This is a genomic window from Nocardia exalbida NBRC 100660 (genome assembly GCF_000308575.1).
Taxonomy (GTDB): Bacteria; Actinomycetota; Actinomycetes; order Mycobacteriales; family Mycobacteriaceae; genus Nocardia; species Nocardia exalbida.
The window spans coordinates 1-57254 of record NZ_BAFZ01000165.1; the positions used below are offsets into that span (position 1 = coordinate 1).

The 57254-nt window shown below is 68.4% G+C and carries 53 protein-coding genes and 4 pseudogenes (1 of these 57 running past the window's edge); 26 read left to right on the forward strand and 31 right to left on the reverse strand.

The features are described from left to right. The 6 genes and pseudogenes from ON29_RS32665 to ON29_RS32690 form a co-directional block, all read right to left on the reverse strand. Positions 1-186 (reverse strand): annotated as a pseudogene (locus ON29_RS32665) (acyl-CoA dehydrogenase family protein); the annotation flags it as partial. 65 nt (positions 187-251) lie between these two features. After that, entirely contained in the window at positions 252-1343 is a 1092-nt protein-coding gene (locus ON29_RS32670; protein WP_040872100.1) for an acyl-CoA dehydrogenase family protein, read from the reverse strand. Then, positions 1340-1756 (reverse strand): nuclear transport factor 2 family protein, encoded by a 417-nt coding sequence (locus ON29_RS32675; protein WP_040872101.1) that lies wholly within the window; start codon positions 1754-1756, stop codon positions 1340-1342. Before ON29_RS32675 ends, ON29_RS32670 begins: the two co-directional genes overlap by 4 nt. Next, on the reverse strand, positions 1743-2960 hold the full coding sequence (locus ON29_RS32680) for a metal-dependent hydrolase family protein (protein WP_040872102.1): 1218 nt from the start codon (positions 2958-2960) through the stop codon (positions 1743-1745). The genes ON29_RS32675 and ON29_RS32680 overlap by 14 nt, the downstream gene beginning before the upstream one ends. A 3-nt stretch (positions 2961-2963) precedes the next feature. Next, complete coding sequence (locus ON29_RS32685) at positions 2964-3329, reverse strand: hypothetical protein (protein ID WP_051175871.1); 366 nt, start codon at positions 3327-3329, stop codon at positions 2964-2966. Next, positions 3313-4581 carry an aromatic ring-hydroxylating oxygenase subunit alpha gene (locus ON29_RS32690; protein ID WP_040872104.1) on the reverse strand — a complete coding sequence of 423 codons (1269 nt, stop codon included), beginning with the start codon at positions 4579-4581 and terminating at the stop codon, positions 3313-3315. The genes ON29_RS32685 and ON29_RS32690 overlap by 17 nt, the downstream gene beginning before the upstream one ends. Before the next feature lie 490 nt (positions 4582-5071). On the opposite strand from ON29_RS32690, the gene ON29_RS32695 reads away from it, so the two are divergent. From ON29_RS32695 to ON29_RS32765, 15 genes and pseudogenes are all read left to right on the forward strand, one after another. Next, the gene (locus ON29_RS32695; protein ID WP_040872321.1) at positions 5072-6430 is read left to right on the forward strand and encodes an ABC transporter substrate-binding protein; all 1359 of its coding nucleotides are present in this window, start codon (positions 5072-5074) and stop codon (positions 6428-6430) included. 16 nt (positions 6431-6446) lie between these two features. Continuing rightward, positions 6447-8570 carry a branched-chain amino acid ABC transporter permease gene (locus ON29_RS32700; RefSeq protein ID WP_040872106.1) on the forward strand — a complete coding sequence of 708 codons (2124 nt, stop codon included), beginning with the start codon at positions 6447-6449 and terminating at the stop codon, positions 8568-8570. Continuing rightward, complete coding sequence (locus tag ON29_RS32705) at positions 8548-9261, forward strand: ABC transporter ATP-binding protein (protein WP_040872107.1); 714 nt, start codon at positions 8548-8550, stop codon at positions 9259-9261. Before ON29_RS32700 ends, ON29_RS32705 begins: the two co-directional genes overlap by 23 nt. Before the next feature lie 35 nt (positions 9262-9296). Beyond that, positions 9297-10016: an ABC transporter ATP-binding protein gene (locus tag ON29_RS32710; protein ID WP_040872109.1), complete on the forward strand. Its 720-nt coding sequence runs from the start codon at positions 9297-9299 to the stop codon at positions 10014-10016. Beyond that, complete coding sequence (locus tag ON29_RS32715; protein WP_040872111.1) at positions 10013-10384, forward strand: hypothetical protein; 372 nt, start codon at positions 10013-10015, stop codon at positions 10382-10384. The genes ON29_RS32710 and ON29_RS32715 overlap by 4 nt, the downstream gene beginning before the upstream one ends. Positions 10385-10721: 337 nt before the next feature. Further along, a complete protein-coding gene (locus ON29_RS32720) occupies positions 10722-11888 on the forward strand; it encodes an acyl-CoA dehydrogenase family protein (RefSeq protein ID WP_040872323.1) in 1167 nt (388 codons plus the stop codon). Beyond that, positions 11888-12652: an SDR family NAD(P)-dependent oxidoreductase gene (locus tag ON29_RS32725; RefSeq protein WP_040872113.1), complete on the forward strand. Its 765-nt coding sequence runs from the start codon at positions 11888-11890 to the stop codon at positions 12650-12652. Before ON29_RS32720 ends, ON29_RS32725 begins: the two co-directional genes overlap by 1 nt. Then, positions 12652-13891 (forward strand): annotated as a pseudogene (locus ON29_RS32730) (CaiB/BaiF CoA transferase family protein). The gene ON29_RS32725 and the pseudogene ON29_RS32730 overlap by 1 nt, the downstream one beginning before the upstream one ends. After that, positions 13888-14715: an enoyl-CoA hydratase/isomerase family protein gene (locus tag ON29_RS32735; protein ID WP_040872114.1), complete on the forward strand. Its 828-nt coding sequence runs from the start codon at positions 13888-13890 to the stop codon at positions 14713-14715. Before ON29_RS32730 ends, ON29_RS32735 begins: the two are co-directional and overlap by 4 nt. A 1-nt stretch (position 14716) precedes the next feature. Next, positions 14717-15862, forward strand: a complete 1146-nt coding sequence (locus tag ON29_RS32740) for a thiolase family protein (protein ID WP_040872115.1) — start codon at positions 14717-14719, stop codon at positions 15860-15862. A gap of 14 nt (positions 15863-15876) precedes the next feature. After that, complete coding sequence (locus tag ON29_RS32745) at positions 15877-17028, forward strand: acyl-CoA dehydrogenase family protein (protein ID WP_040872117.1); 1152 nt, start codon at positions 15877-15879, stop codon at positions 17026-17028. 100 nt (positions 17029-17128) lie between these two features. Beyond that, a complete protein-coding gene (locus ON29_RS32750) occupies positions 17129-17551 on the forward strand; it encodes a hypothetical protein (protein WP_040872119.1) in 423 nt (140 codons plus the stop codon). Between the two features lie 163 nt (positions 17552-17714). Further along, a complete protein-coding gene (locus ON29_RS34205) occupies positions 17715-18182 on the forward strand; it encodes an RDD family protein (RefSeq protein WP_051175872.1) in 468 nt (155 codons plus the stop codon). Positions 18183-18301: 119 nt separating this feature from the next. After that, the gene (locus ON29_RS32760; RefSeq protein ID WP_083864233.1) at positions 18302-19579 is read left to right on the forward strand and encodes an MFS transporter; all 1278 of its coding nucleotides are present in this window, start codon (positions 18302-18304) and stop codon (positions 19577-19579) included. 114 nt (positions 19580-19693) lie between these two features. After that, positions 19694-23011, forward strand: a complete 3318-nt coding sequence (locus tag ON29_RS32765; RefSeq protein WP_040872120.1) for a protein kinase domain-containing protein — start codon at positions 19694-19696, stop codon at positions 23009-23011. A gap of 40 nt (positions 23012-23051) precedes the next feature. On the opposite strand, the gene ON29_RS32770 is transcribed toward ON29_RS32765, so the two are convergent. The 12 genes and pseudogenes from ON29_RS32770 to ON29_RS32820 form a co-directional block, all read right to left on the reverse strand. After that, positions 23052-23678: a TetR/AcrR family transcriptional regulator gene (locus tag ON29_RS32770; RefSeq protein ID WP_040872122.1), complete on the reverse strand. Its 627-nt coding sequence runs from the start codon at positions 23676-23678 to the stop codon at positions 23052-23054. Positions 23679-23693: 15 nt separating this feature from the next. Next, entirely contained in the window at positions 23694-24695 is a 1002-nt protein-coding gene (locus ON29_RS32775) for an NADP-dependent oxidoreductase (RefSeq protein WP_040872124.1), read from the reverse strand. Between the two features lie 25 nt (positions 24696-24720). Then, positions 24721-25173 carry a MaoC family dehydratase gene (locus tag ON29_RS32780; RefSeq protein ID WP_040872125.1) on the reverse strand — a complete coding sequence of 151 codons (453 nt, stop codon included), beginning with the start codon at positions 25171-25173 and terminating at the stop codon, positions 24721-24723. Positions 25174-25187: 14 nt separating this feature from the next. Further along, positions 25188-25949 carry a 3-oxoacyl-ACP reductase FabG gene (gene fabG / locus ON29_RS32785; protein WP_040872127.1) on the reverse strand — a complete coding sequence of 254 codons (762 nt, stop codon included), beginning with the start codon at positions 25947-25949 and terminating at the stop codon, positions 25188-25190. A 41-nt stretch (positions 25950-25990) separates the two neighbouring features. Next, entirely contained in the window at positions 25991-26974 is a 984-nt protein-coding gene (locus ON29_RS32790; protein ID WP_040872328.1) for an NADPH:quinone oxidoreductase family protein, read from the reverse strand. A gap of 10 nt (positions 26975-26984) precedes the next feature. Further along, positions 26985-27740 carry an SDR family oxidoreductase gene (locus ON29_RS32795; RefSeq protein WP_040872129.1) on the reverse strand — a complete coding sequence of 252 codons (756 nt, stop codon included), beginning with the start codon at positions 27738-27740 and terminating at the stop codon, positions 26985-26987. Between the two features lie 24 nt (positions 27741-27764). Next, entirely contained in the window at positions 27765-28982 is a 1218-nt protein-coding gene (locus ON29_RS32800; protein WP_040872130.1) for an acetyl-CoA C-acetyltransferase, read from the reverse strand. 133 nt (positions 28983-29115) lie between these two features. Beyond that, positions 29116-29664 (reverse strand): annotated as a pseudogene (locus ON29_RS32805) (oxidoreductase dimerization domain-containing protein); the annotation flags it as partial. A gap of 3 nt (positions 29665-29667) precedes the next feature. Further along, positions 29668-30525, reverse strand: coding sequence for an alpha/beta fold hydrolase (locus ON29_RS32810; protein WP_051175873.1), 858 nt, complete (start codon positions 30523-30525; stop codon positions 29668-29670). 35 nt (positions 30526-30560) lie between these two features. Beyond that, positions 30561-30989 carry a hypothetical protein gene (locus ON29_RS32815; protein WP_040872132.1) on the reverse strand — a complete coding sequence of 143 codons (429 nt, stop codon included), beginning with the start codon at positions 30987-30989 and terminating at the stop codon, positions 30561-30563. Positions 30990-31298: 309 nt separating this feature from the next. Then, positions 31299-31487, reverse strand: coding sequence for a hypothetical protein (locus ON29_RS36305; RefSeq protein ID WP_157172994.1), 189 nt, complete (start codon positions 31485-31487; stop codon positions 31299-31301). Between the two features lie 101 nt (positions 31488-31588). After that, on the reverse strand, positions 31589-32635 hold the full coding sequence (locus ON29_RS32820; RefSeq protein WP_040872134.1) for an alpha/beta fold hydrolase: 1047 nt from the start codon (positions 32633-32635) through the stop codon (positions 31589-31591). 123 nt (positions 32636-32758) lie between these two features. Between ON29_RS32820 and ON29_RS35270 the strand changes: the two are divergent. Next, positions 32759-33094: pseudogene (locus tag ON29_RS35270) on the forward strand (polymorphic toxin type 37 domain-containing protein); the annotation flags it as partial. Beyond that, positions 33091-33399, forward strand: a complete 309-nt coding sequence (locus ON29_RS32825) for a hypothetical protein (protein WP_040872135.1) — start codon at positions 33091-33093, stop codon at positions 33397-33399. The pseudogene ON29_RS35270 and the gene ON29_RS32825, both read left to right, overlap by 4 nt. Positions 33400-33630: 231 nt before the next feature. Here ON29_RS32825 and ON29_RS32830 read toward each other — a convergent pair whose 3' ends face one another. Continuing rightward, entirely contained in the window at positions 33631-33897 is a 267-nt protein-coding gene (locus tag ON29_RS32830; RefSeq protein WP_040872137.1) for a hypothetical protein, read from the reverse strand. A gap of 31 nt (positions 33898-33928) precedes the next feature. Next, a complete protein-coding gene (locus ON29_RS36310) occupies positions 33929-34066 on the reverse strand; it encodes a hypothetical protein (RefSeq protein ID WP_157172995.1) in 138 nt (45 codons plus the stop codon). Between the two features lie 305 nt (positions 34067-34371). Here ON29_RS36310 and ON29_RS32835 point away from each other — a divergent pair, with 305 nt between their 5' ends. From ON29_RS32835 to ON29_RS32845, 5 genes are all read left to right on the forward strand, one after another. Further along, positions 34372-35298, forward strand: coding sequence for a helix-turn-helix domain-containing protein (locus ON29_RS32835; RefSeq protein WP_083864235.1), 927 nt, complete (start codon positions 34372-34374; stop codon positions 35296-35298). Next, complete coding sequence (locus tag ON29_RS35275; RefSeq protein ID WP_083864236.1) at positions 35288-35494, forward strand: DUF397 domain-containing protein; 207 nt, start codon at positions 35288-35290, stop codon at positions 35492-35494. Before ON29_RS32835 ends, ON29_RS35275 begins: the two co-directional genes overlap by 11 nt. Positions 35495-35901: 407 nt before the next feature. Next, the gene (locus ON29_RS32840; protein WP_040872139.1) at positions 35902-36270 is read left to right on the forward strand and encodes a hypothetical protein; all 369 of its coding nucleotides are present in this window, start codon (positions 35902-35904) and stop codon (positions 36268-36270) included. A gap of 629 nt (positions 36271-36899) precedes the next feature. Beyond that, positions 36900-37034 carry a hypothetical protein gene (locus ON29_RS37585; RefSeq protein WP_281032590.1) on the forward strand — a complete coding sequence of 45 codons (135 nt, stop codon included), beginning with the start codon at positions 36900-36902 and terminating at the stop codon, positions 37032-37034. Between the two features lie 44 nt (positions 37035-37078). Beyond that, a complete protein-coding gene (locus tag ON29_RS32845) occupies positions 37079-37834 on the forward strand; it encodes a DUF6882 domain-containing protein (protein ID WP_063825398.1) in 756 nt (251 codons plus the stop codon). A gap of 40 nt (positions 37835-37874) precedes the next feature. Here ON29_RS32845 and ON29_RS32850 read toward each other — a convergent pair whose 3' ends face one another. Then, on the reverse strand, positions 37875-39074 hold the full coding sequence (locus tag ON29_RS32850; protein WP_040872141.1) for a lipase family protein: 1200 nt from the start codon (positions 39072-39074) through the stop codon (positions 37875-37877). 393 nt (positions 39075-39467) lie between these two features. Between ON29_RS32850 and ON29_RS32855 the strand changes: the two genes are divergently transcribed. Together ON29_RS32855 and ON29_RS32860 are read left to right on the forward strand one after the other, a co-directional pair. Beyond that, a complete protein-coding gene (locus tag ON29_RS32855) occupies positions 39468-40046 on the forward strand; it encodes a hypothetical protein (protein WP_157172996.1) in 579 nt (192 codons plus the stop codon). A gap of 183 nt (positions 40047-40229) precedes the next feature. Further along, positions 40230-42185 (forward strand): GMC family oxidoreductase N-terminal domain-containing protein, encoded by a 1956-nt coding sequence (locus tag ON29_RS32860; RefSeq protein ID WP_040872144.1) that lies wholly within the window; start codon positions 40230-40232, stop codon positions 42183-42185. Positions 42186-42201: 16 nt separating this feature from the next. Here ON29_RS32860 and ON29_RS32865 read toward each other — a convergent pair whose 3' ends face one another. The 5 genes from ON29_RS32865 to ON29_RS32885 all read right to left on the reverse strand — a co-directional run bounded on the left by ON29_RS32865 (position 42202) and on the right by ON29_RS32885 (position 49289). After that, entirely contained in the window at positions 42202-42576 is a 375-nt protein-coding gene (locus ON29_RS32865) for a DUF742 domain-containing protein (RefSeq protein WP_040872146.1), read from the reverse strand. After that, positions 42573-42989, reverse strand: coding sequence for a roadblock/LC7 domain-containing protein (locus ON29_RS32870; protein ID WP_040872147.1), 417 nt, complete (start codon positions 42987-42989; stop codon positions 42573-42575). The genes ON29_RS32865 and ON29_RS32870 overlap by 4 nt, the downstream gene beginning before the upstream one ends. A 32-nt stretch (positions 42990-43021) precedes the next feature. Next, positions 43022-45370, reverse strand: a complete 2349-nt coding sequence (locus ON29_RS32875) for a sensor histidine kinase (RefSeq protein WP_051175876.1) — start codon at positions 45368-45370, stop codon at positions 43022-43024. A 609-nt stretch (positions 45371-45979) separates the two neighbouring features. Continuing rightward, the gene (locus tag ON29_RS34210; protein WP_157172997.1) at positions 45980-47764 is read right to left on the reverse strand and encodes a 3-deoxy-7-phosphoheptulonate synthase; all 1785 of its coding nucleotides are present in this window, start codon (positions 47762-47764) and stop codon (positions 45980-45982) included. A 49-nt stretch (positions 47765-47813) separates the two neighbouring features. After that, positions 47814-49289 (reverse strand): NAD(P)/FAD-dependent oxidoreductase, encoded by a 1476-nt coding sequence (locus tag ON29_RS32885; protein WP_040872149.1) that lies wholly within the window; start codon positions 49287-49289, stop codon positions 47814-47816. Positions 49290-50666: 1377 nt separating this feature from the next. Between ON29_RS32885 and ON29_RS34215 the strand changes: the two genes are divergently transcribed. Continuing rightward, positions 50667-51272 (forward strand): STAS domain-containing protein, encoded by a 606-nt coding sequence (locus tag ON29_RS34215; RefSeq protein ID WP_157172998.1) that lies wholly within the window; start codon positions 50667-50669, stop codon positions 51270-51272. Between the two features lie 150 nt (positions 51273-51422). On the opposite strand, the gene ON29_RS32895 is transcribed toward ON29_RS34215, so the two are convergent. Further along, on the reverse strand, positions 51423-51992 hold the full coding sequence (locus tag ON29_RS32895) for a TetR/AcrR family transcriptional regulator (protein WP_051175879.1): 570 nt from the start codon (positions 51990-51992) through the stop codon (positions 51423-51425). A gap of 239 nt (positions 51993-52231) precedes the next feature. Further along, positions 52232-52606, reverse strand: a complete 375-nt coding sequence (locus ON29_RS32900) for a hypothetical protein (RefSeq protein WP_040872151.1) — start codon at positions 52604-52606, stop codon at positions 52232-52234. A 226-nt stretch (positions 52607-52832) separates the two neighbouring features. Here ON29_RS32900 and ON29_RS32905 point away from each other — a divergent pair, with 226 nt between their 5' ends. After that, complete coding sequence (locus ON29_RS32905; RefSeq protein WP_040872152.1) at positions 52833-54365, forward strand: FAD-dependent oxidoreductase; 1533 nt, start codon at positions 52833-52835, stop codon at positions 54363-54365. Here ON29_RS32905 and ON29_RS32910 read toward each other — a convergent pair. From ON29_RS32910 to ON29_RS32920, 3 genes are all read right to left on the reverse strand, one after another. Further along, positions 54354-54968, reverse strand: coding sequence for a hypothetical protein (locus tag ON29_RS32910; RefSeq protein ID WP_157172999.1), 615 nt, complete (start codon positions 54966-54968; stop codon positions 54354-54356). The two genes, ON29_RS32905 and ON29_RS32910, sit on opposite strands and share 12 nt — an antisense overlap. 521 nt (positions 54969-55489) lie before the next feature. Next, positions 55490-56713 carry an oxygenase MpaB family protein gene (locus ON29_RS32915; RefSeq protein ID WP_040872157.1) on the reverse strand — a complete coding sequence of 408 codons (1224 nt, stop codon included), beginning with the start codon at positions 56711-56713 and terminating at the stop codon, positions 55490-55492. After that, positions 56664-57254: the 3' portion of a TetR/AcrR family transcriptional regulator gene (locus ON29_RS32920; protein WP_040872341.1), read on the reverse strand. Its footprint extends 72 nt past the window's final position; only the last 591 of its 663 coding nucleotides appear in the window; its start codon lies off the right edge, out of view; it ends in the stop codon at positions 56664-56666. Before ON29_RS32920 ends, ON29_RS32915 begins: the two co-directional genes overlap by 50 nt.

Genomic DNA, 57254 nt, shown 5'->3' on the forward strand with positions numbered 1-57254 from the left:
CGGACCGGTATCCGCGTGTCCGGCGGCGTGCCGGACGACGTCGTCGAGGACCGCGGCGTACGCGCCGGTCTCGCCGAGCAGCCGAAAGACCAGGGGGACAGCGAGTTCGGGCCACTCGGCGAGCAGGTCGGGCCAGCCCAGTGCGACCAGCGCCGCGTCGAGTTCCGGCCCGGTGGCGGCCGCCATGGTCTTGCGCAGCGTGTCGGTGAGCAGGGCGAGTTCGGCCCGGTCGAAGCCGGATTCGGCCACCGTCACTCCTTTCCCAGGTCCAGCAGGCGGCGGGCGATGATGTTGCGCTGGATCTCGGCGGTGCCGCCGTAGATCGTCGCCGCACGGGAGTAGAGGAACTCGGTGCGCCACGGCGAGTCGGTGAGTTCCACCGCACCGGGCAGCAGATCGCGCGCGGTGTCGAACAGCCGCTGCTCGGCGGTGGCCAGCAGCACCTTGTCGACCGACGTCTCCGCACCCAGCCGGGCGCCGCCCGCCAGGCGCCGCTGCGTCGCGTGGGAGCGGCATCGCACCGTGTGCAGCGCCAGGTACGCGGCGCCGAGTTCGGCGTCGTCGGCGATCGTCGACTGTTCGAGCACCCGGTCCAGCCGGGTGAACAGATAGGCGATCCGGTGCCAGAAACAGGTCGAGCGTTCGTAGGGCAGCAGATCCATCGCCAAGCGCCAGCCGTCGCCGGGCTTGCCCAGCATCCGGTCGCCCGGCACCGTCACGTCGTCGAAGAAGACCTCGGCGAACTCGTCCACGCCGTGCATGGTGCGCAATGGGCGGACGGTGATGCCGGGGGAGTCCATGTCCACGAAGAAGGCGGTGATGCCGTCGTGGCCGGGCCCGGTGCGGGTGAGCAGTACGCAGCGAGCGGCGTACTGGGCCAGACTGGTCCACACCTTCTGGCCGCTGACGACCCAGTCCGCACCCCGCGGCGTCGCCTTGGTGGCCAGCGAGGCCAGGTCGCTGCCCGATCCGGGCTCGGAGAATCCCTGGCACCACTGCTCGCGGCCGGACAGCAGCAGCGGCACCATCGCGGCGGCCAGTTCGGCTCGCGCGTAGGAGATCACCGTCGGCGCGAGCACTTCGATCATCGAATAGATACCGGGTTCGGCCAGGTCGCGCGAGGCGACTTCCTCACCGAGCACCGCGCGCAGCGCGGCGGGCCCCCCGAGCCCGTGCACCGCGGCGGGCCAGCCGTAGCGCATCCACTCCGCGTCGTACAAGGCGCGTCGCACCCGCAGCAGCTGTTCGACCTGGCCGTCGAGCGAGTGGTCGTTGCCGGGGGTGAGGTCGTTGTCATCCAGCCAGGCGCGCAGGTCCGACCGGAACGTGGCGACATCTCTCATGCTTTGGAACGCTCGAAGGCGTGCGGGATCCCCGAGTCGTGCTCGCCGTTGCGGCGGATGAACGTCATCGCGCGCGTCCGCAGCCGCCATCCGTCCGTGGTGCGCACGAGGGTGTCGGTGTAGTACCCGATGCGCATGTCGTGCGTGCTGTGCTCGACGAAGCACAGCGGCTGGGTGCCGGTGGCGGTGTCGCCGTCGATGTCGAGAGCCGGTATGCCGGTGAGGAACAGGCCCTTCGGCGCGGCGGCGACCAGTTCCGGGAACAGGTCCAGGGTGTAGGTGTCGCCGAAGGCGCTGTAGCTGCCGTCCGGCGTGAACACCGCGAGCAGGCCCTCGATGTCCCCCTTGGTGATGGTCACCGCGTACCGGGCCAGCACCTGCTGGATCTCCAGCAAGTCGTCACTTCTGGACATGAATTCTTCCGCCTTTCATCACGAAGCGCACGTCCCGGGTGACGGTGATGTCGCGCACCGGGTCGCCGGGAACACCGATCACGTCGGCCAGCAGCCCCTCCGCCAGCCGGCCGCGGTCCTGCACGCCGACCAGCTCGGCCGAGGCCACCGTGGCGGCGCGCAGCACGTCCAGCGGCGGCAATCCGCGCTCGACCAGCGCCACGAGCTCGTCGGCATTGCGGCCGTGCGGAATCGCGGGCGCGTCGGTGCCCACCGCGATCTTCACGCCCGCCTTGTAAGCGGCCAGCACGGAGGTGCGGGCCTTGGGGAACATCTCGGCCGCCTTCGCCTGGAGCGCGGGGTCGGCTTTCGAGACGTCCATGGCGTCGGCCAGCCGGGTGGTCGGCACCAGCCAGGTGCCGTGTTCCACCATCAGGTCGATCGCCTCGTCATCGATGAGGAAGCCGTGCTCGATGCAGTCGATGCCCGCGTGCACCGCGTGCTTCACCGCGTCGGCGCCGTGCGTGTGCGCGGCCACCTTGAGACCGCGCCGGTGCGCCTCGTCGACGATCGCGCGCAGCTCCTCGTCCGAATAATGTTGCGCCCCCGGCGCTCCGGTCAGCGACATGACCCCGCCGGAGACACAGATCTTGATCAGCTGCGCGCCGTGCTTGATCTGGTATCGCACCGCCTTGCGCACCTCGTCCACGCCGTTGGCGATGCCCTCCTCGAGGGTGAGTTTCAGTACGTCGGGAGCGAAGGCGGAGAACATGGTCGGGTCGAGATGGCCCCCCGTGGGCGTGATCGCGTGCCCGGCGGGCACGATGCGCGGGCCTTCGATCCAGCCCGCGTCGATCGCCTTGCCCAGCGCCACGTCCAGCAGGTAGCCGCCGGTCTTCACGAACAGCCCGAGATTGCGGACGGTCGTGAAACCGGCGCGCAGCGTCCGGCGGGCATTGCCCACCGCGCGCAGCACGCGCAGTGCCGGATCGTCCTTGACGCTGGAGGCCAGACCGGTCTCCCCGCGGCCGCCCATGAGGAGGTTGACCTCCATGTCCATCAGACCCGGCAGCAGGACGAGGTCACCGAGATCGACGACCTCGCCCGTGACGGCGCCGCCGACACCGGCGATCCGGTCGTCCTCGATCCGCAGGATGCCGGGCCGGACGATCGCACCGGTGTCGAGGTCGAGCAGACCGGCGGCCTTCAAGGTCGGCGCCGCCACGGGTCAGACCACCGGCTCGCGGACGATATCCAGGTACGCGGCACCGGAATCCGGCACTCGCGGCTGCTTCCACACTTCGATCGGGAACGACACCATCACCAGCGACTGCAACAGGTGGAACAGGTTGCGAACCTCGTCGGGCAGGTCGTTCCAGTCGTACTTGTCGATGTAATCCATGGCGGGCTGCAGGCGCGGGAAGACGGTGTCGTACAACCGCTGCATCTCGTCCATGGAGGATGCCAGCCGTTTGGCGTAGCGTTCCGGCTCGGTGGCCAGGATCCAGTCCGAGAACGGTGCCAGGTCGGCGAACTCGGCGGGCAGCGGCGCGGTGTGCGCCCGGTCGGTCGGCTGGTCAGTGGGCGCGGCCATCGCGGTACTCCTCGACGATCTTCTGAGCGGTCTTGTGCAGGTGACGGAGCAGGATCTCCTGGTCGTTGAGCGGGAACTCGGTGACCTCACGGGTGGCGATCATGGTCTGGGTCGCCTCCAGGGTGTTCGCGTCCTGCAGCGCGTATTCCTTGAAGGTCACCGCGGCCAGTTCCTGGGCCAGCCGCTCCCTGGCATTCGTGGCGGGCACGAAATACAGGCTCGCCTCGAAGATGTGCCGGTCCACCGCGGTCGGCCAGTAGTGGTAGGTCAGGTACCAGCCCGGCGCCCAGAACAGCAGGGAGAAATTCGGGAAGAACTCGAATTCGTCGACGCCCCAGGCACGATGCTTGACCGGGTTGATGCCCTGCGGCAGCGGCTCCAGGCCCTCGATGTCGGGGCGGTCCCACGGGCCGAACAGGCCGCTGCGCAATTCGCGTTCGATCGGCTTGACCATCGTGGGGTCCTTCGGTGGGGCCATCCCGCCCCAGGACGAGATCATCGAGTGCGGAGCCGCTATCTCGTAGTGCAGCGCTTCGTAACCGACGCCGTAGAGCTTGTCGGCCTCGTCCTTGACCGCTTGCTTCTGGTGCAGCACGGGTGCGTGATAGAACTCGGCGAACGCGTCGATGAACAGCTTCCAGTTGCTGCCGATCTCGGCCCGGTAGCTGAAGACCTCGGTCATCCGGTCGAACGGGTACCCCTCGAGACCCTTGGCCAGCGGACCCAGGTATTCGGTGAGCGGCTTGGCGTTGTCGTCGAGGTTGACGAAGATGAAGCCCTCCCACACCTCGCAGCGCACCGGCTTCAGACCGAACTTGTCCTTGTCCAGGTCGAAGAACTCCTTCTCCTGCTGGACGAAGGTCAGCTCGCCTTTGAGGCTGTAGCGCCACGCGTGATACTTGCAGGTGAACTGGCGGCAAGTACCCGCGGTTTCCTCGCCGGGGTAGTCGTCCCAGACGAGCTTGTTCCCGCGATGCCGGCAGATGTTGTGGAACGCCCGCACCGCGCCATCGTTGTCCTTGACGATGATCAATGAGGTGCCGACGCAGGCCAGTTCCTTGGTGAAGTAGCTGCCGATCCGGGGCAGCCGGTTGATCCGGCCCACGTTGAGCCAGTTCTTGCGGAAGATCGCCTGACGCTCGTCCTCGTAGAAGGCGGGATCGATGGAGTCGGTGTAGTCCACCGGCTCGGTACCCAGCTCGGGATAGTTCTGCGTCCAGCTCCCGGCAGCGGGTTTGGTGAAGTGTGCCAAGGGATTACCTTTCGTGGTCCGGCGATGCGCCGGAGGTGTCGAATGCCGTGCCCGGTGGGCCGTGCCGGCCGAGCGGCGACGGGGTTCCTCGGCTGTCACCGGGCGCGCCCGCATGACGGGTCGCCACCGGCCTTTGGTCAGCCGTTCCGGATGACATGCGCCTCCGTTCCTCAGAAATGAGAATAGCATTCTCAAAATCAACTATTAGATTTCCACGCGGCTGCGCCACTGTCAACGCTGATCGTGTCAGCTCTTCTAGAGCCGGGCCGGCCAGGTTCCAGCGCACACCGCTCACCACGGGTGACGACCTCGCTCTCCAAAGATCAGATATTGATTATCCGAATCTGAGAAGATAGTTTCCCTGACAGCGAGTGTGCCCCCGGGGCACGTGCTGCTCATCGACGAGCAAGGGGCGAGATGCCGGCGACGGCCCGGACCGATCGGATGCCGAGCAGCCCACGGAGGAGGAACTACGGTGAAACCGCAGCGAATGGTCGTTGCCGCGATGGCGGTCGCGCTCTTGGTGGCCGGCTGTGGCCGCGAGGGCGGTGGACGCGGAACCGATGAGGGTCCGGGCCGGGCCGCCTCCGGCAACTTCGGCGACCTGACCGGCGTCTGTCAGCCCGGAAACGCGAAAAGCGTTTCGGCGCAGGGCGTAACGGCGAGCGAGATCGAGGTCGGAGTCTTCTCCGACATAGGTTTCACGAAGAATCCCGACCTGGTGGACGCGGCGAAGGTGTTCACCTCCTGGTGCAACGCCGCCGGTGGCATCAACGGGCGCAAGCTGGTGACCAACCTGCGCGACACCAAGCTCATGGAAGTGCGCCAGCGCATGCTGGAGGCCTGCCGGGAGGACTTCGCCCTCGTCGGCGGAAGCGCCGCGCTGGACGGGCTCGGCGTGAAGGACCGGCTGTCGTGCCTGCTGCCGGAGTTCCCCGCCCAGGTGACCCAGACCGCGAACACCGGGTCCGACTTGCAACTGGGCGGCGGCTCCTCGGCCTCCGAAGCGGTCAACCCGTACACCGGTTTCCAGGACTGGCTGATCAAGGAGGCCTACCCGAGTTCGGCCGGTGCGGTCGGGATGATCAACGGCGACTCGCCGATCACCAAGGTCATGGGCGAGAAGCTCACCGAATCACTGACCGCGAACGGCGCGAAGATCGTCTACAACGACCTCTACCCGCTCGCGGGCGTGTCGGACTGGACGCCGTACGCGCAGGCGATCAAGGCCAACAACGTCAAGGGCCTGATCTTCTTCGGGGAGTTCCGCTACCTGGCCAAATTGCAGGACGTGCTCACCAGCATGAACTACGAGCTGGACTGGATCGACGCCAACGCCAACTCCTACAACCAGTCGTTCCTCGACGTCACGAAGAGCTCCCTGGCCACCCAGAACAACTACGCCGATCTGAGCGGGACCGCCCCGCTGGACGCGGCCGCGCAGGTGCCCGCGGTACAGCAGCTGAAAGACCTGTTCAAGCAGTACGCGCCGAACAGCGCGATCACCTTCCAGGTGCTGCGGGCCTTCCAGTCGTGGTTGCTGTTCGCCAAATCGGCGACCAGCTGCGGTGACAACCTCACCCGCGCGTGCGTGTACGACACCGCGAGCAAGGAGACCGCCTGGACCGGCGGCGGCTTGCAGGCGCCGGTCGATCTGTCGCGCCCGCTGGCCGAGCAGACCCGGTGCTTCAACGTCCAGCAGGCCACGCCCGACGGCTGGAAGACCGCGGATTTCAAGCCGAACACCGGCGTATTCCGCTGCGGCTTCACCCCGTACAAGTACACCCGGGATTTCGGCAAGCCGCTGACCCTCGCCGATGTCGGCAAGAGCCGAAGCGACTTGAAGTGACGGAGCGTTCGCGCTGATGGAGCAGTTCATCGCCTTCGGGATCGTCGGCCTCAGCACCGCGGCGATCTACGCCGTGATCGGCAGCGGTCTGGTGCTCACCTACACCACGACCGGCGTGTTCAACTTCGCGCACGGCGCCGCGGGGATGATCTCGGCGTTCGTCTACTGGCAGCTCACCGTCGGCTGGGGCTGGCCCGCGCCGATGGCGATCGTCGCGGTGCTGCTGGTCTTCGCGCCGCTGTTCGGCTTGCTGTTCGGCAAGGCGCTGGCGCCGACGCAGGGGCTCGGTGACGCCGAGAAACTCGTGATGACGATCGCCTTGCTCAGCGGGCTCATCGTGCTGGCGCGCTGGATCTGGAACCCCAACGAGTCGCGGTCGCTGACGAGGTTCTTCGCCGACAAGCCGCCGATCGACCTCGGCCCGGTCATCATCACCTGGCATCAGGCGCTGACCATGGCCGTCGCCGTCGCGGTCGCCGCCGCGCTGCGCATCCTGCTGTACCGCACCAGGATCGGCGCGGAGATGCGGGCCACCGTGGACGATCGCGCGCTGGTGGGCCTGACCGGCGCCGATCCCCGGCGGGCCAACCGGATCGCCTGGATGCTGGGCATCGAGCTGGCCGCGGTCGGCGGCATCCTCATCGCGCCGACCGTGGCGCTGGATGCCGCGCAGCTGTCGCTGCTGATCGTCAGCGCCTACACCGCGGCCATCTTCGGGCGGCTGCGCAATCTGCCGATGACGTTCGCGGGCGCGGTGGTGGTCGGCCTGCTGGAGAGTTACCTCACCGGGTACCTGCCGCAGAACGAGTACCTGCCCGGGCTGCGGCTGGCGGCCCCCGCGCTGCTGTTGTTCGTGGCGCTGCTGATGTTCCCGCACGGCAGGTTGCGCGGTCGCGACCGCAAGCTCAGCCCGGTGCCATCGCCGTCGATCAACGGTTCGCTGGCGTTCGCCGCGGTGGTGGTCGTGGCCGGATTGATGCTGGCGACCATGCTCACCGAATCCGACCTGATCACCTACGGCGCGATGTTCGCCTGGGGCGTGGTCGCGCTGTCGTATGTGCCGCTGCTGGGTTTCGCGGGCCAGATCTCGCTGTGCCAGCTCAGCCTGGCCGGGGTGGGCGCGGTGGCCTACGCGCATCTGGGACCGGAGGGCCAGTGGTGGGCGCTGCCCGCCGCGATGGGTATCGCCGGCGTGGTCGGGGCCGTGGTCGCGGTGCCCGCGCTGCGGCTGTCCGGGGTGTACCTGGCGCTGGCGACGGCGGCATTCGCCGTCATCCTGGACCGCTGGATCTTCACGCTGCCCTCCTTCGAGATCCTCGGCGTGCGGATCTCGCTGTTCGACCAGGGCTCGGTGTCGCTGGTCGGGCCGGATCTGTTCGGCCTGGAACTGGACACCACCGCCGAGGTGACCGTCTTCGCCGCGGTGTGCCTGGCGGTGGCGGGCCTGGCGGTGGCACTGTTGCGGCGCAGCCGATTCGGGCGTCGCCTGATCGCCTTGCGCGACAGCGAGGCCGCCTACGCGACTCTCGGCGGCAGCCTGCTGGCGGCGCGCGTGCTGGTCTTCGCGCTGGCGGCGGCCATCGCCGGACTGGGCGGCGCACTGTACGGCATGCAGGTACAGGCCGTCGCGCCCGAACAGTTCAATTTGGTCGCCGGACTGCCGATCTTCCTCATCGTCACCATCGCCGGTCTCGGTGCGGTCGGTGCGGGCCTGTTCACCGGCGCGGTCTTCGCAGGCCCGCTGAACGTGATCCCCGTGCTGTGGCCGGGGCTGCAGAACCTGGCGCAGGTGCTGCCCGCGCTCGGCGGCATCGCCTTCGGTGGCGGCGTGCTGAAGGACGGGGCGATCGCCTCGATGCGCGACGAATGGTTGCCGATGCTGCGCGACCGGATCGTCGCCCCGCTGCTCGCGCTGCTGGTCCTGGGACTGTGGGGGCTGCGTGTGATCGACGTCGTCGACGGGTGGGGATTCACCTTCGGCGTGGTGGCCGCCGTGGTGGCGGCGCGCGTCTGGCACGGAGTGCGGGCGCGGCCCGCGCCGGACCCCGCGCAGGTCCCGGTGGAGTGGTGGGGCGTGCGGCGGCCGTGGACATCCGACGACGAGGAGGTGCTCGACCGTGCCGTCGCTACTGGAAGTTGACGATGTCACCGTCGTCTTCGGCGGCAACCGCGCGCTCGACGGCGCCGGATTGCGCGCCGAACGCGGCGCGGTGACCGGGCTGATCGGCCCCAACGGCGCGGGCAAGAGCACGTTGTTCGACGTGATCTGCGGGCTGCGCAAACCGACCCGGGGACGGGTGGCGATCGACGGCGCCGACGTCACCCGGCTCGGCCCGTCCCGCCGCGCCCGGCACGGCCTGGCTCGCACCTTCCAGCGGCTCGAGTTGTTCGGCAGGCTGAGCGTGCGCGACAACCTGCTGGTCGCCGCCGAACTCGGCCCGCAGCGCAGGCACGCCGCCCGGATCGTCACCGAGATCATCGACCGGCTCGGCCTGCACGAACTCGCCGACGCCTGCGCCGACGAGCTGCCGACCGGCACCGGCCGCCTGGTGGAAGTGGGCCGGGCCATCGCGGCGCGGCCCAGCCTGATCCTGCTCGACGAGCCTGCCGCGGGCCAGGACCACACCGAGACCGAGCGATTCGGCGAACTGCTGCGGTCGCTGGCCGACGACGGCACCGCGGTGCTGCTCGTCGAACACGACATGGGCCTGGTGATGAACGTCTGCGACGAGGTGTTCGTGCTCGATCTCGGCAAGGTGATCGCCTCCGGGCCACCCGCGGTGATCCGCGCCGACCAAACCGTGCTCGCGGCCTATCTGGGAGACGTATGAGCGTGCAGAGTGCAACCGAACCAGCCACGGCCACAATGTCTTCCGGCCCCGCCGAGCTCCTCGGCCTGCGCGAGGTGCGCGCCGCCTACGATGCCATCACCGTGCTGCACGGCGTGGACCTGGACGTCGCGGCCGGGCAGGTGGTGGCACTGCTCGGGCCCAACGGCGCGGGCAAGACCACCGCGCTGAAGGTGATCGCGGGCATCCACCCGGTCGCCTCCGGACGGCTGATGCTCGGCGGGCGCGACGTCACCGGAGCAGATCCGCGCGACCTGGCCCGCGCGGGCGTCTGCCTGATTCCCGAGGGCCGCGGGGTGTTCCCGAATCTCACCGTGCGCGACAACCTGCTGATGATGACCTTCACCGGACGGTCGAGGGAGGAGATCGAGGAGATCGCCTTCAGCCGGTTCCCGATCCTCGGCAAACGCGCCGGCCAGATCGCGGGAACCATGTCCGGCGGCGAACAGCAGATGCTGGCGCTGGCGCGTGGGCTGGCGACCGATCCCGCCGTGCTGCTGCTCGACGAACTGTCCATGGGCCTGGCCCCGCTGGTGGTCGGCAGGCTCTACGACGAGGTCGCCGAGATCGCCCGCCAAGGTGTCGCGGTGCTGGTGGTCGAGCAGTTCGCCGCCGCCGTGCTGGACATCGCCGATCACGCGGCCGTCCTGGTGCGCGGCCGGGTGGTGCGGCAGGGACACCCCGACAGCGGAATCCGCAACGAATTGGCAGCCCTCTACCTAGGAAGTTCCACATGACCGAATCTCGCGCGGAGCGTTTCGTCCGCGAACTGCAGGAAATGAAGATCCCCGATCCGGCGGCAGGCCGCTCCGGGCTGTGGCTGCGCACCGGCGTCACGCTGATGGTGGCCGGGGTGCTGGTGGCGGTGCTGGCGTATTTCATGTCGCACGGCACGACCGACGCACTGGCACAGCGCGACGCCATCACCCTCGCCCTGGGCGGGGTGGCGGCGAGCGTAGTGGGTTCGGCGCTGTTCCTGCGCTATTCGCTGACCAATTTCCTGCGCTTCTGGCTGGCGCGCCAGTCCTACGACCTCGACGAACTCGGTAATCGGGTGCTCGGCGCGGAGATTCGCTACGACGGGGTGGCCTCGGCGCCGCGCTGAGCCACCGGCCGCGGGATCCGACGAACACCCGCAGGCCATCACGGACACGCCTGCTCCAACCGGGGCCGAGGACAGGCGGTGCACGCCGTGCCCGGTGAAACCTCGCCGGGCACGGGAAACGCCTCGGTGCACTGCCGCGCCGGGGGACGGGGATCGGCTCGCGCGTCATCCGCCTCGACTGGGGAGACGGAGGGCCAACGCGCGGTACCGAGCGGTCGCCGTCGGGTGCCGCCGGTGCGGAAGGGCTGGATCGACCTTCCGCACCGGCGTGTACGCGAGGGCCGCGATACGAGGAAGTGGAGGTGCGGAAGTGTCCGGTGACACGAACGCCGAGGGCATGAATTTCGAGCTCTCCGAAGACCAGGAGCTGATCCGGAGATCGGTGGCCGAGTTGTGCCGCAAGTTCGACGACCAGTACTGGATGGCGAAGGACCAGGCGCACGAGTTCCCCACCGAGTTCTACGACGCCGTCGCGGGCGGCGGCTGGCTGGGCATCACCATCCCCGAGCAGTACGGCGGCCACGGCCTCGGCATCACCGAGGCCACCCTGCTCGCCGAAGAGGTGTCGCGCTCCGGCGGCGGGATGAACGCCGCCAGCTCGATCCACATGTCGATCTTCGGCATGCATCCCGTGGTGGTGCACGGTTCCGAGGAGTTGAGGCGACGGACCCTGCCGCGCATCGTGACCGGCGAGCTGCACGTGTGCTTCGGCGTGACCGAACCCGGCGCGGGCCTGGACACCCCCCGCATCACGACGTTCGCCCGCCGCGACGGCGACCACTACGTGGTGAACGGGCGCAAGGTGTGGATCTCGAAAGCGCAGGAATCGGAGAAGATCCTGTTGCTGACCCGCACCACCCCCTATGACGAGGTCGCCAAGAAGACCGACGGCATGACGCTGTTCCTCACCGACCTCGACCGCGCGCACGTCGACATCCGGCCGATCGCCAAGATGGGCCGCAACGCCGTCACCTCCAACGAGCTGTTCATCGACGACCTGCGCGTGCCGGTGGAGGATCGGGTCGGCGAGGAGGGCGCCGGGTTCCGCTATCTGCTCGACGGATTGAACCCCGAGCGCATGCTGATCGCCGCCGAGGCGCTCGGCCTCGGCCGGGTCGCGTTGGACCGGGCGGTGCGGTACGCGAAGGAACGCGTGGTCTTCGACCGGCCGATCGGCATGAACCAGGGCATCCAGTTCCCCCTGGCCGATTCGCTGGCCCGGCTGGACGCGGCCGAGCTGATGCTGCGGAAGGCCACCTGGCGCTACGACAACGGGAAATCCTGTGGGCGCGAGGCGAACACGGCCAAATACCTGTGCGCCGACGCCGGATTCACCGCCGCCGACCGGGCGCTGCAGACCCACGGCGGCATGGGATACGCCGAGGAGTACCACGTGTCCCGCTACTTCCGGGAGGCGCGCGTGATGCGCATCGCCCCCGTCAGCCAAGAAATGATCTTGAACTACCTGGGTTCGCACGCCCTGGGATTGCCGAGGAGCTACTGATGGCGCAGCAGACACTGTTCGATCTCACCGGGCGTTCGGCGCTGGTCACGGGCGCCGCGGGCGGGATCGGCTCCGCGGTGGCGCAGGCGCTGGCCACCGCGGGCGCGGCCGTGCTGGTCACCGACGTCGACGGCGCGGCGGCCCGCGCCGTCGCGGAGAAGATCGTCGCGAACGGTGGCACCGCGGCAGGGCGGGCGCTGGACGTCTCCGACCGGGACTCCGCCGCTGCGGCCGCCGAGCAGGCCGCCGGACTCGCCGACGGCGTGCTGCACATCGTCGTGAACAACGCCGGGGTCACCGCACCGGCGATGTTCGCCGACACCACCGCGGAATCGGTGCGGCGGCTGTTCGACATCCACGCGCTGGGCACGATCAACTGCGCGCAGGCGGCGTTGCCGTTCCTGCCCACCGACGGCACCGGGCGGATCATCAACGTCACCTCCGCCGCGGGCATCGTCGGCACGCTCGGCCAGGTGAACTACTCCGCCGCCAAGGCCGCGATCATCGGCATCACCAAATCGCTGGCGAAGGAATTGGCGCGCAAGAACATCCTGGTGAACGCGCTCGCCCCGCTGGCGGCGACGCCGATGACGCACACCATCCGTACCGACGACCGGTTCTCCGAGCAGATGCTCAACCGGATCCTGTTGCGCCGCTGGGCCGAACCGGAGGAAGTCGCGGGCGCGTTCGTCTTCCTCGCCTCCGACGCCGCCTCCTTCATCACCGGACAGGTGCTGCCGGTGGACGGCGGCACGGTGATCTGATGACCGCCCCCGCGCAGCGTCTCGCGCCGGATGGCGGGTCCTCCGGGCCGGGACCACTCGCCGGTGTCACGGTGGTCGCCTTGGAACAGGCCGTATCCGCGCCGATGTGCACCCGCAGTCTGGCCGATTTCGGCGCCCGGGTGATCAAGGTGGAGCACCCGGACGGCGGCGACTTCGCCCGGTACTACGACGATGTGGTGCTCGGGCAGGCCGCCCACTTCGTCTGGGTCAACCGCGGCAAGGAGTCGGTCACCCTCGACCTGAAATCGCCCGCGGGGTGGACCTGCTGCACCGCTTGCTGAGCCGGGCCGACGTGCTGGTGTCCAACCTCGCGCCGGGCGCCGCCGCCCGCCTCGGCCTCGCGCCCGCGGACCTGGCCGCGCGGCATCCGGACCTGATCGCGGTGGAGATCGACGGGTTCGGCGCGGGCGGGCCGCTGTCCCACAAGCGCGCCTACGACCTGCTCGTCCAAGCCGAATCCGGCGTCTGCGCGGTGACGGGCACCGCGGACGCCCCGGCCAAACCCGGCCCGCCGGTCGCCGACGTCACCACGGGCCTGTACGCGGCGCTGTCGATCCTCGCCGCACTGTGCGGGCGGGGTCGGGGGCGGCCCACGGCAACACCATCTCGGTGAGCCTTTTCGACACCATGGCCGAGATGATGGGCTATCACCTGACCTACGCGCGGCACACCGGCATCGATCAGCAGCCGCTCGGGATGAGTTCACCCGCCGTGGCGCCCTACGGCGCGTATCCCACCGCCGACGGGCGAACCGTGGTGCTGGGCACCACCAATGACCGGGAGTGGCGGCGGCTGGCGACCGACATCCTGGAGCGGTCGGATCTCGCCGCGGACGAACGATTCCGCACCAATCCCGGGCGGGTGCGCCACCGCGGCGAGATCGACGACGCGATCGCCGCGTGGTGCCTGCGCCACGACCTGGCCCGGATCCAGAAGATCGCCGACGACGCCGGGATCGGCAACTCCTGCTACCACCGCCCCACCGAGGTGCTCGACCATCCGCAGCTCACCGAGCGCGACCGCTGGCGCAGCATCGAGACCCCCGCGGGTCCGATCCCGTCGCTGCTGCCGCCCGCGATCCTCGCCGGGTTCGAGCCGCCGATGGGCCCGGTGCCCGGCCTCGGCGCGCACACCGACGCCGTGCTCACCGAACTGGGTTGCACCGCAACGGATATCGAAGCGCTGCGGGACGCCGGAGTGATCGGATCACGCCGATGACCGGCGAGTCCGTGCTGCTTTCGGAGGATCGCGACGGCGTGCGCACACTGACGCTGAACCGGCCGCACCGCAAGAACGCGATCGACGCCGAACTCTGGGCGGCGCTGGCCGACGCGCTGCGCGCCGCCGCGGCCGACCGCGCCGTGCGCGCCCTGGTGCTCACCGGGGCGGGCGGCGCGTTCTGTTCCGGTGCGGACATCTCGACGCCCGACAACGCGCACCCGGTCTACCGGATGCGCGCCCTCACCGATGTCGCGGTCCTGCTGCACGAACTGCCCCTGCCCACCGTCGCGAAAGTCACCGGCGTCGCGGTCGGCGCGGGCTGGAATCTGGCCCTCGGCTGCGATCTCGTGGTGGCCGCCGCGCAGTCGACGTTCGCGCAGATCTTCACCCGCCGCGGACTGTCGCTGGATCTGGGCGGCTCCTGGCTGCTGCCCCGGCTGATCGGCCTGCAACAGGCCAAGCGGCTGGCGCTGCTGGCCGAGACCATCGACGCAGAACAGGCTCGCGATCTGGGCCTGGTCACCTGGGTGGTGGCACAGGAGGAGATCGACGGGTTCGTCACCGAGCTCGCCGCGCGCCTGGCGGCCGGACCGCCGGTGGCGCTGGCACAGACCAAGGCGCTGCTGCACGAAGGCGCGGGCTCGACACTACGGGAAGCGCTCGCGGCCGAGGCCAGGGCGCAGGGACTGAACTTCGCGACCGCCGACGCCCCGGAGGCGTTCGCGGCCTTCGCCGAACGGCGCGAACCACGGTTCACCGGCCACTGGACCGTCCGGCGGCCGCCGATCCGCGCCGCCGGGAATTCCGAGAACGGGAGATGATATGCGTGAGGTAGTCATCGCCGGGGCGGTCCGCACCGCCGTCGGCAAACGCAACGGAGGACTGTCCGGGGTGCACCCGGCCGACCTGTCCGCGCTGGTGCTCACCGAGCTGGCCGAGCGCTGCGCCCTCGATCCGGCGCTGATCGACGACGTGATCTGGGGCTGCGTCTCCCAGGTCGGCGACCAGTCCAGCAACATCGGCCGCTACGCCGTGCTGGCGGCGGGCTGGCCGGAAAGCGTTCCGGGCACCACGGTGAACCGGGCCTGCGGTTCCAGCCAGCAAGCGCTCGATTTCGCGGCGCAAGCCGTGCTCTCCGGACAGCAGGACATCGTGGTCGCCGGAGGAGTCGAAGTGATGAGCCGGGTGCCGCTGAACGCGGCGAAGGCTTCCGGTGCTCCCTATGGGCCGAAAGCGTTGGCGCGCTACGACGGCTTCGCGTTCAATCAGGGCATCTCGGCCGAATTGATCGCGAAGAAGTGGGGATTCGGCCGCACCCGGCTCGACGAGTACTCCGCGCGTTCGCACGAGCGTGCCGCCGCCGCCCAGGACGCGGGCGCCTTCACCGACCAGATCGTGCCCGTGCGCACCGAAGCGGGCGTGGTGGAGGCCGACGAGGGGATCCGGCGCGGCACCACCGCGGCGAAGCTCGCCGGGCTCAAACCCGCGTTCCAGGACGACGGCGTGATCCACGCGGGCAACGCCTCGCAGATCTCCGACGGTGCGGCCGCCCTGCTGGTGACCACCCCGCGCAAGGCGCGCGAGCTGGGCCTGACGCCACTGGCCCGCTACCGCGCGGGCGCCGTAGCCGGCTCCGATCCGGTGCTGATGCTCACCGGCCCGATCCCCGCGACGGAGAAGGTGTTGCGCAAAGCGGGTCTCGCGCTGGCCGATATCGGCGTCTTCGAGGTGAACGAGGCGTTCGCGCCCGTCCCGCTCGCCTGGCTGGCCGAGACCGGCGCCGACGAATCGCTGGTGAATCCACTGGGCGGAGCGATCGCGCTCGGGCACCCGCTGGGCGGATCCGGCGCCGTCCTGCTGACCCGGATGCTGCACCACATGCGCGACAACGGCATTCGCTACGGCTTGCAAACCATGTGCGAGGGCGGCGGCACCGCCAACGCCACCGTCGTCGAACTGATGTCCTGAACAGGAGGCCCGCCGTGCGACGAGAGCTGTTCACTGCCGACCACGAGGCGTTCCGGCAGCTGGTCCGGGATTTCGTGGAGAAGCGGATCGTGCCGGACTACTCCGCGTGGGAGAAGGACGGCAGGATGCCGCGCGAGATCTTCACCGAGATGGGCGAACTCGGGCTGCTCGGCTTCGCGGTACCCGAGGAACACGGGGGAGCGGGCATTCGCGACTACCGCTACAACGTGATCCTGCAGGAAGAGGCGGCCCGGGCCCTGGTCACCCTCGGCACCGTGCGCACCCAGCTCGACGTCATCCTGCCGTACTTCCTGGAGTACGCCGACGCCGCGCAACGGCGGCGATGGTTTCCCGGGCTGGCGTCGGGGCAGCTGCTCACCGCGATCGCCATGACCGAGCCGGGCACGGGCTCGGATCTGGCGGGGATGCGAACCACCGCGGCGCGCGACGGCGACGACTACGTGCTCAACGGCGCCAAGACTTTCATCACCGGCGGTCTGCTCGCGGACCTGGTGATCGTGGTCGCCCGCACGTCCACCGACCCGGACAACCGCCGCGCCGGGCTCACCCTGCTGGTGGTGGAGGACGGAATGCCCGGCTTCACCCGCGGCCGCATGCTGGAGAAGATGGGCTGCAAGGTGCAGGACACCATGGAGCTGTCGTTCCACGACGTCCGGGTACCGGTCGCCAACCGGCTCGGCGCCGAGGGCGCGGCGTTCGGCTATCTCGGGCACAATCTGCCCCAGGAACGGCTCACCGTCGCGGTCGGCTCGGTCGCGCAGGCGCGTGCCGCGATCACCGCGACCGTCGACTACACCAAGCAGCGCAAGGCCTTCGGCACCACGGTCGCCTCGTTCCAGAACACGAAGTTCGAACTCGCCGCGATGTCCGCGGAAGTGGAAGCGGCGCAGACGATGGCCGACCGTGCGGTGCTCGACCTGGTCGAGGGCCCCTTGTCCGGAGCGGACGCCGCCCGCGTCAAGCTGTTCTGCACGGAGGTACAGGCCCGCGTCGTGGACCGCTGCCTGCAATTGTTCGGCGGGTACGGGTACATGATGGAGTATCCGATCGCCCGGTTGTACACCGACGCGAGGGTGGCGCGAATCTACGCGGGCACCAGCGAGGTCATGAAGATGATCGTGGCCCGGGACCTGGGCTTGTCCTGAACATCGCGGTGCGACGTAACGGCTCTGGTGTGGCGACGGATAAGACGTGCAGCCGCAGTACAACTGGGCATGCCGATCAGTGAACAGCAGAGGGGAACTCATGCGCTCGGTCACCAGGTTCGTCACAACCGCCGCAGCCGCCGTAGTGGCCTGCGCCCCGGCATTCGTCTTCGCGGGCACCGCCTCGGCGGCGGCCGTCGATCTCCCGGTCCTCTACACCACGGCGACCGAAGCGGGCTTGTGCTACGGGACGATCCGCGGGAACGTGGATCAGGACTCCTCCTCGGGACTCCATCTCACCAGCGCCTTCGAAGGCATCGGCACCTGCGCGACCACCGCCTACGTCTCCTGGCACAACATCGACACCGGCGCCCGCGGCAACACCACCATCAAACTGGTCGGCTCGTGGTACAACTCGGCCACCATCCCGTCAGGTCCCGGCCACATCGAATTGTCCGTCACCACCAAGGAATTCTTCCACTCTCCCGATTCGGTCCAAGTGCAGTACGTCATCCCGGGGTAGACCACCGGCAGGCGGCGTCCGCCGCGAACGTGCTCGCGGACATCGGCCGTTGTCTACCGTGAAATAACCACCCACCGGGACGAGCCGGCGGCAGCGCCATCTCGCGGGAGGCGGGCATCGCACCGGGTGGGGACAGTCGTCGAGCTGGGCCACAATACGTCGCGTGAACGCAACACGCCCCGGTCCCAACCGAAGCCGGCCACGCGGCCAGGCGCCCGCACCCCGGGCGGCTGCGCCGGACGAGGCGGGGGAGAACCGCCTCGCCCTGGCCGCGACGACCGACGCCCTGATAGCGCTGATCGTCGGATTGGCATTGTCGCAGCGTGTCTTTCCTGCCTCCGACGGTGTCGCGGAATTCCTCGGCGCGTTCGTTCCTTGTGTGCTCGCGGTGTCATTCGCCAACCACGTACTCGGCACACTCCTGTTGCGCGGCAGTCTCGCGAAATTGGTGTTCGGAATGCGGGTAGTGCGATGGAAGGACGGCCGACGTCCGCGTATATGGCAGACGGTCGCACGATGGTTGTTCGGATTCGTGGTGATCGGGCTGCAATACCTGCTCGAAGGCGCGAGCGTAGGCCAGGCCTGCGGGTTGCGCACGGTGCGCCGCCGCGACCAGCGCCACCCGGCGTAGGCATCGGCGGCAACTCGCGCACGCACCGAACCTCACCAGTTCGAAAGCTGCCGAACAGCGCAACTATCGCGTCCTTTTCCCGCCGGAGTCCGGGGCTCGGTACTCCTAGCGTCGGTGCGATGAGAACGGATTCGACTCCGGACACCCGGGGCACTGCGCTGCGGACACCCGTCGTTTGGTTCATGTCGCTGGCGGCCGCGCTCGGCACCGCGACCATCTATCCGCTGCAACCGGCCATCGCGGAGGTCGCCGGTTCGCTACACGCCTCACTCGCGGCGGTCGGCACCGCTCTGGCGTGCGGGTCGCTCGGCTATCTGGTGGGGCTGGCGCTTCTGGTACCGCTGGTCGACCGGTTCTCGCCGCGGGTGGTGCTGTCGGCCCAGTTCGGCGCCCTGGCCATCGCTCTGGCGGCGAGCGCGGTGGTCGATTCGGCCTGGCTGCTCGGCTCGGTTGTCGGCCTGATCGGGGCGGGATCATCGGTCGGTGCGCAATTGAGCTCGGTGGCCGGACGTCTCGCGCGACCACGACGGCGGGCCACTGTCCTTGGCGTCGTCACGGCGGGCATTTCGGCGGGCATCCTCGCGGGGCGGATCGTCGGAGGTTGGCTGACGGATGCGATCGGTTGGCGCGGAACGCTTCTCGCGTTCGCGGTGGCGTGCGCGGCTGTCGCGGTCACCGCCCGGTTCGCGCTTCCCGCCGTAGCGGGGAATGCCACGGTGGGTTATCTGGCAACGGTGCGCGGACTTCCCGGACTACACGGCCGATATCCGGCCCTGCGCCTGGCGGCCGGTCGCGGCGCCCTGTGGTTCTTCGCCTTCTGCACGATCTGGGCCGGACTCCCGGTCGCGCTGTCCCAGCCGCCGTTCTCATACTCGCCCGAACGGATCGGCATGTACGCCTTCGCCGGACTCCTCGGTGTCGCCGCCACTCGCATCTCGGGGGCGTGGACCGACCGCATCGGCGCGCGGCGGGTGATCGCGATCGGGCTCGTGCTCGCCATCGCCGCCTCGGCGGCTCTGGGCGCCTTCCTGTCGAATACGGTCGTAACCCTCGTCTGCCTCGGCCTCTTCGACGCCGGACTGTTCGCGGCCCAGGTAGCGAACCAGAGCACGGTCCTCGCCATCGACCCGGCCGCCCCGGCTCGCTTCAACAGCGCCTACATGATCGTCTACTTCATCGGCGGCAGCGGCGGCGCCGCGTTCGGCGCCGCCGCCGTCGGCTGGTTCGGCTGGCCCGCCACCGCCGCACTCGCCGCCGCGGCCATCGCTACCGCCATGGTGGTCACCTTGACCACGTCGCGCACCGGAACCGATCTCCGGGCGGTTGCGGGACGGCGTGCAGGAGATCGTGCCCTCGAGCGCGGCGTGCGGGATGTGTCGGCGATGGACGGTAGGTAACCGTTTGGACGGTGTGGGCCGTCGTCGAGGTTTCGGCGATACGCTGGGCAGTGGTGAAAGGTGCGCGCATGTTGCCTGCTGTCGGAGACATGCTGATGGGGTTACGCCCGAGCGATGACCGATGACGATCCGCTGCGGACACGCCGTGAGGTGACAACGCCTCTCACGGCGGAGCTGGCCGCGGCTGGTTTCGAGAACGCGGTGGAGATCGGTCGCGGGGGTTTCGGTGTGGTGTATCGCTGCCGACAGGTTGCGCTCGACCGGACGGTGGCGGTGAAGGTGCTGTCCGCGGAACTGGACGCCGACAACCAGGCCCGGTTCGCGCGGGAGCAGCGCGCGATGGGCAGGTTGACGGCGCATCCGAACATCGTCACCGTGCTGGAGACCGGTGCGATCGGTAGCGGGCAGCCCTTTCTGGTGATGCCGTATCACCCGCTGAATTCGCTGGACGCGTGGATACGACAGCATGGTCCGCTTCCTCTGGAGAGGGTGTTGTCGATCGGGGTGAAGATCGCCGGTGCACTGGCCGACGCGCATCGCGTGGGTATCGTGCATCGGGACGTGAAACCGGGAAACATCCTGCTCACCGAGTACGGGGAGCCCGCGCTGACCGATTTCGGTATCGCGCATATCGCCGGCGGATTCCAGACGGCTGCGGGCATTGTGACCGGGTCGCCCGCGTTCACCGCACCGGAAGTGCTCGAAGGCGTCGATCCGACCCCGGCCGCGGACGTCTACGGGCTCGGCGCCACGCTGTTCTGCGCGCTGACCGGGCATGCCGCGTTCGAGCGGCACAGCGGCGAGAACGTGGTGGCACAGTTCGTCCGGATGTCCACCCAGCCGGTGCCGGACCTACGCGAGATAGGTATCCCCGAGGACGTCTCGGCGGTGGTGGAAGCCGCGATGAGCCGAGACCGCCATGAGCGGCCGTCGGCCGCGGCGCTGGGTGAGGCCATCCGGCAGGTGCAGCAGGGGCACGGGTTCTCGGTAGGTGAGATGGCGTTGCTGGGCGAATCGAATCTCGCGCATCCCGACGGGATACTCGGGCGTCGGGGCGAGAAACCACCGTCGCGGGAGTGGCGTACGTCGATGGCGGCTGCGCGGGACCATAGCGGCGAGCTGCCGCTCGAGCTGACCAGTTTCGTCGGCAGGCGCGCCGAAGTGTCGCAACTGAAGAAATTGCTGTCGGCCTCGCGGCTGGTGACGTTGACCGGCATCGGAGGTGTCGGCAAGACACGGCTGGCGCTGCGCGCGGCGACGCAGGTGCGCCGCGATTTCGCCGACGGGGTGTGGCTGGTCGAGCTGGCCGAGGTGTCGGATCCGGCCCTGCTGGTCGACGTGGTCGCAGCCGCCGTCGGCGTACGGAACCAGTCGGCCGCGCCGCTGCTCGAGGTTCTGACCGACTTCCTGGCCTCGCGCGAAACGCTGGTCGTGGTGGACAACTGCGAGCACGTGGTGGAGGCCGTAGCCGGGCTGACGGAGACGTTGCTGCGGACTTGTCCGGATCTGCGGATCCTGGCCACCAGCCGGGAACCGCTGAATATCGCCGGAGAGACGGTGCTGCGGGTGGCGCCGTTGCTGGTGCCGGACCCGGAACGGGAGCCAACCCTGGCGGGGTTGCCGCGCTTCGACGCGGTGACGTTGTTCGCCGACCGCGCCGCGGACGCGGTGCCGGACTTCGAGCTCGACGAGGACAACAAGGCCGCCGTCGCCGGAATCTGCGCCCAGGTGGACGGGTTGCCGCTGGCGATCGAGCTGGCCGCGGCCCGGATGCGCACCATGTCGCCGGAGCAGATCCTGGCCCGGCTCACCGACCGGTACGCGCTGCTCACCCGCGGCAGCCGCACCGCCCCCGCGCGGCAGCAAACGCTGCGGTGGTGTATCGCCTGGAGCTACGAGTTGTGCACCCGCGCCGAACAGCAGCTGTGGGCACGGCTGTCGGTGTTCGCCGGCAGTTTCGAACTCGACGCCGCCGAAGAAATCTGCGGTACCGACATGATGGCCCTCGACGACGCCGCTCGAAGTCCGCTGGATGTGCTGTCGGCCCTCGTGGACAAATCGATCCTGATCCGGGAGCAATCGCATTCCGTCGTGCGCATCCGGATGCTCGAGACTTTGCGAGACTACGGCCGGGAGAAACTGCGGGAGTCCGGCGAGGACACCGAGCTGCGCCGTAGGCACCGCGACTGGTACCAACGGATGGCGCTGAACGCCGAAGCCGAGTGGATCAGCCCCCGGCAGCCCGAATGGATCGCCCGGCTCGAACGTGAACAACCCAACCTGCGCGAAGCGCTCGAAACCTGCCTGACCGAGAACAGCCGGGCAGCGGCTGAAGCGGGTTTGCGCATCGCCTCGGCGCTGCACGAGTTCTGGAGCTTTTGCGGCCTGTACGGGGAAGGCCGATTCTGGATCGACCGCGTCCTCGCCCATCCCGGCGCGCAATCGATACCCGACCGCATCGGTGCCCTCCGCGCGGCCTGCGAGGTTGCCGCGCCCCAGGGGGATTTCCAGGCCACCGCCGCTTTCCTGGCGGAGGGACGAGCACTCGCCGCCCAGGTCCCCACCCCCGCCATCGAGGGACAGCTTGCCTACGCCACCGGCGTCGTCGCACTCGCCAGGGGCGAAGCGGCCGACGCGTCCTCGTCCCTCGAACGGGCGGTGGAGCTGCTCGGCGCTGACCCGGCGGGAGAACTCTACGTCAGTGCGCTGGCCATCCTCGCGTGGTCATACGAACTGCGCGGCGACATGACCCGGGCGTCCGAGCATTACCGCCGGGTGCTTTCCCTCACCGAAGCCCGAGGCGAACTGCTCTATCGTGCGACTGCGTTGCGCGGCTTGGGCGTCGCCGCACACCAGCAGGGCGAGCGAGACCGTGCCCAACGGTTGCTGGAGGAGGCGTTGCGAATCAATCGGCGGTCCAACAGTCCGGTGCTCACCGCGTTCGGCATCGAGGCGCTGGCCTGGACGGTCGCCGACCGGGGCGATGTCGAACGCGCCGCTGTGCTGCTGGGAGCCGCCCAGGGAAACTGGCTGGCCTGCGGCAGCGTGCGCGCCGTCTTGCTGAGCATGTCGCGCTTTCACAAGGAATGCGAGCGAACGACGCGAGGCGCTCTCGGTGCTCGCAGATTCGACACCGCCTTTCGGCAAGGCCAGGCGATGGGAGTGGACGCCGCCGTCGCGTACGCTCTCGGGGAACAGCCCACCGACGCGGCGCTCGCGTCGAGCCCGGCTGCGCGACTGACCAAGCGGGAGCGGCAGGTCGCCGACCTCGTCGCCCAAGGGCTCAGCAACAAGCAGATCGCCAACAAGCTGGTGGTTTCGCAACGTACCGTCCAGGGCCACGTCGAACACATCCTGACCAAACTCGGCTTCACCTCACGCACTCAGATCGCGGCCTGGTTCGTGGATCAAGCCCGGCAAGCGAGTTCTTGACCCCGATCCGACCGCGTAGCTCCCCGCATGAATCGGATCTTCAGGATCGAGGGGAATCGGGGTGACTCGGCCGCCGAGCGCCCACGATCCGTAGCGCGAGGTTCGCGTAATAGTCGCCGATGTCCTCCGGCGACCAGGAACCACCCTCGTGATACCAGCGCGCGATGTCTATTCCGAGCGAGAGCAGAGCGGTCGCGGCCATATGGGTATTCGAGTTCTCGAACACCCCGGCGGCCGCCCCTCGCTCGATCAGGCTCCGGACCTCTCCTTCGATGGCACGCCGGGTCTGCTTGATCTCCTGTTGATGTTCCGGGCTGAGAGCGGCGAGTTCATAGTTGATGATGCGGGCGACGGTATGGGCGCGGGCGTGATGGATGGTGAACTCCCTCATCACGGCGATCAGTTGTTCGGCGGGGTCTTGTGCCGAAGCGATGGCAGTGCGGACGCGCTCCAGGGTGTCCAGGTGACCGGCGCGCGAGATCTGGTAGAGCAACTCTTCCTTGGATCGGTGGTAGACGTAGATCGCCCCCGTGCTCACTCCGGCGATCGATGTGATGTCGCGGGTCGTCGAGCCGTGGAAGCCGCGTTCGGCGAAGGCGATCACCGCCGCGTCGAGCAGCCGCGCTCGGGTCTGGTCCGCGCGCGAGCGGTCCTCTGTATCGGTCACCTGGACAGTATGGCTCTACACGGCGAGCACGAGTTTGCCGGTGTTGGCCCCCGTGAACAGCATGTTCAAGGTCTCACCGAAGCGAGCTACCCCGCCGTCCACGACGTGCTCCCTGCTCTTGATCCTGCCCTCGGCCAGCCACCCGGAGATCTCCGCGACCGCCTCGCCGTAACGATCCGCGTAGTCGAAAACGACGAAGCCCGTCATGGACGCCCGGTGGACGAGCAGTGACATATACCGCGAAGGTCCCGGGGGGAGCTTCTCCGCGTTGTACGCCGAGATCGCACCACAGATGACGACGCGGGCGCCACGCCGGAGATTGGCGAGCGCGGCATCGAGGATGTCACCGCCGACATTGTCGAAATAGACGTCGATCCCCTCCGGAGCGACCTCCCGCAGCCGCGGCAGGACGTTCTCACTGCGATAGTCGATGGCCGCATCGAAGCCGAGTTCCTCGGTCAGCATCCGGCACTTCTCGGCGCCGCCCGCGATCCCGATCACCGTCGCGCCTTTGATCTTCGCGATCTGACCGGCGATGCTGCCGACGGCACCTGCGGCCGCGGAGACCACCACCGTGTCTCCGGCTCGCAGGTCGCCGACCTCGAGCAAGCCGAAATAGGCTGTCATTCCCGGCATTCCCAACGTGCCCAACCAGGTCGGACCGCCCGCCGCGGTCAAATCGACCTTCTGCACCCCGCGGCCGTCGTGGATCGCGTATTCGGTCACGCCGAAGGTTCCGCTGACGGTGTCGCCGACGGCGAAGTCCGGATGCGTCGACTCCACAACGGTCGCGATATCCAGCGACCGCATGACCTCCCCGACCCCGACCGGAGGCACATACGAGCGCACGTCGTTGAGCCAGCCGCGCATGGCCGGATCGAGGGAGATGAAATTCACCGCGACCAGGATCCGGCCCGGGGACAGCGCGGGCAGTTCCTCGGTCGTCAGGTTCCAGGTGCCCGCGTCGGGCAGCCCCGACGGCCGTTTCGCGAGCCGCACCTGCTGGGTTGTCGTCACGTGTTCTCCTCCTCCTGATCGGTCATCACGGCACCAGCACCGCGACCGTCTCGGCTACACACGCGGGCTTGTCCGAGCCCTCGAGCTCCACGGTCACTCGGATCACCGCCTGCGATCCGATCGTGCCCGGCACGAGCGAGACCAGCTCGACACCGGCTCGCACCCGGGATCCGGCCGGGACCGGAGTCGGGAATCGCACCTTGTTGGTGCCGTAGTTGACGCCCATCGATAGGCCCCGCACCGTATACACCTGTCCGGCCAGCATCGGCACCATCGACAGGGTGAGAAACCCGTGGGCGACGGTGGTGCCGAACGGTCCGGCGGCGGCCTTCGCGGGATCCACATGGATCCATTGATGATCCCCGGTAGCTTCGGCGAAGCGATCGATTTGTTCCTGGGTCACCGCGTGCCAATCGCTGTAGCCGAGGTGGGTTCCGACTGCGGACGCCAGCTCGGACAAGCCCTCGAATACCCGCACAGGTCTTCCTCCGTTCAGTTCCGCGGGCCGCCGGCCACGTAGATCACCTGGCCGGACACGAATCCGGCGCCCTCGCTCACCAGGAACGACACGGTGTGCGCGACGTCGGCGGGAGTGCCGGTACGGGCGACCGGAATCTGGGCGGCCATCGCCGTCTTGAACTCCTCGAAGGGAATGTTCATCCGCGCGGCGGTGGCCGCGGTCATCTCCGTCTCGATGAAACCCGGGGCCACCGCGTTCGCGGTGACGCCGAACTTGCCGAGTTCGAGTGCGAGCGTCTTGGTGAATCCCTGCAAGCCGGCCTTGGCGGCCGCGTAGTTGGCCTGGCCACGGTTGCCGAGTGCCGAGGTGCTCGACAGGTTCACGATGCGACCCCACCTCTGCTCGATCATATGCGCCTGCACCGCCCGGGCCAGCAGGAACGACCCGCGCAGGTGCACATTCAGGACGGCATCCCAGTCGTCGGCACTCATCTTGAACAGCAGATTGTCGCGCAGGATCCCGGCGTTGTTGACCAGCACCGCCGGTGCGCCGAGTTCGGCGGCCACGCGATCGATCGCCCGGGTGACCGCGGCCTCGTCGGAAACATCGACACCGAGCGCGAGCGCGCGGCCATCGGCCGACTCGATCTCGTCGACGACCGTCGTGCAGGCGGCCTCGTCCAGATCGAGCACGGCTACCGCCATACCGTCAGCGGCCAGCCGCCGGGCGACGGCGGCGCCGATTCCGCGAGCCGCGCCGGTGACGACCGCGACCCGCTGTGTCGAATGGGTCATGATTACTCCTCGAAGATGTGATTGCGTTGAAAATCTTGTGCTCAGGGCGTGTAGACCACGCGGCCGACGGTCTCGCCGTCCGCGAGTCGCTGCACGGCGTCGGCGACGTCCTCCAGTCTCAGCCGGGCACTGACCAGCGGGCGGATCGCACCATCGGCGGCGAGTGCGGTCAGCGCGCGGTGGCATTCGGCGACGGCGGCCGGATCCTGGGTGTTGTACAAACCCCAGTGCAAACCGAGAATCGAATAGTTCTTGATCAGTGCGTGATTCAACGCGGCGGTTTGTATCTCGCCGCCGGCGAACCCGACGATCACGATGCGTCCCTCGAAGGCGATGCATTTCGTGGACCGCTGGTACACCTCGCCGCCGACCGGGTCGTAGATCACGTCGGCACCACGACCGCCGGTGATGTCCTTGACGACCTCGACGAAGTCCCGCTGGTGACGATCGATGACCACGTCGGCACCCAAATCCCTGGCGTAGGCCGCCTTTTCGGGACCGCCGACGACTCCGATCACCCGGGCGCCCGCGGCCTTGCCGAGCTGGATCGCGGCGCTGCCCACGCCACCCGCCGCGGCATGCACCAGGAGGGTCTCGCCCTCCGACAATCCGGCGCGCCGATGCAGCCCGAACCAGCCGGTCTGGTAGCCGATGAACAGTGCGGCCGCCTCCGCGTCATCCAACGACGGCGGCGCGGGGAACGTCTGGGCAGCCTCCAGCACGGCGAATTCCGCGAAACCACCGTGGGGCAGCGCCGCGCCTCCTAGCACCCGGTCGCCCACAGCGATTCCGGCCACGGCGGCGCCGAGCGCCACCACTTCGCCACACAATTCGACGCCGGGCGTGAACGGCAACGGCGGCCGGACCTGATAGCGGCCGCGGCACATCAGCACATCGGGAAAGTTCGCCGCGGCGCCGGAGACCCGCACGACGACCTGACTCGGCCCGGGCTCGGGAACTTCCACGTCATCGAGCCGCAGCACCGCGCGCGGTTCGCCCAGCTCGTGGACGCGCCATGCCTTCATCCGCGCCATCTCAGACACCACCCGTCAGCGTGACGCCGCCGTCCACGACCAGCAACTGCCCCGTCAGCCAGCTCGCGTCGTCGGACAGCAGAAACGCCACCACACTGCCGATGTCCTCGGGCACGCCGAGCCGCTTGAGCGGGTAGGCCGCGGCGACCTCGTCCTCCCGGCCGTCGTAGAGAGCGGTGGCGAACTTCGTCTTCACCACCGCCGGGGCGACGGCGTTGACGCGCAGATTCGGGCCGAGTTCGACCGCGAGTTCCTGGGTGATGTGCGTGAGCATCGCCTTGCTCGAACCGTAGAAGCCGATGCCGGGCGCGGGCTTGATACCGGCGACCGACGACACGTTCACGATCGCGCCCCCGAAGTCCTTCATCCAGGCCCGGTAGGTCTGCTGCACCCACGACAACGCGGCCAGACAGTTGACCTCGACGATCTTGCGGGCCACCTCCAACGGCAGATCGACCATCGGCCCGAACGCCGGGTTGATGCCGGTGTTGTTGACGAGGAGATCGGCGCTTCCGAACGTGTCGATCGCGCGCGCGACGGTCTCCGCCTGGTGCTCCACGTCATCGGCACGGCCCGCGACGGCCAGCGCGCGGTCGGGGCCGCCCAGCGTTTCCACCGCTTCGTCGAGGGCGTCCTGTTTGCGGGCGGTGATCACGACTCTCGCCCCCTCGTCCACCAAGCGCTGCGCGATGCCGAGCCCGATGCCCCGGCTCGCACCGGTGACGATCGCTGTCTTGCCTTCGAATCTGTTCATCATTGAGTCCCTTTGTGGAGTCAGCGGTTACGACAGGCGCTCGAGCACCATCGCCATGCCCTGACCGCCGCCGACGCACATCGTTTCCAAACCGATCTGCTTGTCATGGAACTGCAGGGAGTTGATCAGGGTGCTGGTGATGCGGGCGCCGGTCATGCCGAACGGATGACCGACCGCGATCGAGCCGCCGTTGATGTTGAGCTTGTCGAAGTCGACGCCCAGCTCGCGCGCCGAGGGAATGACCTGGGCGGCGAAGGCTTCGTTGATTTCGACCAGGTCGACGTCGTCGATGGTCATCCCGGCGCGGGCCAGCGCTTGCTTCGACGCCTCCACCGGTCCCAGGCCCATGATCTCGGGCGACAGCGCGCTGACTCCGGTCGCGACGATCCGAGCCAGCGGCGTCACGCCGAGCTGGGCGGCCTTGGTGTCGGACATGATCACGACCGCGGCCGCGCCGTCGTTGAGCGGGCAGCAGTTGGCGGCCGTCACCGTCCCATCGGGCCGGAATACCGGCTTCAGTTCGGCGACCTTCTCCAGGGTGACTCCGGGCCGCGGGCCATCGTCCTTCGAGACGACATTGCCGTCGGGGAGGGTGACGGCGGTGATGTCGCGTTCCCAGAACCCATTGGCGAGGGCGGCTTCGGCGAGGTTCTGGCTGCGGACACCGAAAGCATCCTGTTCGGCACGGCTCACGCCGCACAGTTGCGCCACGTTCTCCGCGGTCTGCCCCATCGCGATATAGATGTCGGGCAGCAGACCCTCTGTGCGCGGGTCGGTCCAGATCTCGCCTCCCGCGGCGAATTCCTCGGTCCGGCGCACCGCGTCGGCGAATACCGGGTTCTGGGTGTCGGGCAGGCTGTCGGCATTGCCCTTCACGTAGCGGCTCACAGTTTCCACACCGGCGGAGAGGAAGACGTCGCCCTCGCCGGCTCGGATCGCGTGCAGCGCCATCCGGGTCGTCTGCAAACTCGACGAGCAGTACCGGTTGACCGTTGTGCCGGGCACGCGATCCAGGCCGGCCAGGATCGCCACCACCCGAGCGAGATTGAAGCCCGACTCGCCGGCGGGCTGACCACACCCGAGCATCAAATCGTCGATGCCGTTCGGACCGAGTGCGGGCACCTTCGCCAGCGCGGCCCGGACGATCTGCGCCCCCAAGTCGTCGGGCCGGAGATCGCGCAAGGAACCCTTGCCGGCGCGACCGATCGGTGACCGGGCGACAGAGACGATGACGGCTTCGGGCATGACTGCGAACCTCTCGAGCAAGTTACTGAGCGCTTGTTAACCTCTCGACACCATGCTGGACGGACCGGCGGTGGTCAATACGTCACTGTCGATTTGGGGTGTGACACAGGGCACATCGGTGGCGGAGAACGGGTCAGCGCCGGTGGTCGCGATAGGTCTCCAGCAGGCGCAGCCACACCTCGCTGATGGTGGGGAAGGGGTGCCGGTCCGGGTCCACGAGGATCCGCGCGCGGCCCCGATAGCCGGGAGTGTGCTGCACCGCCGCGGCGACCCGGCCGATGTCGTAGTCGACCACGTCGACCTTCCGCCCGGAGCGCTCCGCGTCCTCGGTGGTGAGGCCGACGGCGGCGATCTCCGAGTCGGTGAACACCACCTGCGGTACCGCCACCCGGTCGGCGGTGCCCGCGTGCCGCTTCCACACGCCGGTGTCGAGGGCGAGACCGCGGGCACGGTCGGCGATGACGGCGCCCGCGACCCGCGCTTGGTACTTGCCCTGGTGGGTCGGCAGCACGCGGTGATTGACATCGCCGACGGCGTACAGCCAGTCTCCGCCGACCGCGGTCACGGCGAAGGTGTCGTCGGTGTCAAGCCACTGCCCAGGGGTCAGTCCGATGGTCTCGAGTCCGATGTCGTCGGTGCGGGGTGCGCGCCCCGTCGCCCGCGGCAGTTCGTCGGCGATGAGTGGTCATCGGTGCGCGCCCTGGGCGGCCTGTTCGATGACGTCGGCGACGACGCCCGGATGGGAGACGGCCACCGAATGCGAGGCGGCCACTTCGGTGACGTGGGCGTGGGCGCGTTCGGCCATGAACCGCTGGGCCGCGACGGGGATGTTGCGGTCCTCGGTGGTGATCACGTCCCAGGTGGGCTTGTCGGTCCAGGCCGCCGCCGTGGCGGGCTCCGTGAGGGCGGACTGCGCGATGGGGCGTTGGGTGGCTGCCATGAGGGCCGCGCGAGCGGCGGAGACGTCGGCGGCGAACTGGTCGTGGAACGCGTCCTGCCGGATGTAGAGGTCCTCACCCGTCGTGCCGTCGGCCCCGCTGGAGGGAATGCGGCCCAGGGCGGCGGGCAGTGTCGAGCCGGGGTGGCGGCCGGTGAGGTCGAGCGCCGTCTCCCCGGGGGCGGGCAGGAATGCCGCCACGTAGACGAGTGCTTCCACCTGGGCATTGCCCGCTGCCGCCGCGCTGATCACCGAGCCGCCGTAGGAGTGCCCGACCAGGACGACGGGTCCGTCGATGGTGCCGAGCAAGGCTTTCAGCGCGGCGGCGTCGGCGGCGGGTCCGCGCAGCGGATTCGCCGCGGCGACGACGCGATACCGGTCGTGGGTGAGGCGCTCGATGACCTCGTTCCAGCTCGAACCGTCGGCGAAGGCCCCGTGTTCGAGGACGATGGTCGGTCGCGGCGCGTCCGGCGTGGGATCGGCGTGGGTGGTGGTGCTCGCGGTGCACGCCACGGCCAGCGCGCCCCCGGCCACCACGGCCGCCAGCGCGGTCGCTGCGTGAGCGAGCCGGGGGATACGGACGCCGCGGCGTCGGGTGTGTTTCATGATGGCCTCGCTTCGGTGGATGAGTCAGGGGGAGGTCAGGCGGCACGCAGCGGGCCGGCGAAGGATTTGCGCAGCGAGGAAGGGCCGATCAGGGGCAGCAGCAGGGCCAGGGCCCGGCCCTTGAGAGTGCTTGGCGTGCGGAGCAATTCGATCTCGACGCGGGAGCCTTCGTTCTGCGGCACCGCCCGGAAAACCCAGCCGCCGCCAGCGCCGAAGAGCTTGGAGTCCAGCGTGCTGATCCGGACGGTGTCGCCCCCGGGCTCCCATTCGTAGCGCGCCCGCTCCCAGGCGGCTGCGGTGCCCTCGGTGACCTCGGCCCAGGTCTCGCCGCGTTCGTGCACGACGAAGTGCTCGGCGTCGATGGTCGGCCACGCTTCGGCACGGCCGGGGCCGAAGTCGGTGAGCACCCGCACGACCTCGGCCGGAGAGAGGGTGGACTGCAAATGGAAACGGACCGTGGTCATGAGGCTGCTCCTGGGTATCGGTACGAAGTCCGGACGGGCGGGACGCCGGTGTCCGGTGGCCCGGCGGGCGGGCCGCGCCGCCGGCCCGCGGTGACGGTTCCAGCTGCCTGTCGAGCATCGCTGCCGAGGGCACAGCGCCGAATCCGTCGGATGACGTAGCGGTGACGTATCTTCCCCGGCACTTCGGCGGCTCGTGCCGGGCGCGCGAACGGTCGAATGACCTGGGTATCGCCGCCGCGGCAAAGCGTCGTCGCTCCGGAACCGACCGGTTAGTCTTGCCGCAGCGCGAGAGGAGCGACCGACATGGAGTCATATGCCGCGGCGATGGTGGGCCGCGACGACGAGCAGGCGCAGCTTTTCTCGTTCGTGACCGCCCGGGGCGGCAGGTCGCTGATCCTGCGCGGTCAGTGCCGCCAGCCCGAGACCGCGCCACCCGGAAGGATCGGCGCGGGTCGCGGCCACGGTGTCCGGCTCACCCGGCCATCGGGGAGCGCTCACCGCGTACCCCCGGCTCGTGAGACCCCGGGTCCACCCTTGCCACGACGACGCGTGCAACCACGCGCCGTGCAGCAATACCACGGGTGTTCGACGCACCGGCCTCACAGGTGGTCGACGTCGATGATCGCTTGGGCGAAAGGTTTCGGAGCCTCTTGTGGCACGTTGTGCCCGATGCCGTCGAGCACCCGGTGCTGGTATCGGCCGGTGAACCTGCCGCGGTAGGGCGCGCCGTCCTTGGCCGCGCCGTCGAAGTCGCTGGCCAGGGTGATGGTGGGCACGACGATGGGCGGAGCGGCCGCGAGTTGCTGCTCGTAGCCGTCGTACTGCGGTTCGCCCGGCGCCAGCCCCAGGCGCCAGCGGTAGTTGTGGACGACGAGGTCGACGTGGTCGGGGTTGTCGAACGCCGCCGCGCTGCGGTCGTAGGTGGCGTCGTCGAAGTTCCACTGCGGCGAGGCGTTGCGCCAGATCAGCTTGTTGAAGTCGTGCCGGTTGCGGGCGTAGCCGAGGCGGCCGCGCTCGGTGGCGAAGTAGTACTGATACCACCAGCCGAGTTCGGCCTGTGGGGGCAGCGGCTGCTGGTTGCCGGTCAACGAGGTGACCAGGTATCCGCTCACCGAGACCAGGGCCCGGCAGCGTTGAGGCCATAGCGCGGCAACGATGTCGGCGGTGCGCGATCCCCAGTCGAATCCGCCGAGGATGGCCGCGTCGATCCCCAGCGCGTCCATGAGATCGACCACGTCGCGCGCGATCGCCGACTGCTGGGCGTTGCGGACGGTCCGCTCCGACCGGAACGTCGTCGGTCCGTAACCGCGCAGGTAGGGCACGATCACTCGGTAACCGGCCGTCGCGAGCAGCGGCCCGACGTCGGCGTAGCTGAAGGGGTCGTACGGCCAGCCGTGCAGTAGCAGCACCGGTGTGCCGGTGGCGGAGCCGTACTCGACATAACCGACGTTCAGCAGCCCCGCGTCGATCTGCTTGACCGGGCCGAGGGTCGTATGTGTGCCCGCCCCTACGCGCAGGGCTGCGCCCGCCGGCGCGGTGGCGGTGGTCGACCCCGCGGCCGAGCAGGCGGCGAGTGAGCCGGCGGCCACCCCCGCGGCGCCCACGGTCAGCGCTCCGCCGAACAATCGTCGTCTGTTGATGGTCATCGCAACTCCCTCGGAAGGCTCGGCTCCTGACCGCATCCGGTCGCCATCGACGCTAGGCAGCCCCCGTATCCCGACGCGTCCGTCGGATGACGTAATCGGTGACTGCCGCTGCCCCACGGATGACTGTCGGTCATCGCCGCGACCGGCACCGCAGCGCATTCGGCCTGGGACGACAGGGTCAACGCCAACTACAAGCCTCCGGCCAACGCCTACGATCCCGACGGGCCGAAGGCGCCCGGCCGTCCAGGTGAAGCGGAAGGATTTGTGCCACCGAAAGGCGGTGACCGGTGGGTGCCGAATCCGAGTCCCAAGGGCCCTCGCTTCGGCTGGGAAGATGCCGATGGAAATGTGTGGGTGCCGACCGGGCAAGGCAGTGTCGCCCATGGTGGACCCCACTGGGATGTGCAGGGCAAGGACGGCAGTTATGACAACATCTATCCGGGAGGCAAACGGCGATGAACGACAGTGAGATCGCGCTGGAGGCATCCGGTGTGAGGTACGGGTCACCGTTCGATGAAGCGGCCTTTTTCGAGTGGCTCGACAAGATTCCTGCCGTGCGGTCATACGAAGGTGAGCTGCGAACGCTCTACATAAAAGTCGACGCCACGGCCGATGACGAATCCGTATACGAACTGGTATCCCTGTTTCATCGATACCACGTCGACATGTCGCAGTTACGAGTGTTCGACACAGAACGGATCGGCGAGTGGTTCCGTAAACCCGAGAGTTACTGGCGTGACTCCGTCTTCGGCACGTCGAGTTAGGCCGGTCGTTTGGTACTCGGCAGGCGCTCGGAAGACACGACGACTGCTGCTGCGATCCGAGGAGAAGGCAGATGGGCGACGGATGGGCGGTGCTGGAGGCGACCGACGTCTGGTACTACTCGAACTTCGCCGGCTCGACAACAGTCGAATCGGCCCTTGGTTCCGCGACCCTGAAAAGTGCTGGCATAGCTCTATTTTCGGCACATCTGCCCAATAACCACGAGCCCTCGGTCAAGCCTGCTTCCCTGGCGGCTGCCAGCGAGTCAGCACGCGGCATCCCACCGCGAACTCCTCCGCGTCGCGCAACGCTCTGCCCGCGACGAGGTGGAGTGCGAACGAGTCATCGCCGTGTCCGGTCATGGCCGCGATCATCTGGCGGGCGGTGGATCGGATCGTGGACTTGTCTCCGGTCACCGTCCAGCGGTCCACGGCGGGTACGTGGATGAGCCAGCGTGGGCCGCAGCAGTGCACTGTGACGTGGTAGTGGCGCACGGTCACGACCTGCGCGCGTGGACGGGCCGATGCCGGGTCATTCGGTCCATGACAGGGCTTCGGTGAGGGTCACCGGAGGCGGGGGAGGGGTCGGCACCCCGCCTCCGGGACGTTCGGGTGCGTCGGCCCACTGCCGCAGCGCGTCGGCGTAGCGCTCGAGCACGGGCAGCGGCACGCCCTTGTAGGGGGCGCGAGCCCGGGGGAACGGAACGCGTTAGTGCGTTGGTCATGTGTCCTCCCACTGTCCGGTGGCGGCGAATGCGGAGGCACACCGCGCCGATCACGCGGTCAGTGGAGCACCGGATGCGAGCCGTAGGGACATTCCCGCGCGAATTCGCGACAGAAAGTGGCAAAATCCCTGGACACCTTCCAGCGACCCTGCACAATAGCCTCCGGCAGGACGAAATAGGGCCTTCCACAACGACTTTCAGAATATTTCAATCAGCCGGTGTGAATATTCCACGGAAGGGAGCAAACAGTATGGGGGAGAGCGATTCGAGCGCCGGTATTCGGCAGCTCAAAGCCGATATTCGCGGGACGGGAGGCGTTCCACACCGGAGCCTCGGCCGGTGCCTGCGCGGGATGAGGCAGGAGGCGGGACTGTCCATCGAAGTGGCGGCGCGGGCCATCGGGCGCGGAGCGGGGACGCTGCACCGATTGGAAACCGGTGCGCCGAACGTGGTCGTCCGGGAGGAGGATCTGCGGCGGCTGTGCAGGCTGTATCAGCGGGTGGACATGTTGCCGGTGTTGAAATCGCTAGCGGCGCAAGGGAGGACGCCGTCGTGGTTGGACGAGTTTCCCGATCAGGTGAATCCGACGTTCAACGCCTACGTGCAAATGGAGGCGGCGGCCTCCCATCTCACGTTCTATCGGCCCGACATGGTGCCCGGACTATTCCAGATCCCGGACTACGCAAGGGCGCTGGATCGTGCCTACTTCCCGATGGACACCGCCGAGGAGATCGAACGGCGGGTGCGTGTCCGGCGCAACCGGCAGGCGTTGATAACCCGTGATTTCGCTCCGCTGGCAGCGATGCTCGTGCTGGACGAGGCGGCGATCAGGCGGGTCGTCGGCGCTCCACGGATCATGTCGGCGCAGGCGCGACACCTGGCAGACCTGCCGCCGAACGTTCGCGTCTACGTTGTACCGTTCGGTGCCGGGTTCCCGCTGGGAACATCGACCGGTCCATTCACGATCTTGGATTTCGACGCCGATGACGACGGTCGGCCATTGGAGCCGCCAGTAGTCCACGTCCAGAGCTACACAGGCGACATCTACCTCGAACGTGCCAATACTGTGCGTAGGTACAAAGCTGCAATCGACGTCATACGCCGGGTAGCGTTGGACACGCCCAACAGCAAGCGTCTGCTACGGCAGGTAGCGAAGGAGTTCGACTGTGTCCGTTGATCTATCCGGAGCACGCTGGTTCAAGAGCACCCATAGCTCTGCTGGTAGTGAGTGCGTCGAGATCGCGCATCTGGACGGCGGGCGCATCGGGGTTCGCGACTCGAAGAATCCTCACGGTGGGGTGCTGGTCTTCACGCCTTCGGAGTGGGACGTGTTCGTGTCGGGGGCGCGCGGCGGGGCATTCGACCGGCCCTGAGCTGCGCCTGCTCGATCGGCGGTATTCATTGGGCACGACAGTGGGCACGCTTCAGGGACAGCAGGACTTCCGAGACCGAGAGCTTCGACGAATATCGTTGCGCAACATCGGCTGTGTCGGCGGGTCGGCGGACCTGCCGACGCTCGGGCGTGAGTTCGGCCGTATGCGACCCGGCGGGCAGATGCGGTGTTCGATCTGGTCGCCGCGGTGTTGGGCGCGAAGGGCTTGTCAGGGTCGCTGCCGGAGTCCTCACTGGTCGGCAAGCATCGACGGGCAACAGCAGTGTGTATGCCGCACTCGATCGAGGTCGGATCGAAGTCGATCGGCCACAGCGGAGACCAGGCGGCCCGAGGGTGTCGCGACCGTTCACCGACGAAAGCTGAGACGATGTGCGCCGCCACAGACCGATGAGTAGTGCACTGATTCCGCCGCGAACACTGACCGACCTCGAAATCAGCGTCGCCACCAAGCTGCTGTCCTCGGATGCTCCTGGCGCCACCGAGTACCTGGCGCAGGTGCCGTATGCGCAGGTCGTCGCAACTTGGGGTGTCGGTTCGCCCAGCATCGATCTTTCGGTCCGGCCCGGTGCGGTGCAAGCATCTGATGCGCCGGACGGGATCTTCGCCTGCGGAGCGGTAACCGACCGCAATGGATCACCGCTCGGCGAGGTGATTCTGTGGGTCGAGAACGGCTGGCTCAGCGGCGTCGAGTACGCCTGGTATACGGACCAGCGCCCACACGCACTACCCGAGCCCGATCGGATCGAGCTTCTGTAGCGCAGGCTGATCGGGTGAAGGACCGACAGCCTCCCGTCGCTCATTACCCAGACTCTCCGGCCTCGAAAGCGTTCGCGGTTGTCCACCGACACGGCCGTCCACCAATGAATTCAATGGATTGCCAAGAATTTCCTGTGCATCCTTGCTTGGACCGGTACCGTGCACAGGGCTGATACCTATTCGTACGCCGCCCGGCGCAGTCGCTGATGTCGGCGCTGAGCCAGTGTTCGGGCACGGGTGTCCGGAGGATGACCTCGGGCTTGACAGCCAGGTAGCCGTGCCCGCCTGGGGGCCTTTGCCGCCCACTCGGCGGTAACGTGATGGTGTGTCGGAGCGGGGGATCGAATTCAAGCCGGATGCGGATGATCCGAAGCGGGTGAAACTGTACAGAGGTCTGCCACAGGGCGTTTCCCGTGCCGAGATCACCTACCGCGCCGAGGGTGGTTTCTGCGGTACCCGGTTGGTGCGCTGTTCCGAGGCGGAGTTCGCGCAGCTTCGCACCGCTGTCGACGGCGTCTACGAAGGGCCGTGGAGCGAAGCCCGTCGGATTACTGTGTCGGAAGCCCGGCATTACATCGATCAGGCGCAACGGCGGATCGAGCAGCAGGAAGCGGAGACATACCGGCTTCATGACCGACCGCCCCAGCGAGCTGGGCCAGCAGGTCGTCCAGCAGCATGCCTACCGGTGCGATCAATGCGGCTCCATGCAGCTGTTCGCCGACGGTTTCCTTCCGCACCCGTTGCCCGGCAGGAAGCCGTCGTAGGCGCGGTGTCGCAGCGGTGACTGCGCGTTGACTACGCTGACGCGGTGCCCCAATCCGTGCCACTGACGAGACTTCTCGATGACGCGGGCTTGCTGTCACTCGAGCATCGGCTCCACCTCGAAGACGTGCTCGGCGCACACGTGTGGGAGGTCGACCTGGAAGAACGCCGACTCGAATTCGCGGGCGACGAGGGCTCGTTCGTGTGCACCGACGTCCATCTGCTCGGTACGGCCGACGCCGAGACGTGGCTGTGGGGGTGGGTCAATCCCTGGGGTTACCCGCGTTCGCTGCTGCGTGCCTCGGAGACGGTGCGCGACTTCGGCCTTCGATACGGTGTCGCCGAATTGTGTTCGGCCGAACTGCCGGTGGTGCTCGGTGGCGCCGCCCCGGAGCCCTATCAGGTGGCGGGGCTGATGGCGGACGCCGCGAAGATCGTCTGCGGGCGCTGGAACTCCTACTGCGGCGTCATCGATGGCGCCTGCGTCGCGTTTCTCATCGAACACCCGGCGTTCGAATTGCCCGCGCCCACCCCCTCGGGTCTCGCTCGCGTCCTGGCCTATGGTTTCGGCGCACTGCCCCTGACCGATCACCGGCGCGCCGTATACAGCTACCTGAACCGGCGGGGTCTGGGCACCGAATTCCTCGACGACTACCGGTGGCTGGAATTCGGCGGCGACGGTCTGGCGGGTGAAGTGGAGTTCGACGCTTCCGGCCGGATCGCGAGCCTGGATATCCGACTCGCGACGGAGGCGATCGATTCGCCCTTCGAGGCGCGAACGCAGTCGGCCTCGTCCCACTGACCGTCCATCCGTCCGGACGGACGGCTGCGGCCTGCCGCGGTCAGTTCGGCGGGAACCTCTGCTGGAACCAGTCGAGGATGTCGGGGAGGGCAATGCGGGCCGATCCGGCGTGGTCCACCTCGCCCAGGTCGCGCAGGGTCGCGTTGCCGCTGCCGAGAGCTCGCAGGCAGTGCTCGGCGTTGGGATAGGGGACGGCGCGGTCGCCGTGGGAAGCGTAGAGGCGGACCGGCACCCGTGGTTGCCAGTCGCAGGTGCCGTCGCTCTCGGCGATGGCCGCGGCGGCTGCGCCGGTCGGTTCGATGGCCAACTGGAGGAACCGCGGGGTCAGCACTTGCGCGGGGGTGGCGGCCAGCGAGGTCACGATGGTGATCTCGCTGTGGAAGCCGTCGAAGAGTTCTTCCACTTTATCGGCATAGGGCTGCTGGAAAGCTTCGGTCGGATCGTCGTAGAGCTGGTGGATCCGGTTCATCGAAGTGAGCCAATACGAGAGGAACAGCACCGCCGCACCCGGTACGACCCGCCCGTCGAGCGCGGCGGGCGCCTGAACGTGCTGGAGGTCGTAGGGGCCGCTGATCGGGGCCAGGGCGGCGACCCCGAAACCGGGGATCGCTCCGGCGTGTAGCGCTTTGCCGAGCGCCATCGCGGCGTGGCCGCCCTGGGAGAAACCGGTCACCAGCACATTCGGGTCCAGCTCCCGGTGCTGTTGTGCCGCGAGGGATTCGGCCGCGCGCAGCAGGTCGGCCGAGGCGCTGGTCTCGGAGGGCGCATGGGTGTAGGGATGCGTTCCGGGACCGTTCCCGAGGCCCAAGTAGTCCGGTGCCGTCGCCGCGTACCCGGCGGCGGCGAACGCCACCGTGCGCAGCCGGTCGGAGAGATTGCGGGTGTCGACCGACGGCGCGTCGCTCTTCAGCGTCATGGTCCCGTGTTCGTAGCTGACCACCCGCAGCCGCCGAGAGTCGGTGCGCGGCAACACCACCAGCCCGCTGGCGGTGGTCGGCTCGCCCTGCGGGGTAATCGTCCGGTACTCGAGGCGAAAAGCGTCGACGCCGTTACGGACGGGCGTGCGGATATCGCCGTCGGCCAACAGCGCGGCGGTCTGCTCGGGCGGCAGACTCAGCAGGGGAGTGGTCGATACGATCGCACCGCGGTCAGGCGGCGATTCGCGCTCGGTGTCCGCGCACCCGGCGGCGGCTCCCAGCAGGACGACCACCGCGACCAAGCAGCGCCTCAGACGGTCCATCCGTGGATCCTCTCGATGATCATCGGGTCCGCTCCATCATCGCGCTCGGACCGGCGGGTGGTCGGCTCCCGCGGTCACTCGAAGATCGCCGAAGGTTCGGGCGCGGCTCCCTGGCCTCTGCGAGGTCGTGTCGGAGTGGGTTCGGTGCGTGGTCGTAGCCAGCAGATCCACCGGGTGGTCACCGGCCGATAAGTAAATCAACGTTCTGAAAAGCTTCATCTATCTACCAGTGCAAACTAGCTATATGTTATGAGATATTATTAGAGATCCGGGTAGCTTGGTGTGATTGCTGCCTGCACGACGCAGGGCTGTCGAGGCTATCCGGTCGAAGCTGTCCGGTCGGCGCCGACACGCGGAGGCGGCCGATCGAGGGTTACTACCCGAGGAGTGGGTGTGGGCACGGTACCGGCGAGCGCGACGACCGAGATCTACTTCCGTGCGGCGGCCGCCACTTTGGTCGAGGCGGCGACAGTGCTGGCTGATTTCGGGTGCTCCCCGGTCGACGTGTCCGGCATTCTCCATCGGTTGCGCCGAGTCGAGCACGCACTCGGCGTGATCATGGCCAACCTGAGCGCTGCCCTGGCGTCCGGACCGGTGGCCGCCGACCGCGCGCAATTCTCCGGACTCGGCGAGGCCCTCGGCCGCGTCCTGGAGCGCACGCACGCGGCGGCCACCGTCGCGGACGCCCACTTCATCACGGCAGTGCCGGACGAGGTGCTCGAGGTCGTGGTGACGATAGGTCGCTGCGCCCAGCTCACCGCCGCGGCGCTGGGAGCCTGCGAGCAGCCGCTGCTCGGGTCGTATCGCGCCGAGTTGCTGCGTCTCGCGGTGCACGCCGAACGGACGTTCACCCGGTGGTCGCTGGCGCGCACCGGCGGGGACCCGACGGCGGAACTCGGCAGCGCGCTCGTCTCGGTCGTCCACGCGTTCCTGGCGGTCGGCCACGCGGCGGCAGTCGTCATCCCGGACTGAACGGCCAGGGTAACCCTCGGCCCGCGCGGGTGCGGCGAGAACGGTCCGCATAGTGCCCATATCGCTATGTGGCCATCCATTCTTCCGGATAAGTAGCTGTCACCTGGGTGAACGCGGCTTTAGTTAGTGGTTGTTCATGCTGTGTGATAGAACTCACTGGCGAAACGAAGGGGACTGCTCGACATGCAACCAACAGCCAAGCAACGCGCGGCGATGAACATCATCTGCGACACCTTCAACCCCGGCGACGGGCTGACGCTGCCGTCGGCGAGCGCGCTCGGCGCCGTCGATACCGTCTTCGAGTTGCTGGGCCGCAATCCCCGCGAGGCCGAGAAGAAACAACTGGCCACCCTGCTGAACCTGTGGGATTCGCGGCTGGCGGGCCTGCTCACCGGCAGCGGTCCGCGGCGTTTCTCCAAACTGACGCAGGAGCAACGGGAACAGGCGTTGCTGCGACTCGCCGATTCCCGCATCGAGTCGGTGCGGGTGCTCTTCCAGGCGCTCAAACAAGCGTCGCTGCTGTCCTACAACATCACCCCCGGCCCCTCGGGCGTCAATCCGCTGTGGAAGGAGATCGGTTATCCGGCCCCGGCCGGTCCGCTCCAGACCGCGCCCGCGCCCGCGCTGTCTCCGCTGCGCTTCGGCGAAACCACCGAACTGCACTGTGATGTCGTGGTCGTCGGGTCCGGCGCCGGAGGCGGTGTCGCGGCCGCGGTGCTGGCCGAAGCGGGTCTCGACGTCATCGTGGTGGAACGCGGAAACTATTACGACGACCGCGATTTCGGTCTCGGCGAACTCGGCGGGCTGAAGCACCTGTACGCGCCGGGGCCGCCCGGTTCCACCGAAGGCCAGATCACCCTCGTCGCGGGCACCTGCCTGGGCGGTGGAACGGTCGTCAACTGGAGCACATCCTTGCCGACGCCGCAGGACGTCCGGGCGGAGTGGGCCGCGCTGGGCGCCGCCCAGTTCGCCGAGGCCGAGTTCGACGAGGCGCTCGAGGTGGTGCGCCGCCGGCTCGGCGTCACCGAGCAGCGGTCGGTGTTGTCGGCCCGCGACGGTGTTCTCGAACGCGGCGCCCAGGCGCTGGGCTGGGAAGTGGATACCTTGCCGCGCAATGTCACCGACGCCTGCGATGCCGACGTGGAGTGCGGTCGCTGCGGATACGGCTGCCGGTTGGGCGCCAAGCAGTCGGTGACCAAGACCTGGCTCGCCGATGCGGCCGATCGGGGCGCGCGGCTCGTCGTGGACGCCGATGTGCGCCGGATTTCCGTGCGAGGCGGCCGGGCGCAGGGCGTTTCCGCGGTCACCTCCGACGGTGTGGCGATCGAGGTGCGCGCCCGGGCGGTGGTGGTGGCGGCCGGAGCGATCCAGACTCCGGCGTTGCTGCGGCGCTCCGGGTTGCGCAACGACAACATCGGCCGCCACTTGCGCCTGCATCCGGCGGCCGCGGTGTTCGGCGTGTTCGAGGAAGAGATCCGGCCGTGGGAAGGCGGCTTGCAGACGAGGATCTGCCGTCGGCACAGCGACCTGGACGGCGACGGCTACGGCGTGATCTACGAAACCGGCCCGATTCATCCCGGTCTCGCCACCGGGTTCATGAGCTGGCGCGGCGCCGCGAACCATCGGGCCACCATGCTCGATTTCGCGCGTTCGAACGCGATCGGCATCATCACACGTGACCGCGACTCGGGCACCGTATCCGTCGACCGCGGCGGTGAGCCGATCGTCAACTACCGGTTGTCGGATTACGATGCCGCCCATCTGCACACCGGGTTCGAGGGGGCGGCGAGCATCCTGGAGGCAGCGGGCGCGCAGCGCATCTTCTCCGGGCACCAAGCAGGCGTCTCCTATGAGCCCGGCCGGCGCGGGTCGCATGCCGATTTCGCGGCCGCATGCCGGGCCGCCGGGTACGGTCCGGGACAGTGTTCCCTGGGCGCGCTGCACATCATGGGCTCGGCGCGGATGGGTGGCTCACCGCAGACATCGGCCACCAACCCGGACGGCGCCACCTGGGAGGCGGCCAACATCGTCGTCGCCGACGCGTCCTGCTTCCCCACGGCGTCGGGCGTCAATCCCATGGTCTCGATCGAGGCGATCGCCTACATGAACGCGAAACGGCTTGCCGCGCAGCTGGTCTGAGTAATCGGCCGGTCGGTCAGAGCGCGCGGATGCCGTCGAGCACCGCGCGCAGGAGGCCGAGATCCGACTCCGGTCCCGTCGCGGTCGGGGCCGACCGGCAGATCAGCCTGCCGTCGTCGAGCAGGTCGCCGATGAGGACCTTCGTCATCGTCAGCGGCAGGCGCAGTCGCGCGGATACCTCGGCCACCGACTGCGGAGTGCGGCACAACTCCACGATCGCCGCGTATTCGGGTTCGGTGCGCCGTAGCGCGGAGCCGGGCGCGCCGTCGACCACCAGGGTGACCAAGTTCAGTTCCCGGCGCACGGCACGACCCCGGCCGCGGGTGATGGCGAAGAGCCGGACCAGCGGACCGGCGTCTTCCTCGTACCAGGGATCGTGCTGATAGCTCATGGCCGTGTCGAAGCGGGTGGGTGCGGGCGCGTATCGACCGACAGGTGGGTTCCGACTCGCTGCACCGTCTGATTCATCTCGTAGGCCACCATACCCATATCGGCGGTCTCGGACGCCATCAGCGCCAGGCACGCGTTGGCCCCCGCCGTGGTGACGAACAGCACCGCGCGATCGAGTTCCACCACCGTCTGGCAGACGCCACCGGCGTCGAAATGGTGGCCCACGCTGCGGGACAAGCTGTGCAGTGCCGATGCCATCGCGCAGAATCGCTCGGCGTCGGCCTTGTCCAGCTGAGCCGAATGGCCGATCAGCAGCCCGTCCGAGGACAGCAGGACCGCGGACTGGGCTCCGACGAGTCCGGCGACCAGCTCGTCGAGCAGCCAACCGAGGCCGGTTCCCTGGGAAGTAGTCATCGTCGCCTTCTGAATGTGTATGGAATTGCGGACTAGTCGAGGTCGGGACGCTTCCGGCGTCCCTGGCGGGTCCCGCTCTCGATGGCACTCATCAGATTGCGTGCTTCATCGGCGGTCCGTTGCCGTGCCGGTGCCGCGGCGGGCGGCGCCGACTGCTCGTCGGGAGACTGGCGGCGGCGGCGCGGCAACGGCGGCCTGCCATCCGGAGCGGGCTCGGTGTGCGGTGCGGGCTCGGTGCGCGGTGCGGGTCCGGAGTCGAATCCGCGACCGCCGTCGGTGTGCGGGCCCTGCGCCCAGGACTGCTCGGAGGACGAGGTGAACCACGCGGACCGTCCCGGGACCGGTGCGGGCTGAGGGGGCGCGTGCTCCGGCGCCGGAGTCTGTACGGGCTCGATACGGTCACCGTCGTTGTGGTCGGGTGGCTGCGTCCCCGACTGCAGAAGCGCGTTGGGAATCAGCACCACCGCTCGCACGCCGCCGTAGACCGATTCACCCAGACGCACCGAGACGCCGTGACGGTGGGCCAGTTTCGCGACCACGAACAACCCCAGCCGGGTGTCGCTGGACAGGGACACCACACTGAAATCGGGCGGGTTGGACAGCAACTCGTTACGCGCGGCGAAGTCGGCCTCCGACATGCCGAGGCCTTGGTCGATGATCTCGACCGCCACACCGCGCCCGACGATGACGCCGGACACCTCGACCCGCGCCTGCGGGGGTGAGAAGGCCGTCGCGTTGTCCATCAGCTCGGCCATCAAGTGGATCAGGTCGGCTACGGCGTTGCTCGACACCTGGGACTCCGGCAGCCTGCCGGTCTGAATGCTGGCGTAGTCGAGGCTTTCCGCGACGGCGGCGCGGACCAGGTCGAGCAGCGGCACCGGCTTGCGCCAGCGCCTGCCCGGTTTCTCGCCACCGAGGATGATGAGGTTCTCCGCGTTGCGCCGCGCCCGCGTCGCCAGGTGGTCGAGCTGGAACAGCAGCTCGAGCTGGTCGGCGTTCTCCTCCTGGCGCTCGGCCTGATCGAGCAGGGCGAGCTGGCGATGCACCACGACCTGGCTGCGATGGGCGATATTGAGGAACACCGCGTTGACGCCCGCCCTGGTCTTCGCTTCCGCGACCGCGGCCGACACGGCCGCGACATGGGCGCGGTTGAAGGCGTCGGCCACCTGGCCCAATTCGTCCGTACCGAAATCGAGCCGCGCCAATTCGGTCTCGGAGTCGAGGCTCTCGCCGCGACCGAGTCGTTGCATGACTTCGGGCAACTGCTGGTCGGCCAGTTCCAGGGTGTCGCGCCGCAGTCGCCGCATTCGTGCGATGAATCGGTTGGCCAGCACCAGCGCCGCGAGGAAGGCGAGCGTCGCGACCAGCAGCACCGCCGCGCCGCCCAGCATGGACTGCTGCGCGGTCCGGTCGCCGCGCTCGCGTGCGATGGCGTGCGCGTCGCGGCTCTGGTCGTCCCACAGCTTCAACAGGTTCGTCCCGACCTGGCCGGAAGCCTCCTGCCATGCCGCGACAGTCATGGGCAACGGCTCGCTTCGCGAGGTCGAGCGGCCGCTCTGGGTTCTGCCGGTGCCCTCGCGAGTGGACTCGTCGAAGTCGGTACCCGCCTCCACCGGCCCCCGCAGCAGCACCGCGTCCTGCATCGCGATCACTTTCCGATAGGCCGGTCCACCGGTGATCTCCTGGAGTTGAGCCAGGCGCTTGCCCTTCAGGACGCGGCCGGCGTATGCCACCTGACCACGGAATTCCCCGAGCAATCGGCTGAATTCGGTCAACTGCTCGGGAGTGTGCTCGCCGACGGTCACCGCCACCGCGCCCAGGGTGTCCGCCATGGACAACGCTTCAGCCGCGCGCAGGGGCTCGACGCCGTAGCTCAGCTCCATGGCGATGTCGGCTTCCGGCGCCACCCGCGCGGCGAGCGTCGAGGCGGCGATGATCGTGCCGATGACCCCGCTGAAGACTTCGAACACCTCCTTCGGCGGGGCCTGCCGGCTGTCGACCCCGCCGCGCAGGGTCGGAACCAGCGCGAACAGCTTGTTGTAGCCTTCGATGTCGGAGGCGGACCCGCCGGGATTCAGTTTGCGGGCGGCATCGCCTTTGGCGATCACCGCGGCCAGCGCCGCGTCCGAGCGTTGGCGCGCGGCGGTGAGCCCGCCGACGATTTCGGTGTCACCGGCCAGATACAACAGCGACAAGCGCCGCTCCTCCTGGAACGACTGCACCATGAGAATGGCCGGCGCCGTCGTACTGCTGGCCAGCTCCGCCCATTCCTTCGCTGCCCGGGCGGAGTGCACCAGGTAGCCCGCCGCACCCACCCCGATCGCGAGAAGTGTGACGCTGGATATGAGGACGATCGCCAGCAGTCGTACCCGGACACCCACTCGACCACGGACATCACGCCGGCTCGACCGAACCACTCCCACAGCGGATTCGCGTAGCTCAGACCACTTGCTCACGGCTTGAAATGCCTACCTCTGACACGGCCCCGCCCGGCCCGGGCGGCACCTCACCTGTACCCGACCGAAGAATAACGAAAGTGTAGCGGTTCGATCGCGAATCGTATGGTTTTGTGACACTCGACAAGTGAACGGCAATTATTCCTGAATATCGCTCTGCGTGCTGTAGGACGACTCGAATCGCCCGTGCGCGGCAAACACCGGTCAGGGCCCACAGCATGTGCGGCCGACGGAACCGCAGTCGTTCGATTCAGAGCGGTTCCCTATTATTAAATTATCGCCGGTTCTGGTGGTAATTCCGTCAGCGGGCTCGGCGAATACCCGCATGGCCGCCGACCCGCCAGGCCTGCCGAGTTCGGCGCGAAAAAAACACTTACCCGCGCCGATCCAACCGGGCGATGATATAGCGTCGGTAGGGAATTCGAGTTCCCGCCACTGGTGATGATCCGCCGTCCGGTCGGTCCCCCGGACCCGGTAGCGGATCCCCGCGCATCGGGCGCGCCCGGCGGAGCGCCGATTACCGCGTCACGGGAATCAGGTGGCCCGCAGCTCGAGGGCGGCGATGACGCAGCGCAGGATCTCCGCGGGATCCAAGCCCGGGGCGCGACGAGTTCGGCGGTCCGCGAGAAGCTTGCCGGTTTCCCGGTCACTCCGCGCGTCCTTGACGGCATCGGGCCCGTACGTGAGGTGCAGGCCGCCGGGAACGGTGCCGGTCGCCCGGCAGGCTCGGAAGAACGCGTGGATCGCGTCGATGGCACCGTCGATGCGAAGGGTCGCGGGGCCGTGCCTCGTCCGCCTGGCCGGCATCGGATCGCCCACCCAGCAGACCGGGGTCTCGCACGCGGCGGCCGCGGCGAACAACGCCGGAAGCGTGTCGAGGGTGCCGGCGACGCCGAGCCGAGGCACGAGCGTCAGTCTGCCCGGCAGCCGCTGCGGATTCAGCGCCCGGCACAGGCGCTCGACGTCGTGCGGGGTGGTCGTGGGACCGAGTACTACCGCGACGGGGTTGCCGACACTCGCGGCGAACCGCACCCGGTCCCGCGCGGGATTGTCGATCCACACCAGGTGTGCCGAACGATCCCACCACCGCCCATCCGGTCCCGGACGAGTCGATGCGGCGGCGTTCGGCAATGTCGGCTCGCGCGAGATACGCAGGGGCGCAATCGAAGTGTGCAGTTCGTGAGCGCCCTGCGGGGCGACCGCGGCGATGGGCAACAGTCCGCCGACCGTGCGGAGCAGATCGCGTCCCACCGGCTCGCGGCACCGATCCGCCGCCCGATGCAGCAGGTTCACGCACAGCGTGAGCGGCAGGCGGTCACCGGGCCACTCGCCGAGCGCCTCGGCGGCGCGAAAGTATCCGGGCTGCCGCCTGGGCGCTCGTTCTATGGTGACGGCCGTTTCTCCCAGTACATGCGCCATGACCGCCGCCGCGGCATGCGTCAGCGCCCGGCGGTCGGCGACCGCACGGGTTTCGCCCCCTGACGATGTGCCGTCGCGCCCACCGAGGTGCAGCACGAAACCCTCGCCGCGAGCCACCCGCGCCAAACTGGTTGTGAGCGAGTTACATTCGTGCGGATGAACCGGTGCCGGCATCGGCCGTGAACGCCGCGCACTGTTCGGTGAGGTCGCGGATACCTCGCCGTGCGGCACGCTGCCCCGGAGATCGTGCATGGGGAACAGTTGTCTCGGAATTCCGGGCGATGCCGCCCCCGCGAGCACCGGTTCATCGGCCCAAGGCTGGTCGTCGCCGGTCGTGGCGGCGAAATCGGGGGGAATGACGTCGGGATTGAACGATTCCCGGATATAACAGAGTGGCTGCTCTCCGAGCAGCATGACGTACGCGCGCGCCGCGCACACCCGGCCGTCCGGCCACGTCGTCACGCCGGTGCGCAAGAGGTGCCGCCGCTGGGACACCCCACGGGAGATCAGGCCGGACCCGATCGGCGTCCCGACGTCGTCCAACCCCGAAGCGGCCGCGCCCGAGCGCCCGGCGACGACGTAGTTGACGGACGCGGTGACCAACTCGGCGTTGACCAGGCAGGAGTGACGCACGAGGACGCGATCGGCACCGGACACGCGCAGGGCATCGGTGACGGTGTCCGGCAGCAGCCCGGCCGCGACAGCGTCTTGGCGCAATACCCGCACGTGCAGGTCGGTGCCCAATATCGCCGACAGGGCGGGCGTGGTGAATCCGTCGCTCGCCAGCAGCATCCTGGTCAGAGGGTGGCCGAATCGCCTTATTTCGCTGTGGTTTCGGAAACCCGAACCACCGGGCGGGCAATCACCCGGTGGTTCGGGGCCGGTGTGCGTGATCGTCACGACCGGCTCCGTGCACTGACTATCACGGGAGATCCGTACGAGACCGGCGCTAGAGAATGGGCGCACCGGCTGTGGTCGGTGGGAGTACGGGCCGGGCCACGGCTTCGATTTCCTCGTCCGTCCTGGGCCGATCGGTCAGGCCGAGCACCGGTTCGGTGGTGATTCGCAGCTCGCCGGTGGTGGTGTCGGCCAAGGGGTCGCGCCAGTGATCCCACACCACGGACATGTCGAGGTGACCCATGTATTCGAGATTCGCCGACTCGGCGTGGAGATGTTCGGCCGCGGAGATGATGGTTTCGGTCGCGGTGCGCTGTTGCGCTCCCGAGGACTCGTCCATGTCGGTCAGGCCCGCCATGATCTCGGTGAACTGGGCCTGCTTCGTGTCGCCGCTGTGCCCGGTGGTGAGCGTGCCCGCATGCGCGAAGTATTCCTCCGAGCCGACGTACTGCTCGTACATGCGCGAGACCAGCACCAGGAATCGCGTGTAGGCCCGGCGATAGGCGTGCTCGTAGAAGGCCAGAGCCTCGGCCTCGCCCAGTTCGCCGCGTGCGACCGTCGCGATTGCCGCGGCGGCGACCAGCCCCGAGTACGTCGCCAGATGCACGCCGCTGGACAGCAGCGGATCGAGGAAGCAAGCCGCGTCGCCGACGACGACCCAGCCCGGGCCGCTGAACCGGTCGGAGGTGTAGGAGTAGTCCTGCTCCGCCTTGACCCCCGCGACCTGCCGCGCGCCCGCGAGCAGCTTGCCCATCGCCGCGCTGTCGCCGAGGGTCTCCAGGTAGTACGCCTCTCGGCCTTGTTCCCGAAGCTTCGGCGCGGCGGTGCGCGCGGAAACGACATAGCCGACGCTGTGGCGGCCGTCCGAGAGCGGAATGTTCCAGAACCAGCCGCCCTCGGGCGTGGACACCACATTGATCGCACCCTCCGGGCTGTCCGGATGTAGGTGCGCGCCTTCCCAATACGACCACACGGCCACGTTGCGGAAGGCCGGGTGCTGCTGGCGCTCCACGACTTGGTGTTTGGCCAGCACGCCGGCCCGGCCCGACGCGTCGACGAGGAAATCGATCCCGGTGGTGTGGATTCGGTCGTCACCCTCGACGGTCCACTCGACGGCCGTCGGCCGCTCGCCCTCGAACAGGACGTTGGTGACCGTCGCCCGCTCGATCACCTCCGCGCCCTGCTTCGCGGCGTTGCGCAGCAGCAGTTCGTCGAAGACGTCGCGCTCGACCTGCCACGACCAGGCTTCCGCGTCCACCAGCTTGGACCAGTCCAGCAGCCAGTCGTCGTTCTGCCACTGGAAGTGGCCTCCTCGTTTGACCTGGAAGCCGTGCGCGGCCACCGCGTCGTAGGCGCCGGAAAGACGCAGCGTCGACAGCACCGACGCCAACAGGCTCTCGCCGATGTGATAGCGCGGGAACTTATCTCGTTCCAGGAGGGTCACCCGTACCCCCGACTTGGCGAGCAGGGCCGCGGTGGTGGACCCGGCCGGGCCGCCTCCGATGACCAGAACGTGCGGATTGTCCATAGCGAACTCCCTGGAACTGCCGACAAGGAACGTGCACGCACTTCAGTGGCGGAGAACTCCGGGCGACCCCACGGTCATGGGTGAGCCAGGGCGCATATTGCCGCTGGTTAGCTAGGCTAACGGTGCACGATCTGAGTGTAGCAATTGATAGCGAAACTGCAAGATATGCAACGCATTTGACAACGCTCAGCAGATCGACATTCGGATTGCTCCAGGGATGCCAAAATCCCCGCACGGTGCCTCTCTGCCGATTCGCCGTCACTCGGCCCGGCCGGTGGCACCCAACTGGCCGGGTGCCGATAGGCGGTGTGAAAACCGTTGCGGGGAACAGTGTTTCGCGGCCGCTACGCGTTCGCCGCTGATGATGGGGGATGTCTGGGGTAGGCGGGGGCGGCACACCTCGTATGGTCATCACCCCGCTCTCCCTACGGATTCAGGATACGGGGGACGGTCCGGCCGCACGAGCCGTTCACCCAGAGTTACCTCGCCGGTGGGCTCGTCGCGGTGCCGGGCCAACTCCGGGCGACGACCCGGCTGGGTGGATCACGTTGCGGCGCGGTTAATTTGCCGGACTGTGTGACCTGCGCAGTAAGGAATTTGGAGGTGTCGGTGGATGTGACACTCGGGCAGGCTCTTTCGGTGCCTGTGTGGTGGGAGTCGTATCCGCGCTGCTCCTCGAAAATCGACAAGGGCGCGCGTGGTAGCGGTGCTCTGGGTGTTCTTCGAGACGGTCGCGAACGGCGACAGTCGATGGACGAATTCGTCTTCTCGGCCGATCGAGGTCACGCCCGATCTTTCCGGCGGCGTCCTGAGCGGGGTCGACGAGAAAGGATCGGACTGATCGGGTAGGGGCGGCGCCGCGTCGTCGGAGGTCCGGCGCGACGGCGGCGCAGGTCGGCGATCGAGGCGGCGAGTTCGTCGGAACCGAGTCACGGTGCGTGTCGGCGGTAGCCGACCAGGTCGTCGGCGGTCTCGCTGTCGGAGTAGCGCTGGATACGGCAGGGGGGTCACCATCGCCGCGGCGAAGATGCGGTGATCGTCGATGGTCGCGGTGGCGGCAATGCTCGCGGCTCCGTCGCGCCACACGATCGCTAGCTGCGTTCGATGGTGCCTTCCGAGCGGCTGCGCAGCCCCCCGGGCGTGAGACTTCCAAGGCCCCGGCGCGCGGTCTCGAATCGACCCGGACCACCAGGTGCGGAGAACGGAACCGGAGCGAATGGATCTCATTTTCATTTCGGGCCGTGGAATTCGTCCGCTTCGCGCGCCGGTCCCGGCTGAGCGTGATAGGACGGTGGTCCGGATGTGTCTTGAGAAGTGCAGGACGATCTGGCTTCGGAGCGCGCCGCGTGGGTGTGCTCGGACCGAATCGGGAGCGTCATGGAGTCTCCAGCCGAACCCCGCCCGTCCGACCTCGAGCGGGCGCCCGCATCGAACAAGAACGCCGATCCGCGGACGCGGTTGTCCAGCAGTCTGCGAAGGCACGGTCCGGCGGTGGTGATGTCGACGCGCGGCACGGCCGACGCGTTCACCCTGGCCGTGTGGTGCGAGGACATCCGCCGGGCGATCGAATGCGCGGAGGCTTCCTCCTGCGGCTTGGTCGTCGACACGACCAAGCTCGAGTTCCTGTCCTGTCGCGCGCTGCTGGCACTGGCCCGCGAAGCCGTCCGCTGCCGTGGCCACGCCACCGCCGTGAGCCTGGTCAGCCCGAGCCCGACGATCGCCAGGATCGCTTCCGCCGACCCGGTGATCGCACGGTTGCCGGTCCACTCGACCGTGGTCAGCGCCCTCACCGCACTCCGGCTGCACCCACCTCGCCGAACGCTACCGCGAACCGCGCGACCGACCGCGCCGTCGAAGCCGGGTGCGTTGGGAGCCGCCTTCCGGAATTCGGGCAAGACGGCGATGCGGCCGGGGTCGGCGTCGAGGATCGCCCCGGACGACACCGCCGGTGCCCGACGAGGACCGGGACTCCCGGACTCGTGAGCACTTCTCCGTTTCGGCGAAGCCGTACACCAGCGACTCGAGATCGAGCGCGACCGAGATGGTGCCGGGAATGTCGTACTCGGTGTCTCGTGCGCGTGGGTCTCGCGCACGATTGGAGCGGTTGAGCTGGCGTGCTCACCGGCTGCGGGCTCACCGGTCTTCCGGCGCCTCGTAGGCGCGCAGGAAGGTATCGACCGCCGCCGTGGCGACCGCGTGCATCTCGGCGGTGGAGACCTTGCGGGTGCCCAGCCGCGAGCGGTCCTCCATCGGGGCGGTGATCAGCACGAGGAACTGTTCCGCGGCGGTCGCCGGGTCACACGCGCGCAAACGGCCGGACAGCGACAGACGGGCCAACCGGTCGGCCAGTGCTTCGACCGGCCGGTCGGACGTGCGGCTCACGACGATGTCGATCAGATCGGGAAACTGCGCGACCTGGCCGTAGGTCAGCCACCGCAGCGATCGTGAGCGCTCGGCGCAGCGCACCCGGATCAGCCGGTAGGCCAGATCTTCGAGGGCGGCGCGCAAGTCGGGGCCGGGGTTGCGCAACCGATCCAGCACGGACAGGTTCTCGGCCAGCACGGCGTCGCCGACCGCCGTCAGCGCGTGCCGGAACAGGGTTTCCTTGTCGTTGAGGTGGTTGTAGATCGTCGGCTTGGCGACGCCGGCCTCCTCGGCGATCTCCTGCACGCACGCCTGCGCGTAGCCCCGGCGCGCGAACACGACGAACGCCGACGTCCAGGATCGCCTGTCGCTTGTCGATCCGCCCGCGCGAACCCGCCTGTCCGGCCTGCGATGTCACTGCTGCCACTCCCGCAGTGTAAACCGCCCGATCTGCGGGTTTTCCCCACTGGTTCAGTTCGATGAACCTGTGGATCGAGGGTCTACCTCACCCGGCCCGCCCCGACCGGGATACCACCGCGTACCGGATTACCGGCTCATCCAGGTTGACCGTGCCGGGTTCAGGCTCGGCCGAACCACCAGATATCGCCCGATGTCCATTCCGTGCCTTGCCCGGAGATCGTCAAGGTGACGTCGCCTGCGAATGCCAACGACAACGAAGAATCAGGTTCGATAGTGGCGGCCTCCACTGTCAAGTTGAGGACTTCCGCTAGAAGCAGCAGCCATAGCCTTATCTCGGCGTCTTCGGTCCTGGTGCTCGGCCGAGGTGGCGGTGGCTGCACTGTGAAGTCGGTGCCGATGTAGAGGCGGACTTCCGGTGGTACTGCCATGTCGTCGTTGCATGCGAGCGTCAGGTACGGCCAAGCCTGTCGAATGCCGATCTCGGTGACGAAGGAGCCTACGAGCGACGCTGGGTGTAGTTGATCCGGGTCCATCGCTTCTGCTTCCTGTCGCGCCGTCCGGCGTGCCTCAGTTGTTGATCATAATTCTGTGTCGTGTGGTGGCCGGTCGAAGATCGGCTGATCCGCACCCCCCGCCGTGCTGGGCGCGTGGAGTCGCCCGGTGCGCGGCGACTCGGTCGTCCTCGCGGTGGACGCCGCTGCCGCGATACGCAAGTGGCGTGCAAGTGCGGCGCAATGAAGCCGCCGCACAGTGGTCCTCATGAACGAGACACGTGAAGTAGTGGTGGTCGGCGCCGGGCCGGTCGGGCTCATGCTGGCCTGCGAGCTGCGGTTGGGCGGGGTGGACGTGCTGGTGGTGGAGCGCCTCGCGGAGCCGGATCGCACCATCAAGGCGGGTGCGATCAATGTGCCGACCGCCCAGGCCTTGTATCGCCGCGGACTGCTCCCCGAACTGCGCGCCGAGCAGGAGACCGCACTCGCGCGGTTCGCGCAGTTCCGCCGCGACGGCGGAATGCCGCTGGTCGTCGATGGACGGCGGCCGGCGGCAGGGCATTTCGCGGGCCTCATGCTGGACGTGGACGCCATCGACTTCGACGACCCGCGATTCGCCGAACTCGGTCCCGCCGCCGAGGTCTTCCTGGTGGCACAGCAGTCCATCGAGGCGATACTCGCTCGCCGCGCCGCCGACCTCGGCGTGGAGATCCGGCGCGGGGCGCAGGTGGCCGGGTTCTCCGACGACGGCGAGGGCGTCACCGTCGATTGCGGAGACCACACGGTGCGCACCGGCTGGCTGGTCGGCTGTGACGGCGGGCGCAGCATCGTGCGTAAAATCGCCGGCTTCGAGTTCCCCGGCGTGGGTCCGGAGATCACCGGCCGTCAGGCGATCGTGGACATGACCGGCGCCGAGGACCTTCGAATGGGTTGGAACACGACCCCTTCCGGCATCTACACCTATGGACCCATGCCCGGCCGTGTACTCACGGTCGAACTGGACGGGCCGCCCGCCGACCGCGAAACACCCGTGACGGCGGCCGAACTCCAGCAGAGCATCCGTACCGTGTCCGGAGTCCCGGTGGTGGTCACGGCCGTGCGTTCGGCCACCCGCTTCACCGACAACACCCGTCAGGTTCCCGACTACCGCAAGGGCCGGGTGCTGCTGGCCGGTGACGCCGCGCACGTGCACTCGCCTTTCGGCGGACAGGGCCTGAACCTCGGGGTCGGTGATGCGGTCAACCTCGGCTGGAAGCTGTCCGGTGTGGTGCGCGGCTGGGCGCCCGAAGGGCTGCTCGACACCTACACCGCCGAACGCCATCCCATCGGCGCATGGGTGCTGGAGTGGACGCGGGCGCAAGTCGCGCTGATGCGCACCGATGCCCGCAGCCGCGCCCTGCGCGCCGTCATCGCCGAACTGCTGGCCTCTCGCGACGGTGCGACCGGAGTGTTCGAGAAGATCTCCGGTGTGCGGCACCGCTACGACCTCGGCGGGAGACATCCACTGATCGGAGCGGCCACACCCGATATCGAATTGGCCGACGGCACCCGCCTCGGTGCGCATTTCACCGGCGCCGAGGCCGTCCTGCTCGACCTCACCGATTCCGCCGATCTGCGATCCCGCGCCGCGGGATGGTCCGGGCGGGTGCGCGTCGTCACGGCGAAACCCACGCAGCCTCGCGAGCTCTCGGCTCTGCTGGTCCGTCCCGACGGCTGCGTCGCCTGGGCTGCCGACGGCGGCGACCTGGACGGCCTCGAGGAATCGCTTGGCCGTTGGTTCGGCGCTCGGTCAGCTCAGTAGCCGCTGTTCGAGTTGAGCGAGGACGGATCGGTTGCGCTGGGCATCCAGGGCCAGGGCTGCGGCCCAGACGTGCGCCGAGATGACTCCGGTCTGGACACGGTCGATCCAGTCGTGGATGGTGCTGTGCCGGTCGAGGGTGTCGTCGTCGAAGGTGATCGGTTCGAGGTCGGGCATGTGCACGTAGCGCAGCTGGGTGGTTTCCCTGCCGCGGGCGTCGAAAATGCTTGCCGCCCAGACTTCCTCGGTGGTGGACGATCCGCCCGCCGGTGTGCTGGTCGTCGTGTCGGACCGGTTGTCGATCCCGTGCACGACGGCGTCCGCGGCGGCCCGGTGGGCCAGCCCGAATCCCCACAGGCGGCCGCGCATCCCCGCCATCATCCGCCCGGCGATGTCCAGGATCGGAGAGCCCGCGACCGTGGGGCTGTCGTCGGGTGAGAATTCCGCGAAACCCGCCGCGCTCGAGGTGTCGTCGTCCCCCGTGCCGGTGAAACCCCAGATGTGTACGAGGCCGAGGTCGGTACCGGGCGCACTGCTGCGGCGCGAGATCATGGCCGGTAGCAGAGTGTCGATGATGGACCGGGCCGGATATCGGATCGCAGGCACGATATCGGATCGACGGATGCTGCTGGAGCGCTTGTGATTTCGTCGGCCGGACATAGGCTTCTCCGTCGCGGTGGGGTTTTCGGACAAGGCATCGACCCGGTTGCAGTCAGCGTTGTCAGTGTAGATAGCCCACCGGTGACGGTGTCGCAACATCGCATACTCGTGCGCGATGTGTGTGGTGAACGCGGGGGCCGGCTGCCGTCCGTCGTCACCGTGCGGATCGGCGGTCGCGGCCCGCCGAAGGTTGTTCGTCCAGGTCCGCGTAGGAGTCGCCGATGCGTCGAACCGGTTCCGCGGCGCGGACTCCGGCCTACGCGCGCGGTGCCGGACATCAGGATGCATTGACAAAGTGGAACTGTGCGGCAGTGTCCGCCAAGGGCGGAGGGGTGGAACAGCTCATCCGCGAGGATGATCGGAAACCAATCGCTGCCTTCTCGGCCAGGCGAGCGGTCAGCCGAAGAGTCGGTCGTCGGGCAGCGGGCGGGTGATCGAATTCTCCGACCGGCCGCCCGGGTGGGCGATCAGGCGGTTCGGTCCAGTCGCGGTGCGGAGTGGCCGATCGTGGCACTGGTTTCGCCGATCAGGCGTTGCAGGAAGGCTTCCTGCTGCTTGCGGCCGTGGATGGCGGCGCGGTCGAGTCCGCCGGGGGTCAGGTGGGTGTAGGCAGTGCGTACGAGGTTGACGGGGATGCGCAACGCGGGGTACCAGGGCGGGACATAGGCGGGCAGTCCGAGGATCCGCATCGCTTTGGGTCCGAGGAAGGCGCTGCTGACCGACAGGTGCTGGGCGCGGGCGAGGCGGCCTCGCAGACCGGGCAGGTCGGGGTAGGACCAGTGCAGTGGATCGTCGGCCATGGGACGGGCGAGTTGGCGGCTGGTCTCGTCGGGGTTGGTGATGGCGGTCAGGCAGTGGTCGAGGATGGCGATGCCGTCGCGGAAGCCGTTGGGCAGCCAGTGTTCTTCGACGCCGATGAGCCAGCCGACGTAGCGGGTGAGGTGGGCCGCGGCGGCCAGTTCGCGGGGGGAGAGGATCACACCGAGCGCCATGCCGCCGACGACGGGCGCGAGCAGGGCGCCGACCAGGGTGGCGGCCATGTCGGTCTGGTTGATCGGCAGTCCCCATTCGTCGGTGCGCCAGTCGGGCATGGCGGCGACATGCCTGCGGACCAGGGAATGGATCAGCCGCACATGCAGGGTGGAGCGGTAGCCGACACAGTAGCGGTCCATGCCGTTCTCGGTGGACACGTCCATCGCCCATTGCAAGGTCTCGGCGAAACGGCGGGCGGGGCCCTTCTCGAGGGCGCCGGTACGCAGGAGGGTCTTGTTGAACCCGGAGGCCAGGTAGCCGCCGATGAAGGACACGTCGCGTGCGAAATACAGCCCGTCGTTGCCGCCGGAACGGAACACCCGCTCGCCGTCGCGCAACAGGTCCGGGTCGACCCACGCCGGGGTGTCCTCGACGACGGTGAAGAAGTCACGCAGCGGCGAGGGAGCGCCGGGGATGCTGTCGATGCCCGACGTGAGTGCCCGCTCGAACAACGGTCGCGTGGCGGCCATGCCTTCGGCATACATCCACTCGACGAGGCGGTCCATCGGCTCGTCACCGATGAGCAGTGATTCACCGAGCAGCCGCCAGCGCTGCGGGGACGGTTTCCCGATACGCAGCAGCGCGGCGAATGGGCCGAGACCGGGTGCTTTACGGGGCCGGTCGGGGTGCCGTGCCGGGATGGTCGCGGACGTGGTCATGGGTGGGCTCCTCGTCGGGGCGGGTGATGCCGTGCTTCATCAACGGCACGATGGTGGTTCGGACAAAGGCGCGGGCGCGGGCGTCGTCGGTGAAGTCGACGCTGCCGCCGCCGGGGGTGAGCATCAGCGAGTGGGCGAGGCGGGCAACGAGTTCGGCGACCGGGCGCGGGTCGTAGTCGTCGACGAGGCCCGCGGCCTGGGCGTGGGTGAGCATGCCGACGATGTACTCGATTCCGATGGACACCAGGCGTTCGCCCTGCACGGTGGAAAAGCGCAACGCCTCCTCGGGCGCGACCCGCAGCAGCTGGGTGACCAGCCGGTGGATGCGGGTCTGCAGCAGGACGTACAGCATCGTTTCCTCGATCTGGGCGTCCACGTCGGCTGTGGTGGTCGCGATCGCGGTGACCTCGGCGAGCATGCGACGGGTCTCGCGCGCGAGTACCGCCTCGATCAGGTTGTCCTTGCCCGCGAACCGGCGATGGATGGTGATCCGGCTGAGCTCGGCCCTGCGGGCGATGTCCTCGAGGCTGGCCCGGCGGAT

Excerpts from the sequence above, each read along its gene's own strand:
- ON29_RS32750 (WP_040872119.1), top strand. The coding sequence starts at position 17,129 with ATGCGCTCGGTCACCAGGTTCGTCACAACCGCCGCAGCCGCCGTAGTG.
- ON29_RS32865 (WP_040872146.1), bottom strand. The coding sequence starts at position 42,576 with ATGAGCTATCAGCACGATCCCTGGTACGAGGAAGACGCCGGTCCGCTG.
- ON29_RS32900 (WP_040872151.1), bottom strand. The coding sequence starts at position 52,606 with ATGGACCCGGATCAACTACACCCAGCGTCGCTCGTAGGCTCCTTCGTC.
- ON29_RS32825 (WP_040872135.1), top strand. The coding sequence starts at position 33,091 with ATGAACGACAGTGAGATCGCGCTGGAGGCATCCGGTGTGAGGTACGGG.
- ON29_RS32735 (WP_040872114.1), top strand. The coding sequence starts at position 13,888 with ATGACCGGCGAGTCCGTGCTGCTTTCGGAGGATCGCGACGGCGTGCGC.
- ON29_RS32710 (WP_040872109.1), top strand. The coding sequence starts at position 9,297 with ATGTCTTCCGGCCCCGCCGAGCTCCTCGGCCTGCGCGAGGTGCGCGCC.
- ON29_RS32800 (WP_040872130.1), bottom strand. The coding sequence starts at position 28,982 with ATGCCCGAAGCCGTCATCGTCTCTGTCGCCCGGTCACCGATCGGTCGC.
- ON29_RS32840 (WP_040872139.1), top strand. The coding sequence starts at position 35,902 with ATGAGTAGTGCACTGATTCCGCCGCGAACACTGACCGACCTCGAAATC.
- ON29_RS32850 (WP_040872141.1), bottom strand. The coding sequence starts at position 39,074 with ATGGACCGTCTGAGGCGCTGCTTGGTCGCGGTGGTCGTCCTGCTGGGA.
- ON29_RS32860 (WP_040872144.1), top strand. The coding sequence starts at position 40,230 with ATGCAACCAACAGCCAAGCAACGCGCGGCGATGAACATCATCTGCGAC.
- ON29_RS32695 (WP_040872321.1), top strand. The coding sequence starts at position 5,072 with ATGGTCGTTGCCGCGATGGCGGTCGCGCTCTTGGTGGCCGGCTGTGGC.
- ON29_RS37585 (WP_281032590.1), top strand. The coding sequence starts at position 36,900 with ATGACCGACCGCCCCAGCGAGCTGGGCCAGCAGGTCGTCCAGCAGCAT.
- ON29_RS32675 (WP_040872101.1), bottom strand. The coding sequence starts at position 1,756 with ATGTCCAGAAGTGACGACTTGCTGGAGATCCAGCAGGTGCTGGCCCGG.
- ON29_RS32700 (WP_040872106.1), top strand. The coding sequence starts at position 6,447 with ATGGAGCAGTTCATCGCCTTCGGGATCGTCGGCCTCAGCACCGCGGCG.
- ON29_RS34215 (WP_157172998.1), top strand. The coding sequence starts at position 50,667 with ATGGAGTCTCCAGCCGAACCCCGCCCGTCCGACCTCGAGCGGGCGCCC.
- ON29_RS32810 (WP_051175873.1), bottom strand. The coding sequence starts at position 30,525 with ATGAAACACACCCGACGCCGCGGCGTCCGTATCCCCCGGCTCGCTCAC.
- ON29_RS32820 (WP_040872134.1), bottom strand. The coding sequence starts at position 32,635 with ATGACCATCAACAGACGACGATTGTTCGGCGGAGCGCTGACCGTGGGC.
- fabG (WP_040872127.1), bottom strand. The coding sequence starts at position 25,949 with ATGACCCATTCGACACAGCGGGTCGCGGTCGTCACCGGCGCGGCTCGC.
- ON29_RS32885 (WP_040872149.1), bottom strand. The coding sequence starts at position 49,289 with ATGGACAATCCGCACGTTCTGGTCATCGGAGGCGGCCCGGCCGGGTCC.
- ON29_RS32795 (WP_040872129.1), bottom strand. The coding sequence starts at position 27,740 with ATGATGAACAGATTCGAAGGCAAGACAGCGATCGTCACCGGTGCGAGC.
- ON29_RS32815 (WP_040872132.1), bottom strand. The coding sequence starts at position 30,989 with ATGACCACGGTCCGTTTCCATTTGCAGTCCACCCTCTCTCCGGCCGAG.
- ON29_RS32765 (WP_040872120.1), top strand. The coding sequence starts at position 19,694 with ATGACCGATGACGATCCGCTGCGGACACGCCGTGAGGTGACAACGCCT.
- ON29_RS32870 (WP_040872147.1), bottom strand. The coding sequence starts at position 42,989 with ATGACTACTTCCCAGGGAACCGGCCTCGGTTGGCTGCTCGACGAGCTG.
- ON29_RS32685 (WP_051175871.1), bottom strand. The coding sequence starts at position 3,329 with ATGGCCGCGCCCACTGACCAGCCGACCGACCGGGCGCACACCGCGCCG.
- ON29_RS32670 (WP_040872100.1), bottom strand. The coding sequence starts at position 1,343 with ATGAGAGATGTCGCCACGTTCCGGTCGGACCTGCGCGCCTGGCTGGAT.
- ON29_RS32905 (WP_040872152.1), top strand. The coding sequence starts at position 52,833 with ATGAACGAGACACGTGAAGTAGTGGTGGTCGGCGCCGGGCCGGTCGGG.
- ON29_RS32835 (WP_083864235.1), top strand. The coding sequence starts at position 34,372 with ATGGGGGAGAGCGATTCGAGCGCCGGTATTCGGCAGCTCAAAGCCGAT.
- ON29_RS32725 (WP_040872113.1), top strand. The coding sequence starts at position 11,888 with ATGGCGCAGCAGACACTGTTCGATCTCACCGGGCGTTCGGCGCTGGTC.
- ON29_RS32915 (WP_040872157.1), bottom strand. The coding sequence starts at position 56,713 with ATGACCACGTCCGCGACCATCCCGGCACGGCACCCCGACCGGCCCCGT.
- ON29_RS32790 (WP_040872328.1), bottom strand. The coding sequence starts at position 26,974 with ATGAAGGCATGGCGCGTCCACGAGCTGGGCGAACCGCGCGCGGTGCTG.
- ON29_RS32760 (WP_083864233.1), top strand. The coding sequence starts at position 18,302 with ATGAGAACGGATTCGACTCCGGACACCCGGGGCACTGCGCTGCGGACA.
- ON29_RS32740 (WP_040872115.1), top strand. The coding sequence starts at position 14,717 with ATGCGTGAGGTAGTCATCGCCGGGGCGGTCCGCACCGCCGTCGGCAAA.
- ON29_RS32715 (WP_040872111.1), top strand. The coding sequence starts at position 10,013 with ATGACCGAATCTCGCGCGGAGCGTTTCGTCCGCGAACTGCAGGAAATG.
- ON29_RS32720 (WP_040872323.1), top strand. The coding sequence starts at position 10,722 with ATGAATTTCGAGCTCTCCGAAGACCAGGAGCTGATCCGGAGATCGGTG.